This is a genomic window from Brotaphodocola sp. (assembly GCF_050873065.1).
GTDB lineage: Bacteria > Bacillota > Clostridia > Lachnospirales > Lachnospiraceae > Brotaphodocola.
Map to the genome: position 1 here is coordinate 1 of NZ_JBNMIC010000008.1, position 57,671 is coordinate 57,671.

A 57,671-nucleotide genomic window follows, 5' to 3' on the forward strand; every position below is an offset into this window, starting at 1 on the left:
TAATATGATATTGTAATAAGTATTTGTGTCTGTTTTTAGATTTCCATGTTCCCATGATATAAGCATACAATAATATCTAACTTTTGGCTACCTTAACCCACCGTCTAAAGTCAGTGGGATTGCGGTAGCCTCATTTCAAAGATATGCTTCTGGAACTCTTTGCTGATACCGATTCCACTGTCCCTCACAATAAAGTGGTAGGTTGCACAGCCCTTCGGCGCCTTTTTCTCCTGCTTGACTCTCAGGCTGAGCACACCGCCCGTTTTATTGTATTTCACACCGTTGCTCAGAATATTGAGGATGACCTGCGTCAGCCTCAGCTTATCCGCGATGATATCCTCATCTACCACATCGACCGTATCAATCAGGAAATCAAGCTGTTTCGAAGTCACAGACGGGCGGATGATTGTGCGGAGGTCGTGAAGCAGATCCGGAAGATGAAGCGGTTTCTCGTCAATCTTCACTCTTCCGCTCTCAATCCGGCTCATGTCAAGCACGTCGTTAATCAGTGAGAGCAGATGCTCACTCGAGGTTCCGATCTTCTTCAGATAATCCTTCACCAGTTCCTTGTTGTCGATGTGCGAAGCCGCAAGAGAGGTAAATCCGATGATCGCATTCATCGGCGTCCGGATGTCGTGCGACATGTTGTTTAAGAACGTCGTCTTTGCAGAGTTGGCGCTCTCCGCCTGCATCAGGGCCGCCTTCAGATCCTGCTGGCTCTCCTGCAATTTTTTATTCAGCTCCCGGGACTGCTCGACCGCCTCTTTTGCCTTTTCTTCTGCGCGCAGCGACTTTCTCAAAAATCCCAGAATCATCAGCAGAATAAGCAGGAACACGAAAATAAAGGTCGCCGCAACCACAATCAGATTGTCCTTGATGAAATCCATAACTGTGACTTTTCTTGAAGTATTGTCGTACATGGACAGCGCTCCCGTGAGCATCGTGCTCGGCATCGATTTCAGAGTTTTATTCAAAACCGACATCAGGATCGAATTTCCGCGTTTTACTGCAAAAGAAATATTCTCCGCTTTCATCAGGGAGACGCTATGGAACTTGCCGTCCTTGATATAATTTGCCACCCGGCTTGAACGGGTAACAAAGCAGTCCGCATCTCCGCTGCGCACAGCTTTCTGCGCTTCTTCCTGCGTGTCATACTCAATCATGTTCCAATGCGGATAGTTGTAGGAAATGTACCATTTCAATGCAAGCTTATCCTTCGGAACCGCGATCGTGTTCTCTGCATTCTCATCAAAATATGTCTTTGTCGTGATCGCCGCCAGATTCGCGCTCCAGACCGTGTTGGACAGAGAAAAATTATTTTCTTCCGCTGCATTCGGGTTCTGTGCAACATGGAAAATCATGTCGATTTCTCCATCTTTTAATGCCTGCACCTCATCGTCCTGAGAGTCAAATCCCACTAAATCAAACGCCAGCGCATGATCCCCGAGACAGTCGGCTGCATACTGGATGTAATCGTTGATCATGCCGACAACCTCACCGGTCTCCGCCTGCAAAAGGCTGATCCCTGCCTCGTTCTTCAGATACCCGACCCGAATCGCGCCGTGCTGTTTCAGCCATTCCTGTTCTTCCGTGGAGAGAATTGCCACGGACTCTGCGGCGAGATACTCCTTGTAAAGATCATCGGAGTAAAACGGTTTGTCATACTCCATCGAGCGCATCGCATTGTCCAGCTCCACCTTCAGATCCGGGCGGTTCTTATTGATTCCGTAATAGATGCCGGAGCCTCCGGTTGTGGCGATTGCAGACATCCCGGCCTCGACCCCGATCGGGGTCTCTGTCGAGATCACGCCGTCCACCTCGTGCTTTCCCGTCAGCTCCATCGCCCGCTCGATGCTGTCAATGTTGATGTGCTGTGTCTTTATATGATGCTCTTTCTCCCACTCAGAAAACTGCGTCGCCTGGATGCTGTCCTCCATGACGATGATCTTCTTGTCATTCAGAGTCGACAGATCCGATATGGAAATATCTTTTTTTGTAAGATCTGCGTACAGATAATATTTTTCCTGTCCCATCGGCAATTCGGAAAACAGCATCGTCTCCGCACGCTCGTCCGTGTAGGAGAGCGCCGCCATCAGATCGATTTCCCCGTTCTGCAGCTTTCCAAGCAATTCTCCGAAGTCGCCTTTTACATACTCATACTGCCAGCCGGTGTAGGCAGCTACCGCCTGTTCGTACTCATAACCGTAACCGCTTCGGCCTCCATTGGCACCAGTGATGTGATAGGAATCCTCATACCAGCCCACCCGGACAATCTTTGACTCCGTCTTTCCTGCTGCATTTTCTGCTGCACCTGACGTCATCGGCAACAGCGAAAAAAACATCATAACGCAGAGAAAAAAACATCCGTATCTGCGCAATTTTGTCTTAAACTTATCCATACATCCTCCCTCTCAGATCATGTCGCAACCCCTGTCTGTACCCCACATCATCGTTTTTTATTTTCGGCTGAAAACCTGTGCTATGCGAATTTCCATCCGGATTCCCCAAAACCACACTCTTGCAAACCACTCCTGAATTCGGCTGATATGCAGATAGTTCTTCATATAATAAAGCACACTCCGCTCACGAAGACGCTGTCTTTCAATCTGACCGGCAAAAGATTTGCTGATCGACACGGAATGCGCGTGATCGTAGCTCCTGTCGAGAAGCAGGACTGTGCGAAGTCCCATCGTGCGCATCTTCCATCCGAGCACATCCTCCTCCTGATAGAGGAAAATCCCCTCGTCATAGCCTCCCGCCTCGAGAAAGCGCGCTGCGTCCACCATCAGCAGCGAACCGTGGACGACATCGACCGTGACTGCCTTTTTCCCCTCAAAATACGCCTTGGAATACTCAAGAAGCGGAGCAAACAGGCGGCGGCTGACCGGACCCATCGCAAGAAGCTGTCTTACATATCCGCGAAGCGGCCATCCGCCTGTCATCTCCCCGTAAGTCACGTCATGCATCCGCGCACTCACAATTCCGATATCCGGATGTTTCTCAAAAAGTTTCATCATCCGGATGATCGTCTCCTCCGCAATCGTCACATCCGGATTCATAATCAGCACATGAGTTGCCTTACAGTGTTCCACCGCATAGCGGACACCAAGATTGTTCCCGGCTCCGTATCCTCCGTTCTTTTCCGAGCGGATCACATGGATCTTCTCATCCCCCAGATCCTTTAACTGCTCCCACGAGTCATCCGTCGACGCGTTGTCGACAACCACAATCTCCTCCGGGACATCATACTCATGGATCAGGCGGACAAGCTGTTCGGTCGTCTCCGCATCGTTGTAGTTTAAAATCACACTACAGATTTTCATCTTCACAGGGATTCGTCCTCCTTCTCCCTCTTCCAGGGAATCGGGCGGTCTTTCTGCATTCTCTGTCCCTGAGACTCGAGACGGTCAAGAGAGAGCTGCCCTCCTGCCATCTTAGGGATCGTCACGCACATCGCAAGCGTCTGGAGGCGGGAATTCTTGCTGAAATGATGGCGCATGATATTCTTTGCCCGGCCTGCCGGAGACTGATACGGAAGCGCCAAAAATGCGCGAAGCGTACTCTTCTGCTCCGGTGTCATCTCTTTCCAGAAACGATGGCCAAATGCCGTCGCCTGCGCAAAAATCTGTCCATAGGCCCGTGCGATCTCCTCGCCTCGTCCCTTCCGGCTCTCCAGTGCTGACCGGAGTCCCTTTTTGTGTGCACCGAGCACATTGTCCTCGTGCTGGCGATACTGGTAGAGCGCCTCATCGCCCCAGCCGATCACACCGAAGCACGAAGCGACAAGCGCAATCCACCAGTCATGCATGCAGCAGCTCTTCGGTGCTTTTGCCACGAGATGCAAGAGTGCGCGGTTCATTATACAGGCACCCCCGGTCACCGGATTTTCAATCAGTACCTCCGCAAAAGAGTTGCGCTCCGGGTGGCAGTTCTGATACTCAAAGAAGCTCGGAGCGATCGGCGCAAGATCATCATCCACAACCTCCATATCCGAGTGGAGCAGAATCGGAATCTCCTTTCCTGTGCGCTTTTCCATCTGGCGCATTCTTCCGGCGAGAACCTTCACCTTGTCGTTGAACCAGACATCATCCTGATCGGAGAGCATCACATAGTCGCTCTCGTCCTCCTGATCCGCAAATTCCAGCAGGGAGAAGAAATTCTGCGCGGATGCCGGGATTCTCTCTCTCCCCTTTTCCCCCGCTTTCTGTAAGGTCAGCGCGCTGCGCTCCTGCGGGGTCTGGTGGTGATGAAGCACAATCTGCTTCGGATACCACTCGGCATACCGCTCGAGAAGTTCTCTCGTTCCATCATCCGATCCGTCATCGGAAATCACGATCCGAACTGGTACCGTCTGTGCCAGAATCGAGTCAAGCTGTTGTTCCAGATATTTTTTTCCCTGCCAGGTTGCCATCAAAACCGTAATCATTTCTCGTTTTCTCTCTTTCTGTTTTCCACAAAATTCATTCCCATCTGACGGCTGATCGCCCAGCGGATCGCCGGGCAGACTGCCGTTACATAATCCATCAGATGATATGCGAACATATAGCGCTCTTTTCCCTTTTCTTTCGGAGTTCCCGCCCACGGCGTCCTCGCCAGATAAAATTCATATGCCTTCCGGTAATGATTCCGGTTTCCGGCAATCCACGGTCTCTCATCCCCCATGTAATGGATGATCGCCGGGTGACGCTTTGCGGTCGTGAGCTGCTCTCTCTTCACCGCCCGATATGCCGGCTCATGGCGGACAAGCGTCTGATAGGAAAAATAGCGGTAATTTGTGAAAAAATTGTACCGCGGGGAGATCATCTGGATCTGCCCTTTGAGTCCCCCGTTGATCACATCCTGATCACTCGCAAACAGTTTTCCGCCTTTTTCCCGCCAAAAATCGAGAAGTCTTTGCTGAATCCCGTCTTCTCTCCACTTTTCCAGATCAATCAGCAACACCCCTGAATTGAAATACGGGTCATCACGGTCGAGCCCGATCGATGACTTGACTTCCGGATAGATCGTCGGCTCCATCACCGCACCGACCACATGGTCGTGAAGCTCCGTTCTCCACAGATGCTTGAGCGGCTGTGCGACCACCGTGTCACAGTCGAGATAGAGAATTCTCTCAACGCTCTCCGGCAGTGCCTCTCCGACAAACAGGCGAAGCATGATGCTGATATCGTATCCGCCGGTCTCCACCTCAAATCCGATTCTCTCCTTGAGATCATCCAGCTCCACGATGTTCAGGCTGCGCCGGTACTGATCCGCAATCGTTTTCAGGTTCTCCTGATTTTCTTTTGAGATCGCCATCGACAGCACCCAGACCGTGATCTCCTCCACCTCCTGATTCCGGTCAAAGAGGGAGTACATCGACACGCCCAGATGTCTTGCATAAGCGTCATTTGACGCATAAACCACATTCATATTCTTTTCCTCAGATCTTATTTCCATCATTTTAAATGTACCGTTCAGAAAGCTCCTGCCCATGTCCAATAATATGGTTTTCAAATAAAGTCATTTCTATCATACAATATTCGCAGAAAAAAGTAAACGGCGGTCCCGCCATCTCCTGCGGAACCGCCGTCTAGCTGTCATCGTTCATGCAGTGCACAAACAATAACATCCATCTGTCACTGCCTGCGCACTGCACAACCAACAACCTTTATTTTCTCAAAAGAAGAACTCATATTTATAAAAGAACTATATATGGAACAACTATCTGATCTTTTATACCTCAAACATCAGATCGCCATAGCTCGGGAACGGCCACAGATCCTTGTCCACGATCATCTCCAGCTTATCTGCCGGTGCACGCAGAGCAGCCATTGCCGGAACAACCTTGTCGTGGTAAGCGTGAGCCTGCTCGCTTCCGCTCTCCATGCCCTCGCACTCCTCGACGATATCTGCCAGTGCTGCCAGTGCAACCTTCATATCAGACAGCAGAGCAGAAGTCTCAGTCAGCAGTTCAGCCTGTACGCTGGTGTCAGCCTCCGGACAAGCACTCTTTACCTTACCTAAGGACTCAGCCAGCTCAGTGGTGTACTTGATAACTGCCGGAATGATCTGCTTGCCTGCCATGTCGAGCATCGTCTTTGCCTCGATGTTGATGACCTTTGCATAAGCCTCGTACTCAACCTCTGCACGGGACTGAAGCTCTGCCTCGGTGAATACGTTGAAAGACTCGAACAGCTTGATTGCCTTCTCAGTCGTCAGTGCCGGGATTGCATCTACCATAGAGCGGATGTTCGGCAGACCACGGCGCTCAGCCTCCTCAACCCATGCATCGGAGTAACCGTTGCCGTTGAAGATGATGTGCTTGTGCTCTCTGAGCAGTTTCTTGATCATATCGTGAACAGCGGTGTCGAAGTCATCTGCCTTCTCCAGCTCATCTGCTGCTTCCTTAAATGCCTCTGCAACGATCGTGTTCAGAACTACGTTCGGGGAAGCGATGGAGTCTGCGGAACCAACCATACGGAACTCGAACTTGTTTCCGGTAAATGCAAACGGTGAAGTACGGTTACGATCGGTTGCATCCTTATCCAGATCCGGAAGGGTTGCAACGCCAGTCTTTAAGGTACCGCCCTTCTTGGAGTGAGTTGCCTCACCGGTGCTGCACAGCTGATCGATGACATCCTCAAGCTGTTCGCCTAAGAATACGGAAATGATTGCTGGCGGTGCCTCGTTTGCTCCAAGACGGTGATCGTTGCCGACATCTGCTGCGGACTCACGAAGCAGGTCTGCATGAACATCAACAGCCTTCAGGATACATGCCAGAACCAGAAGGAACTGGATGTTCTCGTGCGGGGTCTCGCCCGGGCTTAACAGGTTCACGCCATCATCAGAGGTCAGGGACCAGTTGTTGTGCTTACCAGAACCATTGACACCTGCGAACGGCTTCTCATGAAGCAGGCAGGACAGTCCATGACGGCCGGCAACCTTCTTTAAGGTCTCCATAACCATCTGGTTGTGGTCAACTGCAAGGTTTGCCTGATCGTAGATCGGAGCCAGCTCATGCTGTGCCGGTGCAACCTCATTGTGCTGGGTCTTAGCGGTAACGCCGAGCTTCCACAGCTCCTTGTTGACCTCGTTCATGTAGGAACCGATTCTCTCACGGATTGCTCCGAAGTAATGATCGTCCAGCTCCTGGCCCTTCGGAGGCATTGCACCGAACAGGGTACGGCCGGTATAGATCAGGTCTTTTCTCTGTAAATATTTTGCACGGTCAACCAGGAAATACTCCTGCTCCGGTCCTACGGACGGAACCACGCGCTTTGCGGTGGTGTTGCCGAACAATCTCATAATTCTCAGGGACTGCTCATCAATCGCCTGCATGGAACGCAGAAGCGGGGTCTTCTGGTCAAGTGCCTCACCGGTGTAAGAACAGAATGCGGTCGGAATGCACAGGGTCACACCGATTGCATCTTCCTTTAAGAATGCCGGGGAAGTACAATCCCATGCGGTATATCCTCTTGCCTCGAAGGTAGCACGAAGACCGCCTGACGGGAATGAGGATGCATCCGGCTCACCCTTGATCAGCTCTTTGCCGGAGAATTCCATGATCACTTTTCCCTCGGAATCCGGAGCAGAAATGAAGGAATCATGTTTCTCAGCGGTAACGCCGGTCAGCGGCTGGAACCAATGTGTATAGTGAGTTGCTCCTCTCTCGATTGCCCAGTCCATCATTGCATGAGCAACAACATCTGCGATAGACGGATCCAGCTCGGTACCATCCTCGATGGTTTTCTTCAGCTTCTTGAATACAGCCTTCGGCAGACGCTCTTTCATTACAGTCTCATTGAAGACATTCTTGCCGAATACTTCAGACATATTTACGATCTCGCTCATAAATTTTTCCTTCCTCTCCTTTGAATTTCCATTCCGGATCTCCTCGATGATTCATACAGTCCATACGGGCTTTGGACTTCCCTGCCGCTCCTGACGAATTCACACAGAAATGAGAAATGTATAAATCTGCATCGTTTTCGTATATCCTGTATAAAAAAAGATGGCGCCCTCCTTCTTATTAAGAAGAACGCCATCGTTCTTTATTAAAATAACCTATCTCACCGGAAAAAGCAAGTACTTTTTCAAGTTTTTCCTGTTTTCCCATCAGAAGTTTATTTTATTAAGTTCGACCCCTATTTTCAAGCCTTATTTGCGGAACCAAACAGTTCAATCTTTTCTCTTACGGTTGCCTTGATTGCCTCAGCGCCCGGTGCAAGAAGTTTTCTCGGGTCAAAGCCCTTACCCTGCTCATCCTTGCCTTCCTCGATGTACTTACGGGTAGCAGCAGCAAATGCCAGCTGGCACTCGGTATTTACATTGATCTTTGCAACGCCGAGAGAAATTGCCTTCTTGATCTGATCAGCCGGGATTCCGGTACCGCCGTGCAGAACAAGCGGAAGATCACCAGTCTTCTCCTGAACAGCAGCCAGAGTCTCAAAGCTTAAGCCCTTCCAGTTTGCCGGATACTTTCCGTGGATGTTGCCGATACCTGCTGCCAGGAAGTCAACGCCCAGATCTGCGATTGCCTTGCACTCATTCGGGTCTGCGCACTCGCCCATACCGATAACGCCATCTTCCTCACCGCCGATGGAACCAACCTCAGCCTCGATGGACAGGCCCATTGCGTGAGCAACCTTAACCAGCTCTTTGGTCTTCTCTACGTTCTCTTCGATTGCGTAGTGAGAACCATCAAACATGATGGAGGAGAAACCTGCCTTAATGCACTTGTAGCAGCCGTCGTAGGTACCGTGATCCAGATGCAGAGCAACCGGAACGGTGATATTCATCTCCTCGATCATTGCCTTAACCATAGCAGCTACCGTCTTGAATCCAGTCATATACTTGCCGGCACCCTCAGATACACCCAGAATTACCGGGGAATTCATCTCCTGAGCCGTAGCAAGGATTGCTTTTGTCCACTCCAGGTTATTGATGTTAAACTGTCCTACTGCATAATGCCCTTCTTTTGCTTTTTTCAGCATTTCTGTTGCAGATACTAACATGATTCCATCCTCCATTCATGATATTTGGTAACTGTCACATACCTTCTCAAGTATCCCCACAGTTACATATTTTCTTTCAAAACATATCCATAGTATAATACATTTTTTATGATTTGAAAAGAGCCCTCGTTATTTTTTTGGCAAAGAGATTCGCCTTTTCGAATTTTTTTTACCATCAAAAAGCATCTCTTCTATGAGGCATAGTTTCTATCACAACGCTATTTTTTATAATCCGAGGATCTCTGCGACTTCCTTCTCCATATCGGTACGATCGCAGACTCTCGTGTGGCGGACCGGAGCGGTGCGGATCTCCTCAACCGCCTGCGGAACCGGAACATTTGCAGTCTTGCTCAGGTCATCCACGATTGCGAACTCATCGCGGTCATCCTGCTTACCTGCGATTGCTGCCATAACGCTGTGGGCAAACTTGTACGGGCTTGCAGTGGAAGCGATCACAGTCGGAGTCGTATCCTTCGTCTCCTCACGGTATTTCCGGCAAACGGCACTTGCGACAGCCGTGTGGGTATCGATCACATAGCCGGTCTCATCGTAGACGTGGCGGATCTCATCGGCATCCTCTTTCTCTGTCGCATAGCCGCCGCAGAAATCCTTCATGAATGCCTTCTGCGCGTCAGTCACAGTGTAGGCACCCTTCTCACTCAGCTCTTTCATCAGAGTTTTCGTTGCAGCCGCATCACATCCGGTGCTTAAGTAAATCAGTCTCTCCAAGTTGCTCGAAATCAGGATATCCATGGACGGAGAGGTCGTCAGGATAAACTCTCTCTTTCTGTCATATGTTCCGGTCTGGAAGAAATCATAGAGCACCTTGTTGTCGTTGGATGCACAGATCAGCTTCTTGATCGGCACGCCGAGCTGTTTTGCAAAGTAAGCAGCCAGAATATTTCCAAAGTTTCCGGTCGGAACCGTCACATTGATCGGATCTCCATCCGCAATCTCCCCATTATTCACCAGTTTTGCATATGCATATACATAGTATACAATCTGCGGAACGAGACGGCCGATGTTGATCGAGTTTGCGGAGGAGAGCTGGAATCCCTTTGCTGCAAGGCGCTCTGCAAATTCCTTATCTCCGAAGATATTCTTCACGCCGGTCTGGGCATCGTCAAAGTTTCCGTGGATTGCGACAACAGCGGTATTGTCTCCCTTCTGGGTCACCATCTGAAGCTCCTGAATCCGGCTGACACCTCCCTGCGGATAGAAGACGATGATTCTCGTTCCCGGAACATCCGCAAATCCTGCAAGTGCTGCCTTTCCGGTATCGCCGGAGGTCGCAGTCAGAATCACGATATCATTCTTCACCTGATTCTTCTTTGCAGACGTCGTCATCAGGTACGGAAGAATGGAGAGCGCCATATCCTTGAACGCAATCGTCTTTCCATGGAACAGTTCCAGATAATAAGCACCATCTGCCTTTACAAGCGGCGCAATCTCTTCGGTATCAAATTTTTCATCGTAAGCGTGATTGATGCAGTAGCGAAGCTCCTCCTCCGTGAAATCGGTGAAGAACAGCTTCATCACCTGGTATGCGGTCTCCTGATAGCTTGCTCCGTAAAGTTCCTTCAGCGGAATATCAAGTTTCGGAATTTCCACCGGCATAAACAGACCGCCGTCATCTGCAAGACCCTTCAAAATTGCCTGAGAAGCAGTCAGACCGCTCTCTCCGCCTCGTGTGCTCTGATAAGATAAATTCATGAGTATCTCCCTTTCTCTCTTCTCTGAATGGTTACTGCTCCCAGCAACGAGCAAACTTCTGATACTGTTCCCTGCATTCACAGCAACAAAAACCTGGTCCATACACGCTGACCTTTGCGAAGAGTGTAACATATTTATGGAAATGGTGCAAGACTCCAAGTCTGTCGTTTTTTTGTCATAACCACCGAGGCGTTCCCGTATCCTGCGGCATCTTCACTCCTTCTGATGCGGGATCTCTCTTCCTATTTTTCTTCTGTGCCCGTTCTCCCTCACATTTTTACACGCTACACCTTCACAATTTTAATTCAATAAAGTGTCACAATTAAAAAGTTGTGGTGCAAACAGACTTAAAATTGTATTTTTTTTAAAAATCTATTGACTTTTTAATTTTGGACGCATATAATGCAAAAAAAGCAATTCGAAAAGAAATGCAGCATAGATTCAGATGAGCAACGGCGCTCGGCATCCCCTGCAGCAGGGGCATGTTCGAGTGCCTTTTTTCTTGCTTTGCAGGTCAGGGAGACGCCAAAGACGTTTTCGATGACGATTCAGTAGAAAGGTGGCAGAGATTATGATAAAAGTTGAGAACCTGAAAAAGAACTACGGAAGCCTGGAAGTTTTAAAGAACATCAATCTGACTGTTGAGGAAGGCGAAAAACTCGTCATCATCGGACCGTCCGGAAGCGGTAAGAGCACTCTGATCCGCTGCATGAACTATTTGGAGGAACCGACTGCCGGAGAAGTCTACATCAACGACCAGCTGATGACGAAGAAAAACCGCGGCGAGATGGCAAGAAAATATTCCTCGATGGTTTTTCAGCAGTTTAACCTGTATCCGCACATGACCGTTCTCCAGAACCTGACTCTAGCACCGATCAAGCTGCAGAAAGTCCCGAAAAAAGAAGCCGAAGAGACGGCTATGAAATATCTTGAGCGCGTCGGTCTTGCCGACAAGGCAGGCGCCTATCCCCAGAACCTTTCCGGTGGTCAGCAGCAGCGTGTGGCAATTGCCCGTGCGCTCTGTACCAAGCAGAAACTGATCCTCTTCGACGAGCCGACTTCTGCTCTCGATCCGGAGATGGTTCAGGAAGTTCTCGACGTTATGGTCGGACTCTCCAAAGAAAACATTACGATGGTTTGTGTCACCCACGAGATGGGATTTGCAAGACAGGTTGCTGACCGCGTCATCTTTATGGATGGCGGATATATTGTAGAAGAAGGGACTCCGGAACATTTCTTCACCAATCCGGAAAATGAGCGCACAAAAGCGTTCTTAAGCAAGATTCTTCACTGATCTTCCTTTTTTCACACGATGGCGCCGATTCAAAATCCATTGAAAATGCAAGCCGACAATCGATATTTTGCCCGCTAGCATAAAGGCTCCCTCGACGATTTTCCACCCCACATACAGGAACAAATGCGTCAGGGAGCCTTTTTGTATAGAAATGAGTCAAAGAAACTTTTTTGAGGAGGAAACAATTATGAAAAAGAACATGTTCAAGACAGGTACCGCTCTCTTCGCTGCCGCTATGATGATGGCCGCTGCACTGACCGGATGCTCCGGTTCCGATTCTGGCTCTTCCACAACTGCTGCCGCTGATACCACAGCTGCCGCTGCCGATGGAAGTTCCGCTGCTGACAACTCCTCCGCATCTGGAGACACCGCCGCTGACGTCCAGAAGATCATCGATGCCGGCAAACTGAAAGTAGGAACAAAAGTCGATGTTCCGAAGTTCGGCTACCAGAATCCGGAAACCGGAAAGATGGAGGGTGTGGAAGTCGATCTCGCTTATGAGATTGCAGGAAAGATCTTCGGATGCACCGCTGACGAGGCAAAGGACAAAGATCTCGTCGCTTTCCAGGGCGTGACCGCAAAGACAAGAGGACCGCTTCTCGACAACGGTGAGGTCGATCTCGTCATCGCAACTTATACGATCACTCCGGAGCGCAAAGAAAAATGGAATTTCTCTGATTCTTACTATACCGATGCAGTCGGTCTTCTCGTTCTGAAAGACTCAGGCATCGAATCGATCAACGACCTTGACGGCAAGATCATCGGTGTTTCCCAGGGTTCCACAACCGAAAAAGTATTCGGCGAGTACACCAAGGAAAATAACATCGATGTAAAACCGGAATTCGAGGAGTTTGACGGATATCCGTCTTTAGCAGCTGCACTTGCCGCAAAGAATATCGATGTCTTCTCTGTTGACCGTGCCATCCTTGCAGGCTACAACGATGACTCCACCACTCTTCTTCCTGACCGCTTCGCAGAGCAGGATTACGGCGTTGCTTCCAAGCTCGACAACAAGGGACTGGCAGAGCTGGTAAACGGCGTTGTGGATGATCTCAAGAGCAGCGGCAAGATGGATGAAATGTTGAAAGGTTGGGGAATCGAATAACTCATGATAAAAGAACTGTTAAGCGTAAAAGGCTGGAAGGCATTTCTTGAAGTCCTCCCGGAGGAATACATACCAGGTTTTATCATGACACTGAAAGTAGCGCTGGCAGGACTCCTGCTGGCGCTTGCCTTAGGCGTCATTTTCGGAATGCTTTCCACAGTAAAAGTAAAAATCTTGAATCTTATCGCAAGAATCTATGTAGAATTTTTCCAGAACACCCCTCTCGTCGTGCAGGTTTTCTTCTATTACAACTGCCTGCCGTTCGTGATCGGTGGAAGAATTCCGAAATTCATCATCGGTGTCATCGGTGTCGGCATCTACCACGGTGCCTATATCTCCGAAGTCATCCGAACCGGTATCGAGGCTGTTCCGAGAGGACAGTTTGATGCTGCATACTCTCAGGGCTTCACCTACATCCAGACGATGCGCTACATCATCCTGCCGCAGACGCTCAAGATGATTATGCCGCCTCTCGCAAACCAGGCCTTGAACCTCGTAAAAAACACTTCCGTTCTGGCAATGATCGCCGGCATGGATCTGATGTACCATGCGGATTCCTGGGGCAGTGATCTGGGATACTTTGTGCAGGCATATCTGCCTTGTGCACTCCTGTACTTTGTCATCTGCTTCCCGATCGCAAAGCTCTCCCGCTATCTGGAGATCCGCGCCAAGCGCACTCCGGTTCCGAAAAAACTGAAGGGGGTGGCATAGGATGGCTGCTGTATTCGCATCAATCTTTACAAAGTCCAATCTTCTCTTTATGATGCAGGGACTTTTGACAACCGTACTGATCTCGGCATGTACCATCATTCTGAGTCTGTTCTTCGGCACACTCGTCGCAATGGTCCGCCACTTCTGCACCGGAAAACTGACAATCCTCTCCCGTCTTGTCGGAGCTTACATTGAGTTTTTCCGCTGCACTCCGAACATCCTGTGGATTCTCTGGATCCGCTTTACCATGCAGGGAGATCCGACCGTGAAAGCCATCTTTGCCTGCACGCTGTTCACAACTGCTGTGATCGCAGAGATTGTCCGCGGCGGACTCAATAATGTCCCGAAAGGACAGTTTGAGGGAGCTGCCTCACAGGGCTTCTCGTTCTGGCAGACGATGGTCTACATCGTTCTCCCGCAAACGTTCAAGAGCATCATTCCGGCACTGCTGTCCCAGGTTATCACGATCATCAAGGATACTTCCTTCCTGAAGGCAGTCGACATCGCTGAGTTTATGCGCAACAGCAGCATCGTCATGGGTTCCCTGCGCAGTCCTGCACAGATCACAACCCTGTATGCGTTCATCGCGCTCTGCTATTTCGCAATCTGTTTCTCCCTGTCCTGCGCCGTGCGGTTTTACCAGAAGCGGGTTCAGGCGACCGCATAAATTACCACGTCTGAAATCTCCGTTTCCTACGCCATCAGGCATGGTTTCTGATAGACAGATGCTAGAGCATGTTTGAAATATGAATTTTCAGGCACGCTCTAACATCTGTCTTTTTGATTGTCCGGTTTTATGGTATAATGTGCGCAGTCGGTCACTGTTACGGCTCCTCCAGCGGGAAAAAGTCCTGCAAACACGCTTCTTATCTTTCATTTTACATTTTAGAAAGGACTCACTGTCATGTATACTTACGCTTGGTACCACTGGCTGACGTTCTTTTACGTCTACTGTTTTTTCGGATGGATCTTTGAATCTACCTATGTTTCTCTGAAGCAGAGACATTTTGTCAACCGCGGCTTTCTCCGTCTTCCGATGCTTCCACTCTATGGAACCGGTGCAGTGATGATGCTGTGGGTCTCTCTTCCAGTAAGAAACAGCCTGATTGCTGTCTATTTTTCCGGCGTCATCGGCGCCACGATTCTTGAGTACATCACCGGATGGGCAATGGAACGCCTATTTAAGGTACGCTATTGGGATTACAGCAATCAGAAGTTCAATCTGCACGGATATATCTGTCTGAGTTCCTCCATTGCATGGGGATTTCTGACAATCCTGATGACTGAGGTCATTCATCCGCCGATTGCAAAAGCCGTTCTCGATATTAAGCCTCATACAGAATGGTTTTTCCTGATCACGACAACGATTCTCTTCGGATATGATACCTTCCATTCCACGAAGGAAGCTCTCGATCTTGCCCGTGCCCTCGAATCAATCACCAAACTGCGTGCCGAACTTGAGGATATGCAGGTCCAGATTGCACTCCTGCGTGCCCAGACGGTACAGGAGATTCATCGCATCAAAGAGAATGTACGCGATTCCGTTGTTGAATCTGCCGAGCTTCACCATGAAACAATCAGCCTGAAGAGAGAAGAATTCGAAGAAAAAATTCAGGAGCTGTCCAAACAGCTGAACGAGAAGCGCAGTCTTCTCAAAACCCGCATCGGAAAACGTACCCCCGAAATTCTCCGCCGAAACCCGGGTGCTATCTCCAGCCGTTTTGCTTCTGCACTGAAGGAGTTGCGCAGTACATTAGAAAATTTATAGAGTACTTCGCTTGGCGGAGCGCGAGAAAATCTAAGCAATCCCCACTCAAACGCACTTCAACTGCTCAATCAGCTCCTGCATGCAGCGTTCTGGGTTGCTGCCGTTCACATAGAGGAGAATCTGGTTTTCTCCTCTCTCGGCAAGCACCCGGTAATAACAACTATGCTTAAGCACCGCCGTGTTCACAATAATAACTTCCTTGCTTCGGATACTCTCCCCATCGTAATTATTCTTATCTGCGGCGACAAACTGCCACTGCGGAAATTGCTCCCGAAATCTTTTCTGCCAGTTCACATGACCTCCGATCACAATCACCCGGCGTCCTTTCAGGATTGTCCGAAGATTTTCTGCACATCTGCTCGTATTAGAATTTTCTTCTGTATCTTTATCTTTCACCTGCTCATCTATACACGGACTCTGTCCCGAATACGGACTCTGTGAATTTCCAGATGTCCCGCGGAAGCTCTCTGTCATCTGCCAAACATAATGCCTTAGCTGGTTCAGTTCCTCTCCCCTCTGTTCCTGCTCCCGCCTCAGCTCTTCCATCTGGTCCTTTCTCTGTTCCAGACACTGATTTGCCTGACACAGACTCTGGTCCAAAATTCGCTTTTCCTGTTTCATCTGCTCTAAATGGGCTTTCAGATCAGCATTCTCCTTCTGAAGTTCCTGAAGACGCCGCAAGAGCCGCTCACACTCTCCCACATCGATGCTCTGCATACGATCTGCCTGCTCCTGTTCCAGTCGTTCTCTCTCGCAGTACTCCGTCAGCTTTCCGATATATTTGCACAGCGTTGCCGCCAACAGCCACGGCATATACTCACTCCACTCCATATCTGCATTCAGAGAAAAAATCTTCTGCATCTCCTGATCCGTAAGCTGAATCCCCTGCAACATTCTCGGATTCATATGAAAAATTGAAAAGATCTCCCGGTAATCGCATTCCATTTCCGTGCCATCTCCGTCATCGGTTTCCATGCCTTCCTCTTCCGCCATCATCTTCCGGAGAATCTCATCACTCACATCCCGAAGAGGATGCTCGAGGCAGCTCTTGACATAATCCTCACAACGATAGACCGCTTTCATCTCCCGGCATTTCCTGCGGCCCTGTGCACTGACGGCAACGGCTTCCTCGCACTCCTCCATCTGCATCTCATAATCCTGAAGCACAGGAAGAAAGGTGTAGAACAGAAAATCCTCCTCTCTTGGAATCCCGAGCTGCTCCGCCATCGCAACTCCAAGCACCGATGCCGAGATTCTGAGTGCCATATCGGATTCGGAGGAGAACTGTGCAAACACCGTTCCGTTCATCCGGTCACACTGGCGGAGAAATTTCTGCATTTTCCGGTATCCACTCTGCGCAATCTCCCAGAACATCTGATAGGCATCTCCCTTTTGAGGTGCGTCCTGACGAATCTGTGCAAGAAGCTCCATACACCATCTCGCGTCCTCCCTCTGCCACTGAGGAAACCAGGCGAGGAAATTTTGATCTTGGCCCCCATTTTTCTTAAAATCAAAGTTTGATCTTGAAAACCCCAAATTTTTCTCACGAAACGCACGAATTTCTTTCAGACATCTCTCATTTTTGACGAGCGCATAGACTAGATACTTCTGTATGGAAATGACAATGCTCTTCTGGTCAAGTTCCAATGCCTTTCTGCTGTGATAAGCGATTGCAAGTGTCTGGTTCTCAAGCCATGCATCCAGAACAGCGCCCTTCACCACCCGGTCATATGCGAGTTCCAGTTCCTCCTCGTTCAGCACCGCCATTTTTTCGACTGCTGCTCCGATTTCCCCCGGAAAACGGCAACGCACGCTCTCAGGAATCGCTTTCTCCCCGATCCCAAGATTTCCAATTCGTTCCATCAGTGCCATGCGATACTCCGGCACACTCAAAAAATACTGCATCAGCTTCGCTCGCGCACGCACCCTGCACTGGAGCCTTCCGCTCATCACCATTTCCATACTCATCTGTCCTCTCCGAATGCATCTTCCGCTTCCGGAACATTCTTGAGAACAATCATTCTTAAGAACAATCTCCGGGCAAATATCTGCATTCTGCTCTTTTTCGTTTATTCTGTTGATTTCTCTTCTCTGATCTGTCCGCGAAACCCGCGCATGAACATCTCGATATCTTTAGAATCCGACCGGAAAGAAATCCGGTGAAGATAAATTCAGTATAGACGCACGTCCGATCCCTGTCAACTATTTTTTCGCACCAATTTTCTCCCACGCAAAAGGGAGCCGGACCGCCGCAAAGCAGTCTGACTCCCTCTAAACTCAGAATCCTAAGTTTTCCCAAACGTTTCCATCTGGGCCTTATGTCACTTACATCAGCTTGTCCACCATTGCTGCAACAGCTGCTCCGAGTGCCTCAGACTTCTCGTCTGCATCTGCAAGGGAAGTTCCCTTTACGCCATAGTAGAACTTGATCTTCGGCTCAGTACCGGACGGACGAACGCACAGCCATGCATTGTCGTTCATGTCATAGTACAGAACGTTGGATGCCGGAAGACCGGTCGGAACAACCTCACCGGTTGCCATATCCTTGATCGTATCCTTCTGATAGTCACGAGCGGACAGAACCTTGTACTCGCCAACCTCTGCCGGAGTGTTGTTTCTCAGAGTCTCCATGATCGACTGGATCTTTGCCAGACCCTCGATACCGGACAGACCGATGGACTTTACGGAATCCTTGTAGTAGCCGTACTTGTCGTACATTGCAACCATTGCATCCCACAGAGTCATGTTCTTGGTCTTGTAGTAAGCAGCAGCCTCGCACAGGGCAACGGTAGCGGAGACAGCATCCTTATCACGTGCATAGGTGCCGATCAGACAGCCGTAGCTCTCCTCCATACCGAACATGTAGTGACCAACTCCGGTCTTCTCCTCCTTGAGGATCTGCTGGCCGATCCACTTGAATCCGGTCAGGCACTCTACGAGTTTACAGTTGTAAGCACCTGCAACTGCATCGATGAGGTTCGTGCTCACGATGGACTTGACAACCTCAGCATCTGCCGGGATCTTGTTCTGTGCAGCCTTCTGGCTCAGAACATACTCACAAAGCAGGGAACCGGACATATTTCCGGTCAGGGAAATGTACTCGCCGGACTTGGTGTCCTTCACGTACACGCCGAGACGGTCTGCATCCGGGTCAGTTGCAAGAACAAGGTCTGCATCGATCTCCTTTGCCAGCTTCAGTCCAAGAGCAAATGCCTCTGCTGCCTCCGGGTTCGGATAGCTTACTGTCGGGAACTCACCATCCGGAAGCTCCTGCTCACGAACAACATAGACATTCTCAAAACCGATGTCATGCAGTGCACGGCGCACCAGAACATTTCCTGTTCCATGCAGAGGAGTGTACACGATCTTGATGTCCTTCTGCATCTTGTTGATGGCATCCTGGTTGACAACCTGGGCCTCTACGTGAGCCAGATACTTGTCATCGATCTCTGCACCGATTACCTTGTAAAGTCCAAGGGACTTTGCATCGGAAGCGGTCATCGTCTTAACGGTGGACAGATCCTCGATTGCCAGAACTTCCTCGGTTACGCCCTTGTCGTGCGGCGGAGTGAACTGTGCGCCATCCTCCCAGTATACCTTGTATCCGTTGTACTCCGGCGGATTGTGGCTTGCAGTTACATTGATTCCTGCGATGCATCCAAGCTCTCTCACTGCAAAGGACAGCTCCGGAGTCGGGCGCAGGGACTCAAACTTGTAAGCACGGATTCCGTTTGCTGCCAGCGTGCGTGCTGCCTCATCTGCAAACTCAGGAGACATGCGGCGGGAGTCATAAGCGATTGCTACGCCTCTGTCTGCTCCGCCCTGCTTGATGATGTAATTTGCAAGGCCCTGGGTTGCACGGCGTACCACATAGATGTTCATGCGGTTGATGCCTGCGCCGATGATGCCACGCAGACCTGCGGTACCGAATTCCAGATCCTTATAGAAACGCTCTTTGATCTCGTTCTCATCTCCGGCAATTCCGCGCAGTTCCTCTTTTGTAGCCTCGTCGAAGTACGGATTATCAAGCCATTCCTGATAAATCTTCATGTAATCCTTCATAACTAATACTCCCTCCTGTTTTTCCCCATTCTCATCGTCTTTCCGGTGCCGCTCGCATCGGTTTTTCGATGTTTCTGTCAGGTCACGGGTACGACCTGCGATGCTTTTATTATATAACAATGCACCAGAAAAAGGAAGAAAAACCCGGGAATTTCTGTTACTTTATTTTTTCGAGAAAGTGCATTCTTTTTTCCTGCTGCGACGTCAGCATCTTAAGCTTCTCCACATTTTTCTCCGGAATCCATGCCTTGCTGCTGTTGTTGTAATAATTGAGCTGTTTCTGATATTTTTCCGGATAGAGAAGCAGGTAATACAGCCTGTTTCTCTCCGTCTCACTGAGGGGATTTTCCTGCTCATAGCGCTCAAGCAGCGACAGCCCCAGCATCTCGTTCCAGCTGTGTTTTTCCATGATTTTTCGCATGAAACGGCTCAAATCACTCATCTGACTGCCGCGGTGCATCTGATGAAATTCCACAAAAATGGCTTCATCTCTCTTCATCAGCAGATGATGCTGATCGAGGTCTCCATGACACAAAAAAAGCCGGTCCTTCTCATTCTTTTTCTCGAGTCGTTCCAGCCCCTCCTGTGCCTCAAGCGCCTGCTCATAAAACTTTTCAAAGCTCGCCGCCACACAGAGTTCAAATTCACTTTTCTTTCGTTTTCCGCGGATAAAGGTCCGAACCCGCTTCATTTCCCGGTTGTGCCGCTCCATTTCGCAGCTCAGTCCGGGCGGAATTGTGGAACCCATACTCCACGCCTCCTGCCAGGGAATCTCCTGGAATGCGCGGTGAAGCCTCCCGATCCATTCTGCTGCAACAAGAATCTCTCTCGTGTCGCGCAGACTACATTCCCGCTCAGAAAACCATTCTTTCAGCACATACCGGGCGCCGTCCGGCCCAGCCGTGACAAGCTCGCCTTCCTTGTTGCGGATATACTGGTCCACATGAGGAATTCCGTGCTCTCTCAGGGCATGAAGAACCGCTTCTTCAAATTCAAGCCGCTTCACGGTCCCGCGATACTCTTTGAGCAGTGAGATCCGGTCTTTCTGCTCCCAGATCCATGCTCCCCGGCCCCGGCGGACTCCGTCCGGCTCCCCCTCGTAGTGCTGCAAAACCTCCAGATAACTGTCGTTCACACCCACCCCTCCACTCTATCGTTCCTGTCTGTCTTGTTTCCCGTTCCAAGCAACACGTCTCTCCATTTCCGTCTGCTTCCGGCTACTTCCAAAGTATGAGCGATAGAGGTGAGATTATTCCTGGCGCGTGATTCCCTCTGAGTTATCTGATTGGATTTATTTAATTGGATTTATTCCATTGAAGTTATTTAGTTGAAGTTATTTGATGGAATTCAGGTCCTGATACTTCGTCTTTGCCTGATGTTCTCCGGTGATGGAAAATTCCACCCACTCTGCAACATTCGTCGCGTGATCTCCGATGCGCTCAAAATACTTGGCAATCATCAGAAGATCGAGAAGTGCCTCTCCTTTTTCCGGATACTTTGCGACAAGATCGATGATCTCTTTCTTCACCTTGTCAAATAAGTCATCCACTTCATCATCTGACTGGATCACAATCCGTGCTGCCGCAAGGTTGCGCGCTACATAGGAATCAACTGCTGCCGTTACCATCTTCTTCGTCGCGGACGCCATATCCTGAATGTGGATATGAGACTCCAGATCAAGTGCATTTTTGCTGTCGAGAACCCGGACAATATCCGCAATGTCTGCACACTGGTCACCGATGCGCTCCATATCGGAAATCATTTTGAGCGCGGCAGAGATCAGTCTCAAATCCCCGGCAACCGGCTGCTGCTGAAGAAGAAGTTTCAGGCAGAGCGACTCGATGTCTCTCTCCATCTGATCAATCGAGGCATCTGTAACGTAAACTTTATTCAGGAGATTCATCTCCTCCTGCTCTCCGCTCTTCTGGTTCTCCGCTCTCTGCTTCCCATTCAGCGCGATTGCCACCTCACTGATACAATCCTCACAGTAAGCTCCCATCTCAATCAGGTCCTTGTTCAGTTCTTCCAACTGCTGACCATAATGAACTCTCAGCATGTTTTTTCCTCCCCTCTCCGCTTTGCATTCTTTCTGCCATAATGAAACAATCAGCCGAAACGTCCGCTGATGTAGTCTTCTGTGCGCTTATCCTGCGGCATCGAAAATACTTTCTCCGTCTCATTAAATTCAACCATCTCGCCGAGCAGGAAAAATGCGGTTCTGTCAGAAATACGGGCTGCCTGCTGCATATTGTGCGTGACAATTACAATCGTGTATTTCTCCTTGAGTTCCATCGCCAGATCCTCGATCTTCGACGTGGAAATCGGATCAAGCGCCGAGGTCGGCTCATCCATCAGAATGACCTCCGGCTCCACTGCCAGCGTGCGCGCCATACAGAGTCTCTGCTGCTGACCTCCGGAAAGACCGAGAGCCGACTTGTCCAGTCGATCCTTGAGTTCATCCCAGATTGCTGCCTGGCGGAGACTGCGCTCCACAATCTCATCGAGCTCTGCCTTCCGATGGATTCCAAAAATTCTCGGGCCATATGCGACATTGTCGTAAACACTCTTCGGAAATGGATTCGGCTGCTGGAAAACCATTCCGACGCGATGACGCAGGGTGATCGCATCCATCTCCTTAAAAATATCTTTTCCGTCGAGCTTGACTCCTCCCTCAATACGGACATTGTCCACGAGATCATTCATCCGGTTCAGTGTCTTCAAAAATGTGGATTTTCCACAGCCGGACGGTCCGATAAACGCGGTAATCTCATTTTTCCGGATCTTCATATTGATTCCCTTCAGGGCATGAAATGCCCCGTAATGCAAATTCAGATCCGAGATATCAAATTTCGGCACTCCGCCGTTTTCTATCGTTCTTGCCTCTTCCATGACTTCAGGTTCCTTTCCATAGCCTTATAAATAATCATTGGAACGCGTTACGCTTCCTCTCCGGCACTCTTTTTCTTGATGTGATGACTCCAAAGATTTGCCCCGATGCTGAATGCAAGCACAAGAAGCATCAGAATGGCGGAGGAAGCATTTGCCAGTGCACGGTCCTGTCCATTAACCTGCAGATTCCAGATCTGGATCGACAGGGTCTCTGCCGGCCGGAATACATTGAGCGGACACGTCGGTGCCGCAAGATTCCAGTTGCCCCATCTTAAGTCTGTGCCGGATCCGGTTGTATACAAAAGAGCGGCTGCCTCACCAAATCCACGTCCGGCCGCGAGAATCACACCGGTCATGATGCGCGGCACACAGGCCGGAAGCAGAACATGGAAAATAGACTGCCATTTCGTTGCTCCGAGGCCGAGGCTCGCCTGATAATATCCTTTTGGAAGACCTTTTAAAGCATCCTCCGTCGTCGTCGTGATCAGCGGCAAAGTCAGAATTGATACGGAGAGAGCACCTGCGAGAAGGCTCTTTCCCATTCCCATAAACACGAGAAAGACCAGATATCCAAACAGACCGACCACGATCGACGGCAGAGAGGAGAGTGTCTCGATACACATTCGAAGGAAGTGCGCCGCCTTTCCCTGCTTGGCGTACATTCCCAGATAAATTCCTCCGCCCACACCGAGCGGAACAGAAACGAGAAGTGATAAAACCACAAGATAAATCGTGTTGAAAAGCTGATTTCCGAGGCTTCCCTTTCTTGCGAACCGGAACATCTCCGGCTTTGCCCCGAGAAGTCCTCCGATAATCACCTTACATGCAAATCCCAGAAGCAGGGCAAAGAAAAACACGGCGATCACATAGAATACGACCGTCATCACGCGGTCTACCATGCGCGAACGCTGAATTTTTGCGTCAACCATCATGCCTTTCCTCCCTTTCCGACTGCTTTCTTTCCGCCTTTGTCAGCACCGGGCTGGTTTGCGGATACCATATGAATCAGGAAAATAAACAAAAGTGAAATCAAAAACAACAGAAGTGCCATCGTCCAGAGCGCCGATTTGAGTTCTCCGCCTTCCATCGCATTTCCCATCTGAGCGGCAACCTCCGTCGTCAGCGTCTTTGTCGTCGAAAAAATGCTTGTCGGAAGCGCTGTCGTCTGTCCGATCACCATCGCAACCGCAAGCGCCTCACCGAAAGCTCGTGCAAGTCCCATGATGATTCCCGTGATTACCCCCGGGGCTGCTGCCGGAATCACAATCCGGTAAATCGTCTGCCATCTCGTTGATCCCAGACCGTATGCAGCCATTCTCGTATCTTTTCCGACTGAGCGGAGCGCATCTGCCGACACACTCGTGATCGTCGGAAAAATCATGACTGCCAGAACAAGTCCAGCAGCCAGAACCGAATGACCGACCTGGCGATGAAACAGATTTTTAATTGCCGGAACGAGGACCGTAAGTCCCACCCATCCGTACACAACCGATGGAATTCCGGCAAAGATCTCCACTACCGGGCGGTAAAATTTTTCTCCGAATTTCGGTGAGATCTCTGTGATGAAAATCGCAGAACCCAGTGAAAACGGTGTTGAGATCAGAAGTGCAAGTCCACAGGTACACAGGGAGCCCACAATAAAAATCAAAGCTCCGACTGCTCCGCCGCCGGATGCATCATCCTGCGGTGCCCAGTCTGCCGATCCCAGAAACTCTGTGAGCGAATGACCAAACACGGTAAATGTTGCAGAACCTTTGTATACGAGAAAGGCTCCGATCACAATCGTCAACACGATTACGAAGAGTCCGCACAGGGTCATAAGACCCTGCCAGAAGTACTCTCTCGCAAACATACTTTTTTCTTTTCCTGTATCCATAATTCCTCCGGTCCGCAATTTTCTCTTTCTCTCTCTTGCGAACACTTCTATTATGTTGGCTATATCTGTTGTGTCAGCTTATGTCAGCGTATGTTTGAAATCATTTATTTAGTGCTCAGTCTTCGTCATCTTGGAAGATACACCGTATCCCATACTCTCCATATGGCTTCCAAACTCATCGGACATGATGTACTCAAGGAAGGCGCCAGTCACCTCATCCGGCTCACCCTTTGTGTACATATGCTCAAAAGTCCATACCGGATACTCGCCGCTGTAAGTATTCTCCAGAGTCGGCTCCACACCGTCGATTGCAACCGTCTCAACACCCGGATCCTCCGTCAGATAAGACAGTGCCACGTAACCGATCGCACCCTTTGTATCTTTTACATTCTGAAGCAGGACACCGGAATCATCGGTCTCCATGGAGGCATTGGAAGCTTCCTCATTTCCGTCAAGTGCATACTTCTGGAAGGTTGCTCTCGTTCCGGAGGAAGTCGGGCGGGTTACCAGAACAATGTTCTCATCCGGTCCGCCAACTTCATTCCAGTTTGTCGTCTTTCCGGTAAAGATTGCAATCAGCTGATCTTTGGTCAGAGTGGTCACACCTGCCTCTTTTACGTCCGGATTTACGATCGGTGCCATGGTCACTACGCAAACCTCATGGTCTACAAGATCTTTTGCCTTATCTGCATCCAGCTTATCCTCAGCTGCAACGTCTGAGTTTCCGATATTTACGGTTCCCTCGGCAACCTGCTTGAGTCCCTCACCGGAACCGCCAGCATCGATGGTCAGAGAGACATCCGGATACTTCTCGCTGAAGAGGTCAGCTGCCTCATCGACAAGCGGCTTCAATGCGGAAGAACCTGCTGCGGTCACAGAACCGGTCAGCTTTTTATCTGCTGCCGAATCCTTTGCTGCCTCACTGGTATCTGCCTTGCTGTCTTTTGCAGCATCAGCCTTGGTGTCCTCTGCCTTTGCCTGTGTGGAAGCTGCTGTATCCGCAGAATTAGAAGAGCATCCGCTCACTGCGCTCATTGCCATTGCCGCTGCAAACATCACTGCGATTGTCTTTCTCATAATTATTTCCTCCTCAAATTTCCTTGAAAATCTGTCAAATCCTTTTTCTCATTTACAGCGCTTATTCTAATTCGGGTGTGTAAAATTTTTTGCGGATGTTCTGTAAGATGTATGTAAAATTTTTTGAGTGATTGATAAAGAAATGTAAAAGAAGAGGGTAAAGGCTTAAAATTAAAAGCTCTGTTTTTGATTTGGATTTAAGATTTAGGTTTAAGATTTAGATTTTGAATCTAAAATTTTAAAATAAAAGAAACGCCCCGCGGTAAACCAAGGCTCTGCTCAGACACGCTTCCGCTCGGATCGGCGCGTAACGGTACATAAGCCCGCAAAATACGCGGGCTAAGTACCGACGGGCCTATACGGTCTTCGCCAGAGCACTTGTTCCCGCGGGGCTGACACCTGGAATTTTCCAAAATGACACATTTGCTCAGAATCGCTGTACCATCATAAGGGAAGTATCTCCCTTCCTGCAAAATAAAACCGACATAGTATCCTCTTCTTAGGATTATCATCTATGTCGGTTTTTTATCGCGTGAACTACCTCGACTTAAAGTGAATATCACATATACACATGAAAATTAGATAAAATGCTCCAGGAGATATTCTTTTTCATTATGATCCGGATGAGAAAGGACATCATCGAGCATCTGATTTAAGGTTGCACCGAGTGCTTTTCCCGGCTGAACTCCGGCCTTGATCAGATCCTGTCCCTTGACTGCCAGATGTTTGAGATCAAGACAGTCGCCAGATTCACGAATTGTCTTTGTGAGCTCCTTGATTTTCTCGCTGTAACCGTTGAGCTCCATCAGCACATCCCAGACTTCCGGCTCCATCCGGCTCATCGCACGGCGGATTGCCTCCGGTGTCTCGGAAAGTTCCACGCCCGACCAGGCGACGAGAGTTTTCACGCGTCCGATCGTGTCATTATCAAGTTTCAGATCTCTGAGGATCTTCACAGCACGACTTGCGGATTCTGGTACTTCTGTGAGAGACGGAACTGGCTGAGGTATAAGTGTACCATTGGCATCATACGCATTGGCACAGCGCAGAAACGCCGCCCATCTCACATACTTTTCTGACGGAAGGGTGGCCGGAATCTCTGCGTTTTTCCAGTTCAGGGAATCAAAATTCTCTGAGATGTAAGGGCTGATCCCCGTCTCATAAACCTCCCGGATCTTTTCCGGATGATCGGACAGGAGAAGTTTTGTCAGCTCCACCTGAATTCGCTCCTTGCTGACTTTTGCAATGTTCGGGGCAATCACCCGAATCGCATTCCAGGTCTGCTCCTCGATCGAAAAGTCAAGCTGTGCAGAGAAACGGATCGCCCGCAGAATTCGCAGTGCATCTTCCGTGAATCTCTCCATCGGATCTCCGACACAGCGAATTGTCTTTGCTTTCAGATCTTCCACCCCGCCGAATTCATCCACAATCCCCGTCTCATGGCTGTATGCCATCGCATTGATTGTGAAATCGCGGCGCTTTAAGTCCTCAATCAGACTGGAGGTGAACTCTACCTGCTTCGGGTGGCGTCCATCCTCATACTCCCCGTCAATCCGGTATGTTGTCACCTCGTAACCGATCCGGTCCATCATCACCGTCACAGTTCCGTGCTGGATTCCTGTGTCGATCGTGCGGCGAAACAGCTCCTTGACCTGCTGCGGCCGCGCCGAGGTCGTGATATCCCAATCCCCCGGTTTCCGGTCAAGAAGCGTATCGCGGACACAGCCGCCCACTGCGTAGGCTTCGTATCCGTGATCGTTCAGTGTGCGGATGATCCGCTCGACATTGCCAGGAATCTTCATGGCTGTCTCTGCCATTAATATGCGCGTCCCCAGTAAACCATCTTTGTTGCCGGCTTGCCGCAGCAGACACACTTGTCAGAGAGCTGTTCCTGCTTAAACGGAATGCAGCGGGAAGTTGCTCCGGTAACTTCCTTGATCTTGTCCTCGCACTCCTGGCATCCGCACCACATTGCCTTTACGAAGCCCGGCTTCTCATTGATTGTCTTGACAAAGCTGTCAAAATCCGTTGCCTCATAGGTGTGGGAATCTCTGTGTGCTCTTGCCTTCTCAAGCATATCGTGCTGGATGGTATCAAGCAGCTTCTCAACCTCTGCTGCGATGTTGTCGATCGATACCGTGATCTTCTCATGGGTGTCACGGCGAACCAGAACTGCCTCGTTGTTCTCGATATCTCTCGGTCCAATCTCAACACGAACCGGGATTCCACGCATCTCGGACTCAGAGAACTTCCAGCCCGGGCTCTTGTCGGAGTCATCTACCTTCACGCGGAAGTTAGAGAGAACCTCTTTGATCTCAAATGCCTTATCAAGAACGCCTTCCTTCTTCTGCTGAATCGGAACGATCATAACCTGAGTCGGAGCGATGCGCGGCGGCAGAACCAGACCGTTGTCATCTCCGTGTACCATGATGATTGCACCGATCATACGGGTAGTCATACCCCAGGAAGTCTGGAATACATACTTTAAGGAGTTATCCTTTGCTGCGTACTGGATGCCGTAAGCCTTTGCAAATCCATCGCCAAAGTTATGGCTGGTACCGGACTGAAGTGCTTTTCCATCATGCATCAGGGACTCGATCGTGTAGGTTGCCTCTGCACCTGCAAATTTCTCCTTGTCGGTCTTGCGTCCGCGTACAACCGGGATTGCCAGAACTTCCTCACAGAAATCCGCATACACATTCAGCATCTGAATCGTGCGTGCCTCTGCCTCCTCAGCAGTTGCATGAGCGGTATGACCCTCCTGCCACAAGAACTCTCTCGAACGCAGGAACGGACGGGTTGTCTTCTCCCAACGGACAACCGAGCACCACTGATTGTATACTCTCGGCAGATCGCGGTAAGAATGAATATCTCTGGAATAGAAATCGCAGAACAGCGTCTCGGAAGTCGGGCGAACGCACAGACGCTCCTGAAGCTGCTCATTTCCACCTACAGTTACCCATGCTGCCTCCGGAGCAAATCCCTCAACGTGATCTTTCTCCTTGTCAAGCAGGCTCTCCGGAATAAAAAGCGGCATGTACACGTTCTGTACGCCGGTCTCCTTGAATCTGCGGTCCAGCTCATGCTGAATGTTCTCCCAGATTGCATATCCAGCCGGCTTGATTACCATACATCCCTTCACGCTTGCATAGTCGCAAAGCTCTGCTTTCTTTACCACATCGGTATACCACTGGGCAAAATCCACATCCATGGATGTGATTGCTTCTACTAATTTCTTGTCGTTTGCCATCATCAATCTCCTTTTTCTATCATATAAAAAAGAATGTGCCCTGGCACATTCTCGCGCCGAGGTGCGGTTGCTCCGGCAACCAGCTTCCCCTGCGCCGAGTGCGCATCCACGCGGAGCATTTTTTTATGATAGGACGCAATTTCCTATCATAAAAAAAACGGTCATCCGGTCCCCGCTGCACAAAAAAGCACAGCAAGGGACCGAATGACCGGACAATTCGGCGGTACCACCCTCAGTTAGCAACAAATCTTTTATCATTGCTCTCTCTTCTTCCGTGTAACGTCGGAACACACGCCGCAGTTCACTGCGGAACTCCAAGGCCGGTTCAGCATACAGGGACACGGAAATCTCGCACCAGATGATCTCCTCTCTGTCTGTGTTTGTCCGCTTACTATTCCTCTTCACAGTCGTTCGCATGCTTGATTTTACGCTGTTTTCCGGGCTTTGTCAAGTCCAAACCATACCCTGCATTCCTCTTCTTTCCCCGATTTAATCCCTTTTATCCGTTTCACGAACTGTAGTTATCGCAAGCACGATTCTCCCTGCAAGACTCTGCCATTTGGATCAATCACTGCCCCATAGGAAATTCCCTGTATATAAGAGGCGAACTCCTGAATGGAATTTTGTTCTGTAAACATCTGCGTGTATCCGGACTTTGAAGTTCCGGGTATCAGGCGGAGCGAAAGTTCCCCTCCATCTGATGAAACCGGAACTTCCACCTCCAAAAGTGCAGTCCGCGGAATCGAACTTCCAAAAATGAAATTTCCAAGACTGTATATAATTGCTTTTCCCTGATAATATTCCACTCCCTGAAGCACATGGGGATGACTTCCGATCACGAGATCTGCCCCCGCATCGATGTACTGCCTTCCCAGTGTTCTCTGATACTCCTGCGGTCTCTCATCCCGCTCAATTCCCCAATGCACCATGACAAACACATAGTCATTTTCTTTCTTCTGCTCCCGGATTTCCTCCAGCAGCGCTGTCGGATCGTATGTCGCAAGCATCCCCGGGTGAGAGGAAGATGCCGCCCAGTCTGCCTGTGGAATCACGCGCGTCGCACCGATCACCGCAATCTTTTTTCCTCCGATTTCTATGCGAACCGGCTGTCTGGCCTCTTCCAGATTCTTTCCGGCCCCCGTCCGGGCGATCCCTGCCTGGTCGAGCACCTCGCAGGAATCGAGAAGTGCATCCGTCCCGTAATCGAGCGCATGGTTATTTGCAAGCGTCACCGCATCGATCCCAAGTTCTTTAAAAATCGCAACTTTTTCCGGTGCGAGTCGGAAGGTATACTGTTTATCCGCCGCCTTTGTTCCCCGGCTGCTGAACGGAAATTCCTCATTGACCATAAAATAATCCGCACCTGCAATCAGACTGCGATACCCCTGATCCAGAACTCCGCTGACTCCACCCGCTCTCTGGTAAGCACTCAGCACATGATCTGACAGCAGCACATCCCCTGAAAAAAGAAGAACGCGATCACCATCACCGATACGGGTTTCTTCGACCTGCCCTTGTGTATTCTCTTCCTGCTCCTTTTCTTCCTGTGAAGTTTCCGCTTGAGTTTCCTCACTCTCCTGACTGTGATCTTCCGGAAGATCAATGATAATCTCCGAAGACTCCTTTGCAGTCTGGCTCTCCCCCGCGCCCATCTCCTGCCCCGCCACTCTTAAATCAATCTGCTCGCTCTTATGAGGTCCACAGCCTGTAAGCAGAAGAACTGCCGCTGCCATCCCAACCACGAACTTAGTCTTTGCTCTTTTCTGCATAATTTTCCCTTCTGATCATTTTCTGTTTCATATCAAGGCAACACAGGCAGAGAATGGGTGCTGTAAGGCGAGAAAGGTAATGCAAATCCGGAGTGCGAACGTGTTTGCAGGACTTTACTCGCCGTCAGCGCCCTCCCTCCAATGTTTCAAATATCACTATTCTACTCATTATATCGGCAGAAAAGAAAAAAGGCAATGCCGCTCAAATGAACGTCACTGCCTTTTGATTCTTGTTTCATTTTTAATTGAATTCTATTTGATTCATAAATCTCACCGTTCATGTGCTGAATGAACGGTGAAATCTTCTATGTTCTGACGCAAAACATCAACCATGCTCTGTTTGCTTTTTATCTGATCTGTGCGATTAAATTAAAACGGCATAATGCCAAGTACAATCGCGATCAGCATACAAACGATACTGAATCCCCATACCCAAAGGAAGGTGCTCTTGATGTGATCCTTGATGTCCACATCTGCAAGACCAACACCCAGCAGAGTAGCCGGTACCATCGGGCTGATGAAGGTTGCACAGTTACGGCAAACAACCATTGCTACTGCGATCGGCATAGCGGAAACGCCAAAGCCCTCGCCGATTCCGATCATAACCGGAAGCATTCCGTAGAAGTAGCTGTCTGTATCGAATGCCAGTGCCAGCGGTACGCTCAGGATACCGATTACTAACGGCAGATGCTGGCCAAGTGCTGCCGGAAGGATGCTGCTGATCAGGTTGGACATGCAGGTGATAACGCTGGTCACACCCTCGATGTCCTTAACAAGAATACCCATCAGAACTGCTGCGCCCATAAGGGTGGAGCACATCATCAGAGCCGGACCGGAATGCATGTTGATGATCTTCTTCTGCATCTTTGCGCCCGGATAGTTTACCAGGATTGCTACTGCAACACCGATCATGAATGGTACATAGCTCGGGAAGATATCCTTGATCAGCAGAGCGATAACTGCGATGGTCAGGATAATGTTGAAGATGAACAGCTTCGGACGAGCCAGATCTTTGTTCTGCTCAGAAGCAGATGTCTCTTCCTCTGCGCTGTGAGTGCCTTCCTCTTTTGCAAGTTTACCATTTAAACCTGCGCCGCGCTTCTGCTCAAGGACACCGTTGATAACAGCAACAACAAGAGCAAGAACAATACCGCATGCCTGAATCGGCAGAAGGGTCTGCCACAGGGAAGATGCCTCAATACCAAGAACTGTAGCGGCACGCATTGTCGGGCCAGCCCACGGCATCAGGTTTAAAACACCCATGGAGATAACTGCGATACGAAGCAGGGTGGTCGGACGCATATGCATCTTCTTGTAAACCGGAAGCATTGCCGGAACTACGATACAGAAGGTGGAAGCGCCGCCGCCATCCAGATGTCCGATCAGGGCAATGATAGCGGTCATTACGCAAACGCCGATAACGTTGTCCTTTACCAGAAGCATCAGCTTACCGATAATAACATCGAACATTCCGGCATCTGTCATGATACCGAAGTAAAGAACGCTGAATACGAACAATGCCGCAGTCGGACCTGTGCTGGAAAATCCGCTCTTAATCAGCTTTCCAATGTTTTCCCAGGAATAGTAACCACCCAGGACAAGAATCAGTGCCAGTATCATCGGGAATACGATAAATGCGATACTAGGCAGGGTTTTGCTCTTAAACAGAGTTACCACAATGGCAACGATGCAGGCAAAACCAAGAAGACCTACAACAACCTCTGACATACTTTCTTTCTCCTTTGCACTTTTTTGATCTGTTTTGCGCCAGATTAAGCATAGTTTTTATGCAATAACTATAACACTTGTATTTTTTCACGTCCAATATGTATTTTTTTATATCGCATATAAGTCAACACTTATAAACTTTTTGTAAATTTTTTCCATATAGTTTATAAACAAATTTTCTCGCAAAGTGTTTTTATTTACCAGAATTTCCTTTGCCCTTACACAAAAAAAGAGCAGATGCGCGCAGCTCTCATCGCGCCATCTGCCCTCTTCCACTCTTATTTTTTATTTCTCAGCGATTGCCTCGACTTCACAGAGAACTCCCTTCGGAAGATCCTTCACTGCCACGCAGCTTCTCGCCGGTTTTGATACAAAGTACTTTGCATACACTTCATTAAATGCTGCAAAGTCAGCGATATCAGCCAGGAAACAAGTCGTCTTTACAACCTTCTCATAGCCGCTTCCAGCAGCTTTCAGGATCTCGCCCACGTTCTTGCAGCTCTGCTCTGCCTGTGCAGCGATTCCCTCCGGAATGCTTCCGTCTGCCGGATTTACCGGAATCTGTCCTGATGCAAATACAAGTCCACAGCTCTCATATCCCTGGGAATACGGTCCGATTGCGCCCGGTGCCTTTTCTGTTGCGATTACCTTCATCTTTCGTTTCCTCCTGTATCTTTCATCTTTTATTATTTTCGCAGACAAGACTCACGGCTTCTGCCGGTAGTCCTGCCACTGCAAACAAACAAGCAAACAAATCAACTAATTATTGAGAAACAAAAAGTTCTTCTGACATCCGTCAGTCACTGTCAGGAAGCAGTTTAATCCGCACCATAATGTTGCGCACAAATCCACCTTCCGGAACCTTGATATCCTCCGGATGAGATGTCTCCGGAAAATGTCCGCCATCCTCAAGCTCTAAAAACAGCCAGTCATAGGCAGCCTCTCTCGCTGCATCCAGCGTGTCTTCCAGATCTCCGCCATCTGCATAGCAACATTCCAGATCCGGAAATTCTGCATGAAATCCATTGTCATCCTCATGCGGCACAATCACCGCAGGATAAGTAAAAGTCATTTTGCAATCTCCTCTCCGCACGCCATTGGCACTCCGTTTCGCAGCGGATGGTCCTGTGTGCATTTCTAATTATTATACGCCAATCCCACCGATCTGTAAACGGGTTATTCCTGCCCGCCTGCCGCAGCCGCCTCTCCTCCCTCGTCCGTTTCCCAGATCCGGCTCAAATCACGAATCATCAAAAGTCCCACCGGTCCCAGTAGAAATCCCGCAATTCCAAACAGCTCCAGCCCCACATACATGGATAGCAGGGTCTCAAACGGAGTCATTCCGACTTTCCGGCTCATCAGCTTCGCCTCCAGAATCTCTCTTAAAAAATAGCAGACCACGTAAATGACAAAGAGCAGAACTGCCTTTCTCCAGTTTCCGATAAACAGCATCAGAATCCCCCACGGAATCAGGACCGTCCCGACTCCAAAGATCGGAAGCGCATCGAGAATCCCGACAAAAATCCCCGCAAGCAGATAGTATGGACTCTTCATCAGCCAGAACCCAAAGATACAGATCAACGTTGTGAGAATCAGAATCATTCCCTGCGCACGCAGATATGCCGCCCCGGCACTCGTCAGGCGCTCGCAGACCTGATTCCACTCTCTCTGAAACTCCGAATTCCGAATGCGCTTTTTCCAGAAATCCATCTCCTGCACAAGAAGCCCCGTTGCAATCAGGACAATCGCGCCGAACACGCCTGCGTAAATGCAAAATCGCAGACACATCGCAGAGTGACCCACAATCAGTGTCATTGCCCTCTGCCTCAGACTGAACATTCCTTCTCTGAGCAAAGTCCGAAGTGCAAGTACCACAAAATCTGATTTTAAGCCAAATGTTTTCTCCGTCAAACGGCACAGTTTTGTCAGCACACGATCTGCCTCCCGGATCCGGGACGGCAAATGTTCGGACAGGCGAACAATCTCCTGAAACAATTTTCTTCCTCCGAAACAGGCCATCGCCGCAAGTGCAGAAAAAATCAGAAGCAGTTCCATCACTGCCACTGCCCCTTCCGGAACAGTCACCTGCCTTTTTATTCCCGGGATCTTCCACCTCAGACAGTGGGAGATTCTGTTCGCAGACGGATGAAGCCACACTGCAAAGATTAAGGCAAACAGAAAGGGAATCACAAGGGGCAGCAGAAAGCGGAAAACTCCGTATACTGCACCCGCGATTCCCAGAATGCGTAAAATTTTCTTCAGTTTCTTTTCCGGTTTACCCATGGACTCACCTGCTTCTGATTTGTACTTCCTTTGTACATTCCTAGTGTATCCACAGCAGCGAAAAATATACACTCTCATTTTTGCGCTTCAAGTTCATAGTTCCATTTATGATTTCATTCATATCGCAAAGACTTAGCGCGTATCTACCGAACCGCCTCAAAATTTCTAAAAATCTCAGCATCCGGCAGACGCTCAAATGAAACTCTGCGTCCAATCGCCGGATGAATAAAGCTTAAAGAAAATGAGGAGAGCGCAATCTGAGGCTGAGCCGTCCTTCGAGCCGGCTGGGCAGAAGGCGCTGCCTGAGCTGCCTGCATCGCGGATCCTCCAAACCTTGGATTGTACTTTCCATCCCCCCAGAGCGGAAGTCCATGCCCCGCCATCTGGACACGGATCTGATGATGGCGTCCGGTCTTAAGCTCAATCTCGGCGAGTGTCAGCTCTCCCCACTCCGGATCCTCCCTAAATCCCGCCACACGGCAGATCAGCTCCGCACGCTTTGCTCCGTCCACCTGCTTTTCCACAATCCCGGATACATTTCCCTCTGAATCTTTCTTCAGATAATCCACAAACGTCTCCTCGTTTGACTCCGGCTTTCCGCAGAGAACGGCGAGATATTTTTTGTGTACCTTTCCCTCCGTGATCTGAAGGCTCAAGGCAGCCGCCGTCTTCTTGTCCTTCGCATAGACCATGACTCCGCTGACCGGTTTATCCAGACGGTGAATCACTCCCACATACGGCTCCTCCTGTTTTTTTGACGTTTTGTAAATATGCTTTCGCACCTCACTCACCATATCCGCGCCAAACCCACGGCTCGACTGTGATTCGATTCCGACAGGTTTCCAGACAACCAGGATATGTTTATCCTCAAAAATCACCTGTAACATCTGTAACTTCCTCCAAACGTACTCTTTTTTAATGATAACTTTTTATTCCCATCCATCTTTCTCTTGTATTTTTGAATGCAAAGTGGTATAGTATAGAAAACATTTGCATATAGTTTTTAATACTACATTATAAAGTTTTTAGTTCCTGTTTTGTTTTTATTACTTTTATTTCTTTTATTCGGTATTCTCGTTTTTCCTGATACCGCATCAGAATGGAGGGATTTTTATGTTGCAGAAAATCAAAGACCCGGGCAGTGCCCTGACTCATTTCATCGCGATGATCCTCGCCCTGTTCGCATCCATCCCGCTCCTTATCAAGGCTGCACGCACACCGGATCACATCCATGTGCTTGCACTGACGATTTTCATCACAAGCATGGTTCTGCTGTACGCGGCGAGTACCATCTACCACACCCTTGACATTTCACCGAAAGTCAACCAGATGCTCCGGAAAGTCGACCACATGATGATCTTCATCTTGATTGCAGGCACCTACACCCCGGTTTGTCTCCTTGTACTCGGAGATCACACCGGATGGATGCTTCTCGGCGCAGTCTGGACGATCGCCGCAGTGGGAATCGTCATCAATGCGCTCTGGATCACCTGCCCCAAGTGGTTTTCTTCTATTATTTACATTGCAATGGGATGGGTCTGCATCTTTGCTTTTGGCAAGATCGTCTCCGCTCTCCCGGCAGAGGCCTTCGGCTGGCTGCTCGCAGGCGGAATCATCTACACGGTCGGCGGTGTGATCTACGCACTGAAACTTCCGATTTTCAACTCCCGCCACAAAAATTTCGGATCCCACGAAATTTTCCATCTCTTTGTGATGGGCGGAAGTCTCTGTCATTATATCATGATGTATGCGTTTGTTGCATGACCTGACTTGACCAATCACCTTTCCGAAATCGACAAAATCAGACCCATCCATGTATCAACCGTCACCGGTTATTTATTCCGCTGACGGTTGATTTTTGTTTGTGATAAGGCTCAGTTTTTCTTTCCTGCTCAGCTGTTTGATCTCCCACTCACGGCGCATTGCCTCCTGCTTGGTCGGAAACGTTTCATAATAGACAAGCTTCACCGGTCTCCGGCTCCTCGTGTACTTCGCGCCCTGCCCCTCATTGTGCGCTTTTATGCGTTTTTCCAGATTGTTCGTCCACCCGCAGTACAGGCTCCCGTCCACGCACCGGACAAGATACGTAAAGTTTTCCATAATAATCTAATAGCCTCTAAAAGACAGCCGCAAAAAAATAGCAGACTTCATCAGAATCTAAAATAAATGAACGGGTTGTATCCACTCGCCATCATCTCGCAGACTGCAAGGAAAAAAATCCCGGTAATCGCCAGATCTGCAATCATTCCGAGATGGCGGCGCTCCAGCCATGAGCGCAGGCCAGAGAAAAACGGCGTACAGCAGAGCACTGAGATCACAAACAGAAGAATAAATTTCGACCCCGCCATCAGCTCTGCCAGTTCCCTGTCAAGACTTCCCATCCACCGCATCGAACACATTTCTCCGAGATACCCAATCGCCTGCGAACACGTCTCAGCCCGGAAGAACACCCAGCCGACGCCCACCACAATCAGCGTGTAGAGGCGGCGCAGAATCCCCGGAAGGCGATTCAGCACATTCCGAAAGCCAAGACGCTCCACAATCAGGAAACCTGCAAAATAGAGTCCCCAGAACAGAAAATTCCAGCTTGCTCCGTGCCAGATTCCTGTCAGCGCAAACACGATCAGGTAGTTGCGGCAGTTTTTCGCCGTGCTGCACCGGCTTCCTCCGAGCGGAATGTATACATAATCCCGAAACCAGCTTGAGAGGGAGATGTGCCATCTTCTCCAGAATTCCGCAACACTCTTTGAGAGATACGGGTGATTGAAATTCTCCGGAAAATGGAAACCGAAAATCCGCCCAAGACCAATCGCCATGTCGGAATACGCCCAGAAATCCAGATAAATCTGGAGACTGTAACAGAGAATTCCTGTCCACGCATAGATCATTCCCATTCCCGGTCTCTGGCCGAAAGCGAGGTCTGCCGCCTTTCCCATCGAATTTGCAAGAAGAATCTTTTTCGCAAACCCGCACATAAAACGGAAAACGCCCTCATAGACATCATCAAGACGGCTCTCCCGCTCCCCAATCTCTTTTTCCACATCGATATACCGGACAATCGGTCCTGCGATCAGCTGCGGAAACAGCATAATATAGAGTGCCAGACGGGAAAGACTTTTCTGGCACGGGACACGCCCCCAATACACATCGATCAGATAGGACATGATCTGAAACGTAAAAAATGAGATTCCGATCGGCAGAACAATCTGAGGGATCGGGCTTGAAAGCTCCCGTCTCAGAAGAAATCCGCCAAGGGATGCCGCCGTCTCCCCGAGGAGATTCAGATATTTAAAGACAATCAGAATTCCAAGATTCCAGACCATTCCCGCCCAGAATACCGCCTTGCGCTGCCTTCCTGTGCACTCCCCCATCATCAGCCCCAGTTTCCAGTTCACAAAAATCGATACAAAAAACAGCCCGAGATAGCCAAATCCGCCATATCCGTAAAAAATAATCGAGGCAGCAAGCAAAATCCCGTTTCTCAGGCGGACATCCCGCCTCATTGACGCAAGCGCATAGCCAAGAAGCGTCATCGGCAAAAACAAAAATAAAAATACCGGCGATGAAAATACCATTTACCTGCCTGCCTCCTCATTTTCCAAAATCTCCGGATGTTCCAGCACATAGTCGATAAAGCCGAAACTCATATCGGACACTGCCGTCTCGTTCACCTCCAGAACGACAAGATCAATATCCTTTAAATATTCTCTCATATCCACTGCGTCATAGTCCGTAAACGGAACTACATTCTCAAACTCATCCGTAAAAATCTGCCGGTTCTCCATCGAGACATTTTTTCCAAAATAATGATTGCGGATCAGGACTGACAAACTCTGTCCCATAAAGCTTCCACCCCGGCAGAGAAATCCCGGTGCATCCGTCGTCGGGTCAACCGTCTCTATCACCGGTTCATAATAGGAATCATACGGCTTTTCCAGCGTATTGAAAACCTCAAAGGAATCCGCATCTGGGTAAACCGGCACCTCGCACGGCTGTGCGGACACAGAAATCTCTGGAAGGCGGTACCCACTCTCTTTTTCAAGATACTCTCCAAATACATTTCCCACCATATTTCCCACATAGACAGACCAGTGCAGACCTGTCCGGTAAAACAGCGGGACCCGCGGGTCAAATTCCTGCCGGTGTTCATTGATATAGGCGATGCTGTCAAACCATTTTAAGTCGCTTGCCGCAAGCCCTGCGGTCAGTCTCTCATAATTTCCCGGACCCTGCTTTGGTGCCATCGCTGTGTCCACCCACGGAAGTTCATCCGCCATATAGCGCACCTTGTTCGGTGTGATAAAAATATACATCTGTTTTCCATTAGCCCGAAAAAGCTCTTCTAGGCGCTCCAGCTTTTCAATTAGTTCCTGTGTTCCCGCCTCGCTGATCGGCGCAAAATACTGAAGATAGTAGCTCACATTCTCCCAGCTGAACAGATTCCGGTCCCGATTCATGCTGTAATTGATGTTTGATACCGTGTGAAGCGCAGAAAATGTGATCTCATTGCGCAGCCTCACCATGAACGGTTTTCCCGGAAGATGCTGCTGGACGTAAGTCTCAAATTCCGACTGGGCACTTCCATCTACCAGTTTTTCCGCAGAAAAATCCGGAAATCTGGCCGTGTTCTCCACGCCGTCAAGCGCCAGGCGCTCATCACTCTTTTTCAGAAGAAGCGGAGATGCCAGTACCAGCGCCGCCGCCACAATCGTTATCATCTGTCTTGCCTGCCTCAAATGCATACTCCCCTCCAGCTCCTTATTTTTGTGCGTTTTCTTTCTTTATTTATCATTTATCGCCATTTTTCTTCTCATACGATTTACTTGTTCCATGATTCCCGTTGTTCTTATCGTTTTTTCCCTGTCCCAGTCATCTGCATTCCGTCTCCAGTGCGTTTTCACCAAACATTTTTATATGATAGAAAGCAGTTTCCTGTTTAAGTCGACGCAGGTATCCACCCTAAATTCAAGTCGACACTCGCGGAGACTTGGCGCGTGATTTTGGTCAGCTCTGCTGACATTTTCCCATCAAAATCACTGCGCATCCACTCTGAGTTATACAGAGAAAAAGACAGACCGGAAATCCAGTCTGTCCCTCATCCTATCATATTTTCTTTAAAAAGTATATCTTATCCCGAAACTTTCCGCGTTCTCGTTACTGTTCACGCGTTCTCTACTTTCTAGGTGCAAGCCCAAGACCCTTTCTTGTCTTTTCCGACGGTTCAATACTGCGGTAATCGATCATGGTGTCATCTTTCGATCTTCTCTTTTCCGGCTCTATGCTCTCCAGTTTCATACGTCTTCTCGCAGGTTCCGGTTTTTCTCCGCTCAGCTCGGCAAAACTGATTCTCTCTCTCCCCGGTTTTGCCTCTGTCTTCTGCCCAGCTTTCACCTTCGGTTTCGCTTCACCCATTTTCTTCGTTTTCTGATTTGCAGACATCTCGTTCATCAGCTTTTCATTTTTAAGTGTCTGTTCCCGAATCTGCGCTCTCAAAAGCTCTGCCTGCAGATACTTAATCATGCTGTCTTTTCTCAGATTCTCAATCTGAAGCTGACGAATCATTTTCTCGGAGCTTATCTTCTCAGCATCACTCTCACCAAGATTCTGGTCCTGTCTCTGATTCCGGAACTCATTCCGGGACTCCTTCAGACTCTGCACAGAATCTGCTCTCTGCTCAAGCTGCTCTTTTCTTTCCGGCTCGACGCTGCGCTCCGGCTGCCTATCTTTCTTTGAAGCCTCAGCATCTTTTTCCTGGCTGCGCTCCTCCTGCACATGCTCTGTCTCCTGTGCCTGCTTCATCTCCTCCGGTGTGTTGGAATACACCTTACCGAAACCAAGTTTCTCGGAAAGCCAGTTGACGATGTGCTGCCAGGTCGTAAGCCCCTGCGCTCCTGTTATCTTCGGTGCCCTGGCGACATGAAGATTTTTTGACACTTTTTCTTCCAGCTGATCTTCCAGAAGACTCGCATCCTCGTCAAAATCCAATCCATCATCGCCAAAATCAGACTTTGCTTCGTTCTCATCGCGTTCTACACGTTCTGCACGCTTCTCCGGCTTTTCGTCGCTCTTCTCCGCCCCGCTTTTCTCTTCTTTATTCTTATCTTCGTTACTTTTTTCCGCTTTGCTCTTTGTCCACTCTGCCGCCAGATCCCGATACAATTCAGAGAATACTCTTGTCTCCCCCGCAATCTGATCGATCTGCGGAACTTTCTCACTCTTATTATCAACTAAGATCTCTGAGAGAAGCGCTGTCTTGTCTGCCTTCTGAATGCACTCGGAGAGATCTCCAAAAAATGCTCCCAGTTTTTCAGCATTCTCCGGATTCTTTAACACCGCTTTCTGTTCCTTTGAAGCCAGCTCATCCGGATTTTTTCCGAGTGCATACATTGCCTCCTTCTGGACATTCATATCCATCACTGTGGCACGACATTTGTTTGTATATTCCTCATATTTTTTCTCGGACTCTTTCTGCACATCCGGATTGTCCGACAAAAAGCCTTCTGCCACAGACACGATATCGCCCGCAATCTTATCCAGACGTTGCTGCGTCTCCTTCTCCGGCTTCTGCAAATCTGCAAAATGAATCTTGGGATCTTCTGACATCAAAAACAGCTTTGCCATATTGATGTACACTTCATCTGTTTTTAAATGGTTCAGATTAAATTCTTCACTGTTGTCTAATAAAGCATCTTTCTCCGGCATCTTATATTCTCCTAGTCATGTATAAATTTACAAAGTTCGTTTTTCTTAACTATCAATGATTTATCTGTATTCTAGCACATACAAAGATACCAAATGGACACTTCCGACCACTTTAACAGCCAAGCTGGCTGCCAAATTGTCTTAAAAACTCACGCTCATCCATTTTTCCGGATTCAAGATCTCCTAAAACTCTGCCCCACTTCATTACGGAGCGCAGTGCATTCACCATAGCTGCGCGAACCCCTAATTTCATGCAGGAAACTTCCTGCTCAACCGGCATGACAAGCACATATCTGAAACACAGAAGTTTCTGATCCGGACTCATCAAAAAAGCTCCTGAAGATAAAGTAAAATTAATTTTTGACACTGCCTGCTGAACGGCCTGAACAAACTTGGAATCCAAATCGTCCGAAATCGTCAGCGAGCACACGAAATACTGAAACACTTTTTCTGATTCCGGCACCGGAAGAAAATAATACTCTCCTAATACTTCCCCCGAAAGTCTCTCCTTATCTTTGTGACGTACCACCGCCATATCTGCAATTCCAGCTTCCTCCTCCGGAACTTTTACCGCCACAATTTTATTTTTCTCGCATTCTTCCACGATCATATTCAGAACTTCATTCTGTCTTTCTTTGCACTCCATTTTCTCCATATCTGTATTTCCTCCATGTTTCCCTCTGTTTTCTTTTGTTTTTGTTAAAGCTCATTATAACACAAAACGCTGTGAAAATGGCGGTTACTTTCCTTGTTCATATTTCATTCATAAATCATTCAAAAACCTTTTACATAATCAACACGATTTCTTCACGATTTCCCCATATACTATAACCATAAACAACAGAACAAGTTGTTTATGAAGTGCCAAAAAGATTTTTTTCATAATACTTTTGAGCTGATACGAACGTGAAATTATCAGCTCTCCTCCCTTTTTACCTCTTCAAAACATACGTGGAAAGGATCTCTCAGCTGCGGAGAGATCCTTTCTCGTTATTTATTCATCTTTTTCGTATCCCAGATTCCTTGGGAAAACCACCGACTTCGATAACAGCCACAGAGACAAAAGATTGGGATACGCCATCAGTGCATTGCACAGATCCGCCAGTGCCCAGACGAGATCCAGCCTGCACAGTGATCCGATGCACACACTTCCCAGATAAACCATCCGGTACAGATTCTTATTGATAAAAATCCATCCCGGCCCGCTCACCCGCATTCCCAGATACTGCACATTCTGTTCTCCCATATAATACCAGGCGATGATGGTTGCAAATGCAAATACCATCATCGAAACAGAAACCATCCATTCCCCGACGATCCCCAGTTTTCTTCCAAAGCACCACGCCGCAAGTGCTGCCCCATCTCCGAATCGCAGCGCACTCTCACCGGCCTGTCTCTGTACACAGAGAATCACAATTCCGGTCATTGTGCAGACAATCACCGTGTCAAAAAATACCTCAAACATTGCCCACATTCCCTGTTCTTCCGGCGTCGTCTTCTCTGCTGCCCCATGAAGCACTGCCAGGCTCCCAAGCCCCGCCTCATTGGAAAATACGCCTCTGGCCATCCCGTAGCGCACGCTCTTTGAAAACAGAGCCCCGGCGATTCCTCCGCCCGCTGCCCGAAAGCAGAACGCGTCCTCGAAAATCCCGGCGATCACACTCGGAAGCACCGGCAGACACTGCACAATCACCGCCACGGAGAATAAAAGATAAATTCCAGCTGCCATCGGCATCAACCGCTCAGAAACTCTCGCAATCCTTCCCGTCCCCCCGCCAATCACCAACCAGCAGCAGACCACAATCAGCACCGCCCCAAATATCTGCGGAACTCCAAAGCTGTATTCCAGCGTTTCCCGGATGGAATTTGCCTGCACCATGCTCCCCATTCCAAGAGAAGCCAGACAGGCAGATATCGCGTAGAAAATCCCCAAAAACGAGGATCCAAGTCCTCTCTCCATATAGATCATCGGGCCACACATCCAGGTTCCGTCTTCTCTCCGAAAACGAAATTTCTGTCCCAGACTTGTCTCCGCATAAGCCGTTGCCATCCCGATGAGAGCGCATACCCACATCCAGAACAGGGCTCCGGGACCTCCCGCCGTGAGCGCGGTCGCCACGCCGACAATATTTCCGGTACCGATCGTCGCAGCAAGCGCCGTGCATGCCGACTGAAACACCGTAATCGCCGCTTTTTCTCCGTTTTCCTCGCTCTCGGATGTGCCCGTCGTTTTCCAGACTGTCCCGACCGTGCGATTCCACCAGTATCCGAATCTGCGAACCGGAAAACCTTTCGAACGCACAAAGAACCAGCTTCCCGTGCCCAAAAACAGTACAAGCGTCCACGGCCCCCACAAGATCAAATGCAATCTCTGTATCACCCACATATTTTTCCCCGCCCACACGATACTTTCCTATGCGATTTATATGCAGGAAAACGGCAATGGATTCATTCAAGTCGACGCTCGTATTTCTCCTTAAAATATGATATGATAGAGGCAGATCAAACACGTTTTCTGAGATTTTTTATAACCTGTTTTATCAGACTTTTTTCAAGAGAAAGAGGGATTTTCATGCCTGGATTTACCACTCATTATATTTTAGGAATGAAGGCCTACAACGACCTTCCCAACAATCAGTTGAAATACATCATCGCCAAGTACCGCTGGCTCTACCAGCTCGGTCTTCAGGGCCCCGATATCTTCTTTTACAACATTCCAATTCTGCGCCACCGCGATTATCGGAATGTCGGATCCTACATGCACGAACACCACATTCAGGACTTTTTCTCCTGTTACTTAAAGCATTTGGGAACCATCCGCTCCCGCCAGCAGCGCGAGGAGGGTCTGGCATATTTCTGCGGATATCTCTGTCACTACATCGGAGATTCCATCTGCCATCCCTATGTCTACGGAAGAATCGGCTACGATGCCAAACATCCGAGCAGTCACACACACGGTCTTCACGCTGCTCTCGAAAATGACATCGATGCACTTCTTCTCATGAAATACAAAAAGAAAAAGCCGTCCCAGTTCAACCAGGCGGCTTCGATCTGCTTAAATGGAATGGAGATGCAGTTCATCTCCCGTTTTCTCTCGGAGTGCATCAACGAGGCGTATTATCCGATCACATACAGCAACAACTTCCAGGTGACACCGGCCATGGTCTATCGATCCATCCTGGCGCTCCGCTTCGGATGCCGCACGCTCGCAGATCCGAACAGCTCCAAGCGAAACAAGATTGCATTTGTCGAGCACCTGCTCCGCCGCAGTCCGGTCGCCTCTCAGAAGCTTGTCACGGATGAGGTCAGCAATCCTCGCAAATGTCTGAATCTCGACCATGAGATCTGGTGCAATCCGTGGGACCGCCGTCTCGCTTCCCGCGCCTCTTTCCCGGACCTGTTCCGGCAGTCTCTCGTCAAATGCAATTCCGTGTTTGCAATCATCAATTCCGCTGTCGTCGGAAATGAGGAGATCTCCAAACAGGAACTCTCCCGCCTTCTCGATGAGCTCGGAAGCTACTCCTACCACAGCGGTCTCCATGTGGAAGACTAAAAGATTTGACGATCAAATGAAAGGATGCGATGCGGGGATCAGAAAAATCAGCGAATCACCTGGTCCCCGTCTTTTGTACAGTAATTTCTTTTCACATTCAACTTTTTCACCCACTCTTTTGTCTCCGGCGTCGTGTAACTTCCTCCCTCATTGTCCCAGAGCCACTGCGGAGTCGGCCAGAGACAAATCGAGGGATCAATCGCATCATAGACATCCTCGTTCACCCCATTCTGACCATGATGAGCCATCTGGACCATGTCGGATTTCAGTCCGCCCCCCGCCTGTTCAAGCAGATGTTCTCCTCCTTTCTTCTGGAGATCTCCGAGAAACAGGATGGATTTTCCGCTCACAATCATCCGATACGCCATCGAGGCATCGTTTCCATCTCTCTCTCCGACTTCTTCCGGCTCATAGCGGTCATTCATCACCTGCACCACGACATCGTCAACAGAGATCTCATCCCCCCGTTTTACGGTCTGGCAGACTCCCGCCGGAAGTGCCGCCAGCTGCTGAAGAATACTCATCGCCGTTCCGAGATCGCCTAACTCATGCTTCTCATACCACTCCACACTCGCAAAATTATAGTAGATATGATCGATCGTGATTCCCGTATCGATTCCGTCAGATTCATTCGTCAGGAGTTTGAGCAGTGCTCCCACATGATCCGTGTGCGCATGCGTCAGAAACCACGCACTCACTTGACCGCCTTCCGCCTTGATCTGTTCCATCAGGTAATCCCCGTCATCCCATCTTCCGCCATCCACGACGATCAGCTTGCCCGATTTTGTTTTCAGCAGGAAGGACATCATCTGCCCCTTTGTCTGCGACTGAAGCATGCGAAGCTCGGCTCCGCCCAGAAGCGGTGTCGTATCCCGCTCCGATACCGGCTTTTCCCCCTCGGTAATCAGATCTCCCTGCTGGCTCTGCTCCTCCTTTGCTGCGGTGCTCTCCGTACTCTCTGTCTTTGCTGACTCTGTCCCTGTGCTCTCATCCTGCCGCGGTGCAGAAGACTGCTGCAAAAGCGCAGACTGCTGTGATGATGCTTTCTCCTCCATCCCACTGCTGATCAGGTGGTGTCCCGCAAGCCCCACAACTCCGGCGGTGAGAAACACCACTGCCGCAATCGCGGGATAGCACTTCTTTTGTCTTCCCTTTTTTCTCTTTCTGCTTCTTCTTCGCCCCATCTGTCTTTCTTCCATCTCTGACTCTCTCCTGATTTCTGTGCAGCCGCAATACAAATCGGCATCCATTTTTCTTTTATTCCTATCTTATCAGAGATCCGCACGTTCTAACACCCTGTCCACAAAATCTTCACAAAATTGAATAAATCTTTAGAATTCCGAAAGAATTTTTCTGCTTGCAATTTGATGCTCCCGGTGGTATTATGTTCAATAAGATTTTTATTTTTATTTTTTTGAACATAAAGAATCTAAAATGGCTCAAAAACAAATGCAAAGCCCATAGAATCCAAAAGGAGGATCATTTCATCATGGATCAAAAGAACTCTCAGACATCCCTGCTTTCGCAGCTCGATCTCTTCGATACCGTATTTGCCTTTCTGTGCATTGCGGCACTGTGTATCTGGTTTGTCATCAGCCCGGAGCGTTCCTCACAGGTTCTGTCTTCAATCCGAGGCTTTCTCGGAGATGAGATGGGAAGCTACTACCTGCTGATCGGCCTCGGCGTATTTTTGTGCTCCCTGTATCTGGCCTTTTCCCGCTTCGGACAGATCCGCCTCGGAAATCTCAAAAAACCACAGTACTCCGGTTTCCAGTGGGGCGCAATGATGTTCACAGCCGGACTTGCCGCCGACATCCTGTTTTACTCCTGCTGTGAGTGGATGCTCTACGCTTCCGATCCGCACATCGCAGAGATGGGGGCAGTCCAGGACTGGGCAGCCACGTATCCGCTCTTTCACTGGGGTCCGATCCCGTGGGGATTCTACGTCGTTCTCTCTGTCGCTTTTGGGTTCATGCTCCATGTCCGCAAGCGGGAAAAGCAGAAATACTCCGAATCCTGCCGTCCTCTTCTCGGCAGCCGCGTCGATGGCTGGGCAGGCCGCATCATCGATCTCGTCGCAGTATTTGCGCTTCTCGCCGGAACCGCAACGACGTTCTCGCTCGCAACCCCCCTGCTCTCCCTCGCAATCAGCCGCGTGACGGGAATCCCGCAGACAACCGGTCTCACAATCCTGATTCTGATCATCGTCTGCGCGATCTATACCTTCGCCGTCTTTTTCGGCATGAAGGGCGTTCAGCTCTCCGCTTCCTGCTGTACTTACCTGTTTTTCGGTCTTCTCGCCTATGTGTTCTTTTTCGGCGGTGAGACCCGCTTCATTGTCGAGGCCGGCATCACCGCGCTCGGCAATCTGGCACAGAACTTTATCGGACTTGCGACCTGGACGGATTCCATGAGAACCTCCTCATTTCCGCAGACCTGGACGATCTTCTACTGGGCATACTGGATGGTATGGTGCGTGGCAGTTCCATTTTTCATCGGAACAATCAGCAAGGGCAGAACGATCCGCCAGACGATCCTCGGCGGTTATCTCTACGGTCTTGCAGGTACTTTCACTTCCTTCATCATTCTTGGAAACTACGGGCTCGGACTCCAGATGCACGGAAAGATCGATGTGCTGACAGCCTACGCCGCAGACGGAAATCTCTACCATGCGATCGTCTCCCTGCTCAGCAAACTCCCGGCATCCAAATTTGTGCTCATCCTTCTCGTCCTGTGCATGGTGACTTTTTACTCAACCACCTTTGACTCCATCACGATGGTTGCCTCTTCCTACACTTACAAGAAGCTCGACCACGATCAGGAACCGGACCGCCGTGTCCGTCTGTTCTGGGCAATCTTTCTGATTCTGCTCCCGGTTGCCCTGCTGTTCTCCGAGAACTCGATGGCAAACCTCCAGACCGTGTCCATCATTGCGGCATTCCCGGTCGGCATCATCATCCTGCTGATTCTCGCCAGCTTCTTCAAAGATGCAAGCGATTATCTGAAAGAGTCTGAAGAAGAAAACGTTAAGAACGAAAGCGCTGAAAAGTAATAAAAAAGAGATAGGACGCAATTTCCTATTATACGAAAAAAGACTGGCTCCTGCTCCCCGTCACGGTTTGCAAAAGCCAGTCTGAAATTTTTTAGGAATCTCTTTTCTGCTCCAGATTCGCTGTATTCTCCACAATATAGATCGGTCTGTCTTTGAGTTCGCAAAACAGAATAGCCATGTATTCTCCGATAATCCCGACAATCACAAACAGAACCGCAAACATGAAACAGTTCAGAATCACAATTGTCGCATATCCGCTCGGTGCTCCCTGTCTCGTGCACAGCGTATAAATCATGACCGCAACTCCGAGAAGCGCTGCCCCGACCCCTGCGTACATACCGAGTTTCAGAGGCAGATTGGAAAAACACATGATGGTGTTCATCGAAAATGCGAACAATTTTCTGAGACTGTACTTGCTGTGACCCGCCACGCGGTCCTGAGCCTCATACTCAATGATTCCCTGCCGAAATCCGATGCTCTGCACATACCCGCGCAGGAAACGGACTTTTTCCCGATAATTGTTCCGGAGCACATCTGCCGCCTGCCTAGAAACCGCAAAAAAGTCCGAGGCATTCGGCTCGAATTTCACATCGGAGAGCGCATTGATCAGGGCATAAAATCCTGCGGAAGTGATGTTTTTAATCAGACCTGCCGACCTGTTCTTTGTTCTCACCATGCTGATGACTCCACAGCCCTCCTCCAGCTTTTTAATGATCGCCGGAAGGCACTGCGGCGGATGCTGGAGATCCGCATCCATGCAGACAACCGCGTCACCGGTCGCATAATCGATCCCCGCAATCATCGCCGCCTCATGGCCAAAGTTTCTGGAGAAAAACACAACCTTTACCTTTTCATCCCCCTGTGCGAGACCCTGTAAAATCTCCGCACTTCGATCCCTGCTTCCGTCATTGACAAACACAAGCTCATAATCCCAGTCAAGACCCTGAAGGATCGGCTTTGTCGTCTCATAGAACATCGGAAGTGCCTGTTCTTCATTGTACACAGACACCACGACAGACAATACTTTTCTCATGTCATTTCATCCTCGTCTCAGAGTTCCTCATCAAATACCTGAATCTCAATCGTAGAGTGAGTCGGAACCCGTTTTTCCTCCGGCGGAAGTTTCATGTAATCTCCGTAAATCCAGGTCAGCACCTCGTCCCAGTGGGAGGATGCCATCAGCTTCGTGTCACAGAAGTCCAGATCCACGATATCCTCACACCACTCCTTCTGGAGTGTCACATAGAGATAATCCGGCTGGTAATTGCTGTAATAGAGCTTCGAACTCTTCTTTTTGTGGTCCCTGAGCGCCACCATTCTCTGCAAGCGGAAGAGCACAGAGAGCGGAATAAGCTTTCCGACAGTCGACATTCCTCCCACCGCGAGCTTGTGAAACAGACTGTACTTGCCAAAATCAAGGTGATAGCGATGACCCATCGCCATTCCATAAATCATCTTGTGCATCAGAAGCGTCGCCGTCGCATCCAGCTTGTTTTCCGGAAGCGTGTCGATCGTGAACAGATCCACCCAGAGGTGATTGAGCTTTCCACCATAGAAATCCATCTCTGCACTGTCCTCATGGGTCCGGCTGTTCTTGTAGATAATCCGCGCTGTGAAATCAAAGAATGCCTTTCCATCCCGGTAGCTCCACGGCATCACAAGCGCCATCGTGTCGGGAAGTTCCCGGCGGACCACTTTCATGAATGCCTCATAATTGTTTCTCGTGAATGCGACATCCGCATCGTCATCCCACGGAATAAATCCCTTGTGGCGGACTGCCCCGAGAAGCGTTCCCGCATCCAGCATATATCGGATCTTATATTTCCGGCAGATCCGGTCAATCTCCTTGAGAATCTTCAGATTTGTCTCATGCACCCTCGTCAGATCATATTCCATATCGTTTTGCCCCACTCCCTTCTCTATTTCTGTGCGTCCAGTGCCTCCCTGATCGTCTGTGCCATATAATCGATCATCTCATCCGTCATTCCCGGATAAACACCGATCCAGAACGTATCTCTCATAATCCGGTCTGTCACAGCGAGATCGCCGACCACACGGTATCCGGTTCCGCTCTCACGCATCTGGTCAAAGCACGGATGCTTGATCAGATTTCCGGCAAACAGCATGCGCGTCTGAACACCCTTCTTCTCCACATACTGGACAAGTGCATTTCTATCAACACCCTCCTTGCAGGTGATCAGGAATCCAAACCAGCTCGGGCGTGATCCCGGACACGGCTCCGGCAGAATCAATCTGTCTTCCGTTCCGGCAAGTGCTGCCTTCAGGCGGTCAAAATTGTGTCTGCGGCGCTCCACAAAGCCCGGGAACTTGTCGAGCTGGGCACAGCCGATCGATGCCTGAAGATCCGTTGCCTTTAAATTATATCCGAAATGGGAGTAAACGTATTTGTGGTCATATCCGAGCGGAAGCTCCCCGTACTGGCGGTCAAAACGGTGACCGCAGAGATTATCGCGTCCGGACGGGCAGACACAGTCGCGTCCCCAGTCGCGGAAAGAGCGGATAATCTTGTTTAACAGCGGATTGTCCGTGTAAACAGCACCGCCCTCGCCCATCGTCATATGGTGAGGCGGATAGAAACTGGAAGTTCCGATGTCTCCGACCGTTCCGGTGAAACGCTCCTTTCCGTCAATCTCATACCGGCTTCCGAGGGCATCGCAGTTGTCCTCAATCAGCCACAGATTGTGGCGGTCGCAGAATGATTTCACAGCGCCGAGATCAAACGGATTGCCCAGCGTATGCGCGATCATCACTGCCTTCGTCTTCTCAGAGTAAGCCTCCTCAAGCTGGGTCACATCAATGTTGTACTGAGGAATCGTCACATCGACAAAGACAGGAACCGCACCGTACTGAATCATCGGCGTCACAGTTGTCGGGAAGCCCGCTGCGACTGTGATAACCTCATCCCCGCGCTTTACCTGACGATCACCGAGCAGCGGAGAAGTCAGTGCCATGAATGCATTCAGATTCGCAGAGGAACCGGAATTGACGAGAGAGCAGTATCTGACTCCGAGATATTTTGCGAGCTTTGCCTCAAACTCATCGGTATAGCGTCCGGAAGTCAGCCAGAACTCCAGCGCACTGTCCACAAGGTTGACCATCTCGTTTGCATCATACACCCTCGATGCATACGGGATCCGATCTCCCGGCTCAAATTCTTTTTTATTATTGATATGGTAATTCTCACAGTAATCTGCCACCAGATCCAGAATCTGCTGACGTGCCTCTTCCTGTTTCTTATCCATCTTGCAATTCATCCTTTCTCACCGCTTCATTTTCTCAACCTGTTACCGTTCATGATTCATGCACTGCACAAACTGTAACCGTTTTTTCCAATGCTTCTTATCCTCTTATCGACTCTTTTTTATTTGTTTTTTGTAAATGACTGTAAACGCCAATCCTAGAACTCCTGAATCTGGCGATCCGTGACCGCGAGCATATCCTCCCCATCGAGGTAGGCTTTCGACCACTCAACGGTCTTCTCAAGAGCCTCCGCGATATGCCATCTCGGCTGCCATCCGAAGACATGCTTGATATGGGAGCAGTCAAGTTTCAGGAAGTTCGCCTCGTGAGGACCTCCGTCGTGCTGATTTTCCCAGTCTGCCTGATCTCCCCAGGAATCGCAGAACAGCGTCACAAGCTCGCCGGTCGTCACGCAGTCGCACTCATCCGGTCCCACATTGTAATATCCCGCATACGCTCCGTCCTCATACTGTTTCTCCAGAATCTCAAGATAGGCAAACAGCGGCTCGAGCACATGCTGATACGGGCGTGTGGAATAGGGATTTCTGACACCGATCGTCTTTCCAGCCGCCATCGCGCGCACGCAGTCCGGGATAATCCGGTCATTCGCGAAGTCGCCGCCGCCGATCACATTTCCGGCGCGGGCCGTGGAGATTGCACACCGTCCATCCTGGAAAAACGATTTCTGGTAGCTGTGCGTCACCAGCTCTGAACAGGATTTGCTGTTTGAATACGGGTCATATCCGTCGAGCGGATCGCACTCGCGGTATCCGTACTCCCACTCCCGGTTCTCATAGACCTTGTCTGTCGTCACATTTAAGAGCGACTTCACCGACGGCGTCTGACGGGCACACTCAAGCAGATGAACCGTTCCCATCACATTTGTCTCATAGGTGTAAACCGGATCGCGGTAGGAATCACGCACGATCGGCTGCGCTGCCAGATGAATCACGAGTTCCGGCTGGACGCGGTCAAACACCTTTTTCATCTCACTGAAATCGCGGATATCCCCGATCACGGAATCCATCGTGTCCGCCAGCCCGAGAATCTGAAACATCGAAGGCTCTGTCGGCGGCTGAAGAGAAAAGCCTGTCACCTTTGCTCCCGCCAGTGTCAGAATCCGGCAAAGCCAGGATCCCTTAAATCCGGTGTGACCGGTCACGAGAATCCTTTTTCCTTTATAAAATTTTTCACATGCTTCCAGATTGTATCTGCTCATCTTCAACCACCTTTCTGTTATTTCCAACCTTCCCTTTCAGACTTTCCTCTTCAGACTTTTTTTAGTCTTTCCAGATCTTCCACGGAGCCTGTTTCGACTGCCACAGCTCCTCTAATTTTTTCATCTCTCTCTGCGTATCCATGCACTGCCAGAATCCGTCGTGGTAAAACGACATCAGCTCGCCCTCCGCTGCAAGTCTCTGCATCGGCTCCTGCTCAAACACCGTCTCATCGTCTTTCAGATAGTCAAACACCTGCGGATTCATCACCATAAATCCACCGTTGATCACAGCTCCGTCAGAGTCCGATTTCTCGCGGAAAGAATGAATCACATTGTCCGGTCCGATGTCGAGAACTCCCTTCTGCTGACCGATATTCACCGTCGTGATCGTCGCAATCCGTCCATGACTCTTATGGAACTTGACAAGTGCATCAAGATCCACATTGCAGACGCCGTCTCCGTAAGTCAGCATGAACGGCTCATCCCCGATGTACGGCTGAATCCGTTTTACACGTCCTCCGGTCATCGTGTGAAGACCGGTATCCACAAGCGTCACCTTCCACGGCTCCGCATAGTTGTTGTGCACTTCCATCTTGTTGTTCGCAAGATCGAAGGTCACATCCGAGGTGTGAAGGAAGTAGTCTGCAAAGAACTCCTTGACCACATACTGCTTGTATCCCAGACAGATCACAAAATCATGGAATCCGAATTCCGAGTAATATTTCATGATATGCCAGAGAATCGGTCTGCCGCCGATCTCGATCATCGGCTTCGGTTTCAGATGGCTCTCTTCACTGATTCGCGTTCCAAGACCGCCCGCAAGAATTACCACTTTCATAAATATAATTCCTTTCTCATTCTTTCCGTATATCTGTATCTGTTTCCTATCTGTTTTGCATTTGTTGCCTCACAGATGCATTTCCGGCTGCTTATTTCTATATTTCATTTACTACTCTGCCGTCATTTTCAAAAGCAGTGCCAGTTTCGTCGTTCCTCTCTGCTCCATCGCATTCGGGACAAAGAAGTTCGTCTCAAAGCGAAGAGTCACCACATCATATGGCTCCGCCTCAATCTCCGTCTCCACGGAAGTCTCTGTAAAGTGCAGATAGTCGACCGGCTCGTCATTGACATAGACTGTCAGCCACTGGTCATCCGTCAGATCGCGCGGATAGGTAAAGCTCAGATGAATCTTTCCCGTTTTTCCCGCCATGACCTGAACCTTCGACTTCTCATCAATCCATCCGTCATCGTAGAATCCGTAGATCGGACGGCACTTGAACGTCTTGACCACATGGGTCACATCCTGAAAACGATTGTGCTCCGGATCCTCCTGGATCACGAGCATATTGTCATCGACAAGGCCGAACTGGCGCACATCGCTCACATGGACAACTCTTGTGCTCTCCTCTCTCTTGAGCGGATCGAAGACGCGGAAGAAGTTTTCTGCGGTGAAATCTTCCATCTCGAAGTTCTTTCCGACAACAAAAATATTTTTGCCGAAGATTCCAACTCCATAATTGCCGTAAGTCTCCTCTGCAAGAGAATTGTATCTCTCCTGATCTGCCCAGTAGTACAGATTCGGATAGAGGCCGCGATAGTAGTTCTCAACCGGAAGCATCAGAACAACATAGACCGTCAGAACAGACAGATACGGGAACGCCTGAAGCCAGATTCCCTTTTCTGCCATTCCCTCCGTCAGAACACCGTAAATCCACGCCATAAACAGAAGTGCCGCTGCATAGGAGACATAGACCCATCTCATTTCCACACGGATTGTCACGCTCGAGCAGGCGATGCAGGCACCGATAAACATCACAAAAAGGACAGCCGTCTGGATCCGCTCCACGCGCTTTGCCTTTTTCTGAATCAGGCGCACAAAGAGCGCAGCCACCATGACAGCCAGCATCAGATCCGCAACCGCAATCATCATCATCACCCAGAGCGGAGCCTCACGGAAGTTCTGACCATTCAAGTGCTCCGGTCCCGCATTGATTCCGAACAGGTAGGCAACCTGACTCAGCGCAAACTTGATCACAGAGCTGACCGACATCGTGTCCGCCACATCGGTTCCTCCGGTTCCGGCAGGAGCAACCGTGCCGATCACAAGGAAACGGATCAGCTGGACAACTGCAAAGGAGGCCGCCGGTGCAAGCCACTGGCGCACATCCTTCTCCTTTTTAAACAGAAGCACGAGAAAGAACAGCGGAAGAAGCACCATGTATCTCTCATGGACAAAGCAGACTGCAAAGTAGAGACCGCTCGCAAGGAAGATCCGACGGTCTCCCTTTCCATCATGCTCGTGAAGGACTTCATAGAGGAGATAAAGAATCGTGATTGCCAGCCAGAGTGCCATCGTCTCCATCAGTCCGAGCGCCTGTCCAATCTGATAGTAGGACATACGGGACATCAGAAAGATCAGCGCAAACAGAATGCCCAGATATCTGCTTCGGCTGAAACTGCGCGCCATCCGGTAAAGCGTGTATGCAAGACCGATGTTCAGCAGGATGTTGAACGGGACATACCAGCCGACATGCGGCCCGAAGACCGCCATCTCGATCCATGCCACTAAATTATAGAGAAACCGGCATCTCGTACCGCCGAACGTGAAGATCGCCTGAAGAAAGGAGTCTGAATTGTAACTGTACCACTGATACAGATCATCCATATAAAGGCCCTTGATCTCCATATGCCGGTTGACAAAAAAGGCAAACGCCGCGAGAAGACACACAATCAAAAGTTCTGACCGCCACTCAATCTGACGCTTGACAAAACTGTGCTTCAGAGCGTCTCCCTCCTTGTCCTTTCTCTGTATATGTTTTCTTTCCATTATAATATAACTCTCCTAAAACTTATTTCTGTGCTCCCAGCCATCATCTCCATGGTCTGTATGCCATCGCTGTCTGCACACCGTTTTTGTTACTGTTCACGCGCCCGGCAAACAGACACGCAGGAATTCATTTTTCATACGCAGAGTACGCCCCGCGATAGAAAAACATCAGAAAGCGGACAACGGCCTCAGGCCAGATTTTCCGGTACATCGCCGTCTCCTCCTCCGAGCGCCTGTGATTCTCAATGCACGCCTTTGTCGTCGCCCCGTCGTGAATCCGGTAGCCGATCAGCGGGTGTTCCTCGCAGACAAACCGGCCGCTCTGCCCGGCAAATTTCCACATCATATCCCAGTCGAGCGCAAATTTATAAGCGGAATCAAAGAGCGGTCTTTGAAGAAGTTCAAGATTGTACGTGCAGGACGGACAGATAATCGGATTTCCAAACATCAATGCCATCCTCTTGACTCTGGTTCTGTCCGCAAGCGGGCGCAGACGCAGCGGCAGGCGCAGAATTTTCTTCACAAAGTGAATCAGCCCCGGACGCTGCGCCTTTCCGTTTCGAATAATCACACAGTCCGTCGTGAAGACCGAGGTGTCCGGGTACTTCTCCCAGCAGGCTTTCACCGCCTTTGCGTAATCCCGGTGGTAGACGTCATCCTGATGTGCGATTGTGACAAGACGGGTGCTGGCATTCGCACACGCGAAATTCCAGTCCTCCTGAATATCGCTCTCGCCCTCCCTCACAAACAGCGGAAGGTCATACTTTTCTGCCATCTCCTTGAGAAATGCACTCGGCGTCGAAGTGCAGAGAATGATCTTAGATGGCTCCGACTGGCGCTTTAAAGAGCGGATGCATTCCTCCAAATACGGGGAGTCCTTATAGGCACAGACAGCAAATGTGTGATCGATTTTATCGTTGTGATCTGTGTGATCCATCCTCATTACTCCTCAAAAAAATGTGCCTCAAGCATCAGACAAAGTGCGTGGTAAACCGGAAGATGAAGCTCCTGGATCTTAAATGTTTCTGACTCCGGGACAATGATTGCGACATCCGCACGCTTTCCGAGGATTCCGCCGTTTTTTCCGGTCAGTCCGATCACGGAAATTCCCTTCGCCTTCGCCGCAGTCACCGCATAATCGATATTTTTGGAATTTCCCGATGTGGAGATCGCCAGAAATACATCCCCGGCTCTGCCGTATCCGCAGACCTGCTGGGCAAACGTCATGTCTCCATTGACATCATTCGCAAATGCCGTCGAAAGCCCCGCATGTCCGGTCAGTGCGATCGCCATCAGCCCGCCCTGAAGCGAGCGCGCAAGCTCCTTTCCGTGTTCCGGGCTCTCTTTACAGATTTTCTCCTGAAGCTCTGCCGGAAGCGGTCTGCGCTTTACAAATCCCTTCATCAGCTCTCCGACAATGTGCTCCGAGTCTGCACAGCTTCCGCCATTTCCCGCAATCAGCAGTTTTCCATCATGCTCATAGCAGTCTCTCAGCATTTCATAGGCAGCCTGAATCTCTGCCTTCACAGCCTCCAGTTTCGGATAGCGCTCTGTCAGCTCATCAAGGATCTCCGCTTCCTTCTCTGATAATCTCTGTGTCATGTTTCTTACTTTGTTCCTTTCCTCAAGATCTCCTGTGCCGCCCCAAGCAGAGTATCCGCATAGAAATCCCACGGAAGGCTCCCGCCCCCCTGCAGGTTCTGCTCGGCTTTTTTCTTCTCCCCGGCTCCGTATCCGGTTCCAACCAGAATCGTATGTACCCCGTAATTGCGTCCGGCCTCCACATCGATCTGCTTATCCCCGATCATCCAGGAATGTTCTTTGTCAATCTTATAGTACTGCTCTGCCATCTCAAACATTCCGGTCTCCGGTTTCCGGCAGTGGCAGACCTTCTTGTAAGCTCCGATTCCGTGCTCCGGGTGATGCGGACAGTAGAAAAAGTGATCAATCTGTGCGCCCTGCGGTGCAAGCAGTTCATTCATGTATTCGTGCAGCTGAACCACCTCATCCTCCCCGTAGTATCCCCGTGCGACTCCCGCCTGATTCGTCACGACCACAAGGCGGTATCCCGCTCTCTTTAAAGCTCCGAGTGCCTGCGCGACTCCCGGCAGCAGCACAAGATCCTCTTTTTTGTGCAGATAATTGACTTCCTCATTCAGAGTGCCGTCCCGGTCAAGAAAAATCACTTTTTCCATCGTCTTTCAACTGTCCTCCAATACTACACCACGTTATCTTACGGCACTTTCGGTTCCAAAAGTGCCTACCTCCGCACAGTAACTACACATCAAATTTGTAGTCGCCGTTTGGCAGATGAACCTTGATCTCATTGTAGTCCCAACGGTCCTCATTTGCAATCCATGACTGGGCACCTCTGAGTTCAAAGTTCCAGTCCGCAAGCTGACCTCCGACTTTCTCCATACGCTCTGCAACCTTGTGCTTGACGTTGTATGGGCAGTACATCAGCAGATAACCGCCGCCACCGGCACCGAGAAGTTTGCCTCCGAGCGCACCCGCCCTCTTCGCCTCCTCGTAGAGGGCA

48 protein-coding genes (1 of these 48 running past the window's edge) are annotated in these 57,671 nt (G+C 49.7%); 8 read left to right on the top strand and 40 right to left on the bottom strand.

The window, feature by feature from the left end:
• Positions 1-110: 110 nt before the first annotated feature.
• From ACR0QE_RS03745 to thrC, 7 genes are all read right to left on the bottom strand, one after another.
• Complete coding sequence (locus ACR0QE_RS03745) at positions 111-2,399, bottom strand: transporter substrate-binding domain-containing protein (RefSeq protein ID WP_432627027.1); 2,289 nt, start codon at positions 2,397-2,399, stop codon at positions 111-113.
• A gap of 57 nt (positions 2,400-2,456) precedes the next feature.
• Positions 2,457-3,323, bottom strand: a complete 867-nt coding sequence (locus ACR0QE_RS03750; RefSeq protein WP_432627076.1) for a glycosyltransferase — start codon at positions 3,321-3,323, stop codon at positions 2,457-2,459.
• A 2-nt stretch (positions 3,324-3,325) separates the two neighbouring features.
• Positions 3,326-4,426, bottom strand: coding sequence for a glycosyltransferase family 2 protein (locus ACR0QE_RS03755; RefSeq protein ID WP_432627028.1), 1,101 nt, complete (start codon positions 4,424-4,426; stop codon positions 3,326-3,328).
• On the bottom strand, positions 4,423-5,409 hold the full coding sequence (locus ACR0QE_RS03760) for a glycosyltransferase family 8 protein (protein ID WP_432627029.1): 987 nt from the start codon (positions 5,407-5,409) through the stop codon (positions 4,423-4,425). Before ACR0QE_RS03760 ends, ACR0QE_RS03755 begins: the two co-directional genes overlap by 4 nt.
• A gap of 303 nt (positions 5,410-5,712) precedes the next feature.
• Positions 5,713-7,830, bottom strand: a complete 2,118-nt coding sequence (locus ACR0QE_RS03765; RefSeq protein ID WP_432627030.1) for a glutamine synthetase III — start codon at positions 7,828-7,830, stop codon at positions 5,713-5,715.
• A gap of 299 nt (positions 7,831-8,129) precedes the next feature.
• The gene (fba, locus tag ACR0QE_RS03770) at positions 8,130-8,993 is read right to left on the bottom strand and encodes a class II fructose-1,6-bisphosphate aldolase (RefSeq protein WP_432627031.1); all 864 of its coding nucleotides are present in this window, start codon (positions 8,991-8,993) and stop codon (positions 8,130-8,132) included.
• Positions 8,994-9,218: 225 nt separating this feature from the next.
• Entirely contained in the window at positions 9,219-10,706 is a 1,488-nt protein-coding gene (gene thrC / locus ACR0QE_RS03775; protein ID WP_432627032.1) for a threonine synthase, read from the bottom strand.
• 571 nt (positions 10,707-11,277) lie between these two features.
• Here thrC and ACR0QE_RS03780 point away from each other — a divergent pair.
• From ACR0QE_RS03780 to ACR0QE_RS03800, 5 genes are all read left to right on the top strand, one after another.
• The gene (locus ACR0QE_RS03780; protein WP_177978087.1) at positions 11,278-12,000 is read left to right on the top strand and encodes an ATP-binding cassette domain-containing protein; all 723 of its coding nucleotides are present in this window, start codon (positions 11,278-11,280) and stop codon (positions 11,998-12,000) included.
• Between the two features lie 187 nt (positions 12,001-12,187).
• Complete coding sequence (locus tag ACR0QE_RS03785; RefSeq protein ID WP_432627033.1) at positions 12,188-13,105, top strand: transporter substrate-binding domain-containing protein; 918 nt, start codon at positions 12,188-12,190, stop codon at positions 13,103-13,105.
• 3 nt (positions 13,106-13,108) lie between these two features.
• On the top strand, positions 13,109-13,816 hold the full coding sequence (locus ACR0QE_RS03790; protein ID WP_432627034.1) for an amino acid ABC transporter permease: 708 nt from the start codon (positions 13,109-13,111) through the stop codon (positions 13,814-13,816).
• Between the two features lies 1 nt (position 13,817).
• On the top strand, positions 13,818-14,483 hold the full coding sequence (locus ACR0QE_RS03795; RefSeq protein ID WP_432627035.1) for an amino acid ABC transporter permease: 666 nt from the start codon (positions 13,818-13,820) through the stop codon (positions 14,481-14,483).
• Positions 14,484-14,720: 237 nt separating this feature from the next.
• A complete protein-coding gene (locus ACR0QE_RS03800; protein WP_432627036.1) occupies positions 14,721-15,584 on the top strand; it encodes a putative ABC transporter permease in 864 nt (287 codons plus the stop codon).
• A gap of 45 nt (positions 15,585-15,629) precedes the next feature.
• On the opposite strand, the gene ACR0QE_RS03805 is transcribed toward ACR0QE_RS03800, so the two are convergent.
• From ACR0QE_RS03805 to ACR0QE_RS03880, 16 genes are all read right to left on the bottom strand, one after another.
• Complete coding sequence (locus ACR0QE_RS03805) at positions 15,630-17,552, bottom strand: hypothetical protein (protein ID WP_432627037.1); 1,923 nt, start codon at positions 17,550-17,552, stop codon at positions 15,630-15,632.
• Positions 17,553-17,909: 357 nt separating this feature from the next.
• Entirely contained in the window at positions 17,910-19,646 is a 1,737-nt protein-coding gene (locus tag ACR0QE_RS03810; protein ID WP_432627038.1) for a phospho-sugar mutase, read from the bottom strand.
• Between the two features lie 157 nt (positions 19,647-19,803).
• Positions 19,804-20,781 carry a phosphotransferase gene (locus tag ACR0QE_RS03815; RefSeq protein ID WP_432627039.1) on the bottom strand — a complete coding sequence of 326 codons (978 nt, stop codon included), beginning with the start codon at positions 20,779-20,781 and terminating at the stop codon, positions 19,804-19,806.
• Between the two features lie 198 nt (positions 20,782-20,979).
• The gene (gene phoU / locus ACR0QE_RS03820) at positions 20,980-21,699 is read right to left on the bottom strand and encodes a phosphate signaling complex protein PhoU (RefSeq protein WP_432627077.1); all 720 of its coding nucleotides are present in this window, start codon (positions 21,697-21,699) and stop codon (positions 20,980-20,982) included.
• 53 nt (positions 21,700-21,752) lie between these two features.
• Complete coding sequence (gene pstB / locus ACR0QE_RS03825) at positions 21,753-22,535, bottom strand: phosphate ABC transporter ATP-binding protein PstB (protein WP_432627040.1); 783 nt, start codon at positions 22,533-22,535, stop codon at positions 21,753-21,755.
• 47 nt (positions 22,536-22,582) lie between these two features.
• Complete coding sequence (pstA, locus tag ACR0QE_RS03830) at positions 22,583-23,467, bottom strand: phosphate ABC transporter permease PstA (protein ID WP_432627041.1); 885 nt, start codon at positions 23,465-23,467, stop codon at positions 22,583-22,585.
• Positions 23,464-24,411: a phosphate ABC transporter permease subunit PstC gene (pstC, locus tag ACR0QE_RS03835; RefSeq protein WP_432627042.1), complete on the bottom strand. Its 948-nt coding sequence runs from the start codon at positions 24,409-24,411 to the stop codon at positions 23,464-23,466. Before pstC ends, pstA begins: the two co-directional genes overlap by 4 nt.
• A 108-nt stretch (positions 24,412-24,519) precedes the next feature.
• Positions 24,520-25,488 carry a phosphate ABC transporter substrate-binding protein gene (locus ACR0QE_RS03840; RefSeq protein WP_432627043.1) on the bottom strand — a complete coding sequence of 323 codons (969 nt, stop codon included), beginning with the start codon at positions 25,486-25,488 and terminating at the stop codon, positions 24,520-24,522.
• 578 nt (positions 25,489-26,066) lie between these two features.
• Positions 26,067-27,305: a CCA tRNA nucleotidyltransferase gene (locus ACR0QE_RS03845; RefSeq protein ID WP_432627044.1), complete on the bottom strand. Its 1,239-nt coding sequence runs from the start codon at positions 27,303-27,305 to the stop codon at positions 26,067-26,069.
• The gene (gene proS, locus ACR0QE_RS03850; protein WP_432627045.1) at positions 27,305-28,738 is read right to left on the bottom strand and encodes a proline--tRNA ligase; all 1,434 of its coding nucleotides are present in this window, start codon (positions 28,736-28,738) and stop codon (positions 27,305-27,307) included. Before proS ends, ACR0QE_RS03845 begins: the two co-directional genes overlap by 1 nt.
• A 521-nt stretch (positions 28,739-29,259) precedes the next feature.
• Entirely contained in the window at positions 29,260-30,507 is a 1,248-nt protein-coding gene (locus ACR0QE_RS03855; RefSeq protein ID WP_432627046.1) for a CapA family protein, read from the bottom strand.
• 369 nt (positions 30,508-30,876) lie between these two features.
• Positions 30,877-32,235, bottom strand: coding sequence for a CitMHS family transporter (locus ACR0QE_RS03860; protein WP_432627047.1), 1,359 nt, complete (start codon positions 32,233-32,235; stop codon positions 30,877-30,879).
• A gap of 285 nt (positions 32,236-32,520) precedes the next feature.
• Positions 32,521-32,889, bottom strand: a complete 369-nt coding sequence (locus tag ACR0QE_RS03865; protein ID WP_432627048.1) for a RidA family protein — start codon at positions 32,887-32,889, stop codon at positions 32,521-32,523.
• Positions 32,890-33,031: 142 nt separating this feature from the next.
• Positions 33,032-33,307, bottom strand: coding sequence for a type II toxin-antitoxin system HicB family antitoxin (locus tag ACR0QE_RS03870; RefSeq protein ID WP_432627049.1), 276 nt, complete (start codon positions 33,305-33,307; stop codon positions 33,032-33,034).
• A gap of 104 nt (positions 33,308-33,411) precedes the next feature.
• Positions 33,412-34,518, bottom strand: coding sequence for an AI-2E family transporter (locus ACR0QE_RS03875; protein ID WP_432627050.1), 1,107 nt, complete (start codon positions 34,516-34,518; stop codon positions 33,412-33,414).
• A 143-nt stretch (positions 34,519-34,661) separates the two neighbouring features.
• Positions 34,662-35,405 (bottom strand): RluA family pseudouridine synthase, encoded by a 744-nt coding sequence (locus ACR0QE_RS03880; protein WP_432627051.1) that lies wholly within the window; start codon positions 35,403-35,405, stop codon positions 34,662-34,664.
• Between the two features lie 226 nt (positions 35,406-35,631).
• On the opposite strand from ACR0QE_RS03880, the gene trhA reads away from it, so the two are divergent.
• Entirely contained in the window at positions 35,632-36,282 is a 651-nt protein-coding gene (gene trhA / locus ACR0QE_RS03885; RefSeq protein ID WP_432627052.1) for a PAQR family membrane homeostasis protein TrhA, read from the top strand.
• Between the two features lie 72 nt (positions 36,283-36,354).
• Here trhA and ACR0QE_RS03890 read toward each other — a convergent pair whose 3' ends face one another.
• The 6 genes from ACR0QE_RS03890 to ACR0QE_RS03915 all read right to left on the bottom strand — a co-directional run bounded on the left by ACR0QE_RS03890 (position 36,355) and on the right by ACR0QE_RS03915 (position 43,606).
• Positions 36,355-36,618: a GIY-YIG nuclease family protein gene (locus ACR0QE_RS03890; protein ID WP_432627053.1), complete on the bottom strand. Its 264-nt coding sequence runs from the start codon at positions 36,616-36,618 to the stop codon at positions 36,355-36,357.
• Positions 36,619-36,668: 50 nt separating this feature from the next.
• Complete coding sequence (locus ACR0QE_RS03895) at positions 36,669-38,093, bottom strand: MBOAT family O-acyltransferase (protein ID WP_432627054.1); 1,425 nt, start codon at positions 38,091-38,093, stop codon at positions 36,669-36,671.
• Positions 38,094-39,260 carry an alginate O-acetyltransferase AlgX-related protein gene (locus ACR0QE_RS03900; protein ID WP_432627055.1) on the bottom strand — a complete coding sequence of 389 codons (1,167 nt, stop codon included), beginning with the start codon at positions 39,258-39,260 and terminating at the stop codon, positions 38,094-38,096.
• A 430-nt stretch (positions 39,261-39,690) separates the two neighbouring features.
• Entirely contained in the window at positions 39,691-41,220 is a 1,530-nt protein-coding gene (locus tag ACR0QE_RS03905; RefSeq protein WP_432627056.1) for a hypothetical protein, read from the bottom strand.
• 112 nt (positions 41,221-41,332) lie between these two features.
• Positions 41,333-41,875: a hypothetical protein gene (locus tag ACR0QE_RS03910; RefSeq protein ID WP_432627057.1), complete on the bottom strand. Its 543-nt coding sequence runs from the start codon at positions 41,873-41,875 to the stop codon at positions 41,333-41,335.
• Between the two features lie 339 nt (positions 41,876-42,214).
• Positions 42,215-43,606: an alanine/glycine:cation symporter family protein gene (locus ACR0QE_RS03915; protein WP_432627058.1), complete on the bottom strand. Its 1,392-nt coding sequence runs from the start codon at positions 43,604-43,606 to the stop codon at positions 42,215-42,217.
• Positions 43,607-43,792: 186 nt separating this feature from the next.
• Here ACR0QE_RS03915 and ACR0QE_RS03920 point away from each other — a divergent pair, with 186 nt between their 5' ends.
• A complete protein-coding gene (locus ACR0QE_RS03920) occupies positions 43,793-44,773 on the top strand; it encodes a zinc dependent phospholipase C family protein (protein ID WP_432627059.1) in 981 nt (326 codons plus the stop codon).
• A 47-nt stretch (positions 44,774-44,820) separates the two neighbouring features.
• On the opposite strand, the gene ACR0QE_RS03925 is transcribed toward ACR0QE_RS03920, so the two are convergent.
• Positions 44,821-45,972, bottom strand: coding sequence for a ComEC/Rec2 family competence protein (locus tag ACR0QE_RS03925; protein WP_432627060.1), 1,152 nt, complete (start codon positions 45,970-45,972; stop codon positions 44,821-44,823).
• A gap of 290 nt (positions 45,973-46,262) precedes the next feature.
• Between ACR0QE_RS03925 and ACR0QE_RS03930 the strand changes: the two genes are divergently transcribed.
• The gene (locus ACR0QE_RS03930; RefSeq protein WP_432627061.1) at positions 46,263-47,825 is read left to right on the top strand and encodes a BCCT family transporter; all 1,563 of its coding nucleotides are present in this window, start codon (positions 46,263-46,265) and stop codon (positions 47,823-47,825) included.
• 91 nt (positions 47,826-47,916) lie between these two features.
• Here ACR0QE_RS03930 and ACR0QE_RS03935 read toward each other — a convergent pair whose 3' ends face one another.
• The 10 genes from ACR0QE_RS03935 to ACR0QE_RS03980 form a co-directional block, all read right to left on the bottom strand.
• A complete protein-coding gene (locus tag ACR0QE_RS03935; RefSeq protein WP_432627062.1) occupies positions 47,917-48,858 on the bottom strand; it encodes a glycosyltransferase family 2 protein in 942 nt (313 codons plus the stop codon).
• A 17-nt stretch (positions 48,859-48,875) separates the two neighbouring features.
• Positions 48,876-49,721, bottom strand: a complete 846-nt coding sequence (locus tag ACR0QE_RS03940) for a LicD family protein (protein WP_432627063.1) — start codon at positions 49,719-49,721, stop codon at positions 48,876-48,878.
• Between the two features lie 23 nt (positions 49,722-49,744).
• Complete coding sequence (gene rfbH / locus ACR0QE_RS03945) at positions 49,745-51,088, bottom strand: lipopolysaccharide biosynthesis protein RfbH (RefSeq protein WP_432627064.1); 1,344 nt, start codon at positions 51,086-51,088, stop codon at positions 49,745-49,747.
• 155 nt (positions 51,089-51,243) lie between these two features.
• Complete coding sequence (gene rfbG / locus ACR0QE_RS03950) at positions 51,244-52,305, bottom strand: CDP-glucose 4,6-dehydratase (protein ID WP_432627065.1); 1,062 nt, start codon at positions 52,303-52,305, stop codon at positions 51,244-51,246.
• A gap of 61 nt (positions 52,306-52,366) precedes the next feature.
• Positions 52,367-53,143 (bottom strand): glucose-1-phosphate cytidylyltransferase, encoded by a 777-nt coding sequence (rfbF, locus tag ACR0QE_RS03955; protein WP_432627066.1) that lies wholly within the window; start codon positions 53,141-53,143, stop codon positions 52,367-52,369.
• 111 nt (positions 53,144-53,254) lie between these two features.
• Positions 53,255-55,132 carry a hypothetical protein gene (locus ACR0QE_RS03960; protein WP_432627067.1) on the bottom strand — a complete coding sequence of 626 codons (1,878 nt, stop codon included), beginning with the start codon at positions 55,130-55,132 and terminating at the stop codon, positions 53,255-53,257.
• A gap of 127 nt (positions 55,133-55,259) precedes the next feature.
• On the bottom strand, positions 55,260-56,069 hold the full coding sequence (locus ACR0QE_RS03965) for a glycosyltransferase family 2 protein (protein ID WP_432627068.1): 810 nt from the start codon (positions 56,067-56,069) through the stop codon (positions 55,260-55,262).
• 5 nt (positions 56,070-56,074) lie between these two features.
• Positions 56,075-56,734, bottom strand: a complete 660-nt coding sequence (locus tag ACR0QE_RS03970; protein ID WP_432627069.1) for a D-sedoheptulose-7-phosphate isomerase — start codon at positions 56,732-56,734, stop codon at positions 56,075-56,077.
• Positions 56,735-56,739: 5 nt separating this feature from the next.
• Positions 56,740-57,327: a D-glycero-beta-D-manno-heptose 1,7-bisphosphate 7-phosphatase gene (gene gmhB, locus ACR0QE_RS03975; RefSeq protein ID WP_432627070.1), complete on the bottom strand. Its 588-nt coding sequence runs from the start codon at positions 57,325-57,327 to the stop codon at positions 56,740-56,742.
• Positions 57,328-57,409: 82 nt separating this feature from the next.
• Positions 57,410-57,671 carry the final stretch of a GHMP kinase gene (locus ACR0QE_RS03980; RefSeq protein WP_432627071.1) on the bottom strand. The gene runs 809 nt beyond the window's last position, so the window shows 262 of its 1,071 coding nt (coding positions 810-1,071); the start codon falls outside the window, past its right edge; its stop codon occupies positions 57,410-57,412.

Excerpts from the sequence above, each read along its gene's own strand:
- ACR0QE_RS03745 (WP_432627027.1), bottom strand. The coding sequence starts at position 2,399 with ATGGATAAGTTTAAGACAAAATTGCGCAGATACGGATGTTTTTTTCTC.
- ACR0QE_RS03750 (WP_432627076.1), bottom strand. The coding sequence starts at position 3,323 with ATGAAAATCTGTAGTGTGATTTTAAACTACAACGATGCGGAGACGACC.
- ACR0QE_RS03755 (WP_432627028.1), bottom strand. The coding sequence starts at position 4,426 with ATGATTACGGTTTTGATGGCAACCTGGCAGGGAAAAAAATATCTGGAA.
- ACR0QE_RS03760 (WP_432627029.1), bottom strand. The coding sequence starts at position 5,409 with ATGAATGTGGTTTATGCGTCAAATGACGCTTATGCAAGACATCTGGGC.
- ACR0QE_RS03765 (WP_432627030.1), bottom strand. The coding sequence starts at position 7,830 with ATGAGCGAGATCGTAAATATGTCTGAAGTATTCGGCAAGAATGTCTTC.
- fba (WP_432627031.1), bottom strand. The coding sequence starts at position 8,993 with ATGTTAGTATCTGCAACAGAAATGCTGAAAAAAGCAAAAGAAGGGCAT.
- thrC (WP_432627032.1), bottom strand. The coding sequence starts at position 10,706 with ATGAATTTATCTTATCAGAGCACACGAGGCGGAGAGAGCGGTCTGACT.
- ACR0QE_RS03780 (WP_177978087.1), top strand. The coding sequence starts at position 11,278 with ATGATAAAAGTTGAGAACCTGAAAAAGAACTACGGAAGCCTGGAAGTT.
- ACR0QE_RS03785 (WP_432627033.1), top strand. The coding sequence starts at position 12,188 with ATGAAAAAGAACATGTTCAAGACAGGTACCGCTCTCTTCGCTGCCGCT.
- ACR0QE_RS03790 (WP_432627034.1), top strand. The coding sequence starts at position 13,109 with ATGATAAAAGAACTGTTAAGCGTAAAAGGCTGGAAGGCATTTCTTGAA.
- ACR0QE_RS03795 (WP_432627035.1), top strand. The coding sequence starts at position 13,818 with ATGGCTGCTGTATTCGCATCAATCTTTACAAAGTCCAATCTTCTCTTT.
- ACR0QE_RS03800 (WP_432627036.1), top strand. The coding sequence starts at position 14,721 with ATGTATACTTACGCTTGGTACCACTGGCTGACGTTCTTTTACGTCTAC.
- ACR0QE_RS03805 (WP_432627037.1), bottom strand. The coding sequence starts at position 17,552 with ATGAGTATGGAAATGGTGATGAGCGGAAGGCTCCAGTGCAGGGTGCGT.
- ACR0QE_RS03810 (WP_432627038.1), bottom strand. The coding sequence starts at position 19,646 with ATGAAGGATTACATGAAGATTTATCAGGAATGGCTTGATAATCCGTAC.
- pstB (WP_432627040.1), bottom strand. The coding sequence starts at position 22,535 with ATGGAAGAGGCAAGAACGATAGAAAACGGCGGAGTGCCGAAATTTGAT.
- pstA (WP_432627041.1), bottom strand. The coding sequence starts at position 23,467 with ATGATGGTTGACGCAAAAATTCAGCGTTCGCGCATGGTAGACCGCGTG.
- pstC (WP_432627042.1), bottom strand. The coding sequence starts at position 24,411 with ATGGATACAGGAAAAGAAAAAAGTATGTTTGCGAGAGAGTACTTCTGG.
- ACR0QE_RS03840 (WP_432627043.1), bottom strand. The coding sequence starts at position 25,488 with ATGAGAAAGACAATCGCAGTGATGTTTGCAGCGGCAATGGCAATGAGC.
- ACR0QE_RS03845 (WP_432627044.1), bottom strand. The coding sequence starts at position 27,305 with ATGGCAGAGACAGCCATGAAGATTCCTGGCAATGTCGAGCGGATCATC.
- proS (WP_432627045.1), bottom strand. The coding sequence starts at position 28,738 with ATGGCAAACGACAAGAAATTAGTAGAAGCAATCACATCCATGGATGTG.
- ACR0QE_RS03855 (WP_432627046.1), bottom strand. The coding sequence starts at position 30,507 with ATGCAGAAAAGAGCAAAGACTAAGTTCGTGGTTGGGATGGCAGCGGCA.
- ACR0QE_RS03860 (WP_432627047.1), bottom strand. The coding sequence starts at position 32,235 with ATGTCAGAGGTTGTTGTAGGTCTTCTTGGTTTTGCCTGCATCGTTGCC.
- ACR0QE_RS03865 (WP_432627048.1), bottom strand. The coding sequence starts at position 32,889 with ATGAAGGTAATCGCAACAGAAAAGGCACCGGGCGCAATCGGACCGTAT.
- ACR0QE_RS03870 (WP_432627049.1), bottom strand. The coding sequence starts at position 33,307 with ATGACTTTTACTTATCCTGCGGTGATTGTGCCGCATGAGGATGACAAT.
- ACR0QE_RS03875 (WP_432627050.1), bottom strand. The coding sequence starts at position 34,518 with ATGGGTAAACCGGAAAAGAAACTGAAGAAAATTTTACGCATTCTGGGA.
- ACR0QE_RS03880 (WP_432627051.1), bottom strand. The coding sequence starts at position 35,405 with ATGTTACAGGTGATTTTTGAGGATAAACATATCCTGGTTGTCTGGAAA.
- trhA (WP_432627052.1), top strand. The coding sequence starts at position 35,632 with ATGTTGCAGAAAATCAAAGACCCGGGCAGTGCCCTGACTCATTTCATC.
- ACR0QE_RS03890 (WP_432627053.1), bottom strand. The coding sequence starts at position 36,618 with ATGGAAAACTTTACGTATCTTGTCCGGTGCGTGGACGGGAGCCTGTAC.
- ACR0QE_RS03895 (WP_432627054.1), bottom strand. The coding sequence starts at position 38,093 with ATGGTATTTTCATCGCCGGTATTTTTATTTTTGTTTTTGCCGATGACG.
- ACR0QE_RS03900 (WP_432627055.1), bottom strand. The coding sequence starts at position 39,260 with ATGCATTTGAGGCAGGCAAGACAGATGATAACGATTGTGGCGGCGGCG.
- ACR0QE_RS03905 (WP_432627056.1), bottom strand. The coding sequence starts at position 41,220 with ATGCCGGAGAAAGATGCTTTATTAGACAACAGTGAAGAATTTAATCTG.
- ACR0QE_RS03910 (WP_432627057.1), bottom strand. The coding sequence starts at position 41,875 with ATGGAGAAAATGGAGTGCAAAGAAAGACAGAATGAAGTTCTGAATATG.
- ACR0QE_RS03915 (WP_432627058.1), bottom strand. The coding sequence starts at position 43,606 with ATGTGGGTGATACAGAGATTGCATTTGATCTTGTGGGGGCCGTGGACG.
- ACR0QE_RS03920 (WP_432627059.1), top strand. The coding sequence starts at position 43,793 with ATGCCTGGATTTACCACTCATTATATTTTAGGAATGAAGGCCTACAAC.
- ACR0QE_RS03925 (WP_432627060.1), bottom strand. The coding sequence starts at position 45,972 with ATGGAAGAAAGACAGATGGGGCGAAGAAGAAGCAGAAAGAGAAAAAAG.
- ACR0QE_RS03930 (WP_432627061.1), top strand. The coding sequence starts at position 46,263 with ATGGATCAAAAGAACTCTCAGACATCCCTGCTTTCGCAGCTCGATCTC.
- ACR0QE_RS03935 (WP_432627062.1), bottom strand. The coding sequence starts at position 48,858 with ATGAGAAAAGTATTGTCTGTCGTGGTGTCTGTGTACAATGAAGAACAG.
- ACR0QE_RS03940 (WP_432627063.1), bottom strand. The coding sequence starts at position 49,721 with ATGGAATATGATCTGACGAGGGTGCATGAGACAAATCTGAAGATTCTC.
- rfbH (WP_432627064.1), bottom strand. The coding sequence starts at position 51,088 with ATGGATAAGAAACAGGAAGAGGCACGTCAGCAGATTCTGGATCTGGTG.
- rfbG (WP_432627065.1), bottom strand. The coding sequence starts at position 52,305 with ATGAGCAGATACAATCTGGAAGCATGTGAAAAATTTTATAAAGGAAAA.
- rfbF (WP_432627066.1), bottom strand. The coding sequence starts at position 53,143 with ATGAAAGTGGTAATTCTTGCGGGCGGTCTTGGAACGCGAATCAGTGAA.
- ACR0QE_RS03960 (WP_432627067.1), bottom strand. The coding sequence starts at position 55,132 with ATGGAAAGAAAACATATACAGAGAAAGGACAAGGAGGGAGACGCTCTG.
- ACR0QE_RS03965 (WP_432627068.1), bottom strand. The coding sequence starts at position 56,069 with ATGGATCACACAGATCACAACGATAAAATCGATCACACATTTGCTGTC.
- ACR0QE_RS03970 (WP_432627069.1), bottom strand. The coding sequence starts at position 56,734 with ATGACACAGAGATTATCAGAGAAGGAAGCGGAGATCCTTGATGAGCTG.
- gmhB (WP_432627070.1), bottom strand. The coding sequence starts at position 57,327 with ATGGAAAAAGTGATTTTTCTTGACCGGGACGGCACTCTGAATGAGGAA.